The 54,833-nt window shown below is 66.4% G+C and carries 55 protein-coding genes and 1 tRNA gene (1 of these 56 running past the window's edge); 19 read left to right on the forward strand and 37 right to left on the reverse strand.

The window, feature by feature from the left end; translation table 11 throughout:
- The 17 genes from ACODSD_RS04990 to gspG form a co-directional block, all read right to left on the reverse strand.
- The coding region (locus tag ACODSD_RS04990) for a DUF6531 domain-containing protein (RefSeq protein ID WP_488876913.1) at positions 1–859 on the reverse strand (859 nt) is incomplete at its 3' end.
- 388 nt (positions 860–1,247) lie between these two features.
- The gene (locus ACODSD_RS04995) at positions 1,248–2,735 is read right to left on the reverse strand and encodes a lytic polysaccharide monooxygenase (RefSeq protein WP_488876914.1); all 1,488 of its coding nucleotides are present in this window, start codon (positions 2,733–2,735) and stop codon (positions 1,248–1,250) included.
- 263 nt (positions 2,736–2,998) lie between these two features.
- Complete coding sequence (locus tag ACODSD_RS05000; protein WP_488876915.1) at positions 2,999–4,462, reverse strand: lytic polysaccharide monooxygenase; 1,464 nt, start codon at positions 4,460–4,462, stop codon at positions 2,999–3,001.
- A gap of 137 nt (positions 4,463–4,599) precedes the next feature.
- The gene (locus tag ACODSD_RS05005) at positions 4,600–6,864 is read right to left on the reverse strand and encodes a sensor histidine kinase (protein WP_227107115.1); all 2,265 of its coding nucleotides are present in this window, start codon (positions 6,862–6,864) and stop codon (positions 4,600–4,602) included.
- A gap of 177 nt (positions 6,865–7,041) precedes the next feature.
- Positions 7,042–7,731, reverse strand: a complete 690-nt coding sequence (locus ACODSD_RS05010; protein ID WP_199225803.1) for a response regulator transcription factor — start codon at positions 7,729–7,731, stop codon at positions 7,042–7,044.
- Positions 7,732–7,972: 241 nt separating this feature from the next.
- Entirely contained in the window at positions 7,973–8,431 is a 459-nt protein-coding gene (locus ACODSD_RS05015) for a type II secretion system protein (protein ID WP_488876916.1), read from the reverse strand.
- A complete protein-coding gene (locus ACODSD_RS05020; RefSeq protein ID WP_107798286.1) occupies positions 8,418–8,804 on the reverse strand; it encodes a type II secretion system protein in 387 nt (128 codons plus the stop codon). The genes ACODSD_RS05015 and ACODSD_RS05020 overlap by 14 nt, the downstream gene beginning before the upstream one ends.
- Complete coding sequence (locus tag ACODSD_RS05025) at positions 8,779–9,255, reverse strand: type II secretion system protein (protein WP_107798285.1); 477 nt, start codon at positions 9,253–9,255, stop codon at positions 8,779–8,781. Before ACODSD_RS05025 ends, ACODSD_RS05020 begins: the two co-directional genes overlap by 26 nt.
- A gap of 7 nt (positions 9,256–9,262) precedes the next feature.
- Positions 9,263–11,101 carry a secretin N-terminal domain-containing protein gene (locus tag ACODSD_RS05030; protein ID WP_488876917.1) on the reverse strand — a complete coding sequence of 613 codons (1,839 nt, stop codon included), beginning with the start codon at positions 11,099–11,101 and terminating at the stop codon, positions 9,263–9,265.
- 49 nt (positions 11,102–11,150) lie between these two features.
- On the reverse strand, positions 11,151–11,594 hold the full coding sequence (locus ACODSD_RS05035; protein WP_488876918.1) for a hypothetical protein: 444 nt from the start codon (positions 11,592–11,594) through the stop codon (positions 11,151–11,153).
- Entirely contained in the window at positions 11,591–12,181 is a 591-nt protein-coding gene (locus ACODSD_RS05040; RefSeq protein ID WP_488876919.1) for a GspMb/PilO family protein, read from the reverse strand. The genes ACODSD_RS05035 and ACODSD_RS05040 overlap by 4 nt, the downstream gene beginning before the upstream one ends.
- Positions 12,178–12,711, reverse strand: a complete 534-nt coding sequence (locus ACODSD_RS05045; protein WP_488876920.1) for a hypothetical protein — start codon at positions 12,709–12,711, stop codon at positions 12,178–12,180. The genes ACODSD_RS05040 and ACODSD_RS05045 overlap by 4 nt, the downstream gene beginning before the upstream one ends.
- Positions 12,699–13,418: a hypothetical protein gene (locus ACODSD_RS05050; RefSeq protein WP_486636595.1), complete on the reverse strand. Its 720-nt coding sequence runs from the start codon at positions 13,416–13,418 to the stop codon at positions 12,699–12,701. The genes ACODSD_RS05045 and ACODSD_RS05050 overlap by 13 nt, the downstream gene beginning before the upstream one ends.
- A gap of 7 nt (positions 13,419–13,425) precedes the next feature.
- The gene (locus ACODSD_RS05055) at positions 13,426–15,006 is read right to left on the reverse strand and encodes a GspE/PulE family protein (RefSeq protein WP_253313863.1); all 1,581 of its coding nucleotides are present in this window, start codon (positions 15,004–15,006) and stop codon (positions 13,426–13,428) included.
- A 9-nt stretch (positions 15,007–15,015) separates the two neighbouring features.
- Positions 15,016–16,197, reverse strand: a complete 1,182-nt coding sequence (locus ACODSD_RS05060) for a type II secretion system F family protein (protein ID WP_107798279.1) — start codon at positions 16,195–16,197, stop codon at positions 15,016–15,018.
- 1 nt (position 16,198) lies between these two features.
- Complete coding sequence (locus tag ACODSD_RS05065) at positions 16,199–16,666, reverse strand: transglycosylase SLT domain-containing protein (RefSeq protein WP_107798278.1); 468 nt, start codon at positions 16,664–16,666, stop codon at positions 16,199–16,201.
- Positions 16,656–17,084 carry a type II secretion system major pseudopilin GspG gene (gspG, locus tag ACODSD_RS05070; protein WP_107798277.1) on the reverse strand — a complete coding sequence of 143 codons (429 nt, stop codon included), beginning with the start codon at positions 17,082–17,084 and terminating at the stop codon, positions 16,656–16,658. Before gspG ends, ACODSD_RS05065 begins: the two co-directional genes overlap by 11 nt.
- 337 nt (positions 17,085–17,421) lie before the next feature.
- Between gspG and ACODSD_RS05075 the strand changes: the two genes are divergently transcribed.
- The 3 genes from ACODSD_RS05075 to ACODSD_RS05085 all read left to right on the forward strand — a co-directional run bounded on the left by ACODSD_RS05075 (position 17,422) and on the right by ACODSD_RS05085 (position 19,238).
- The gene (locus ACODSD_RS05075; RefSeq protein WP_488876921.1) at positions 17,422–18,084 is read left to right on the forward strand and encodes a cytochrome b; all 663 of its coding nucleotides are present in this window, start codon (positions 17,422–17,424) and stop codon (positions 18,082–18,084) included.
- 99 nt (positions 18,085–18,183) lie between these two features.
- On the forward strand, positions 18,184–18,696 hold the full coding sequence (gene sodC / locus ACODSD_RS05080; protein ID WP_107798275.1) for a superoxide dismutase family protein: 513 nt from the start codon (positions 18,184–18,186) through the stop codon (positions 18,694–18,696).
- An 89-nt stretch (positions 18,697–18,785) separates the two neighbouring features.
- Positions 18,786–19,238 carry a DUF4442 domain-containing protein gene (locus tag ACODSD_RS05085; RefSeq protein WP_107798274.1) on the forward strand — a complete coding sequence of 151 codons (453 nt, stop codon included), beginning with the start codon at positions 18,786–18,788 and terminating at the stop codon, positions 19,236–19,238.
- Between the two features lie 11 nt (positions 19,239–19,249).
- On the opposite strand, the gene ACODSD_RS05090 is transcribed toward ACODSD_RS05085, so the two are convergent.
- The 4 genes from ACODSD_RS05090 to ACODSD_RS05105 form a co-directional block, all read right to left on the reverse strand.
- Complete coding sequence (locus ACODSD_RS05090) at positions 19,250–19,678, reverse strand: hypothetical protein (RefSeq protein WP_253313859.1); 429 nt, start codon at positions 19,676–19,678, stop codon at positions 19,250–19,252.
- Positions 19,675–20,613, reverse strand: coding sequence for a Nudix family hydrolase (locus tag ACODSD_RS05095; protein ID WP_488876922.1), 939 nt, complete (start codon positions 20,611–20,613; stop codon positions 19,675–19,677). Before ACODSD_RS05095 ends, ACODSD_RS05090 begins: the two co-directional genes overlap by 4 nt.
- Before the next feature lie 125 nt (positions 20,614–20,738).
- On the reverse strand, positions 20,739–20,942 hold the full coding sequence (locus ACODSD_RS05100; protein WP_107798271.1) for a hypothetical protein: 204 nt from the start codon (positions 20,940–20,942) through the stop codon (positions 20,739–20,741).
- Between the two features lie 259 nt (positions 20,943–21,201).
- Entirely contained in the window at positions 21,202–21,408 is a 207-nt protein-coding gene (locus ACODSD_RS05105) for a hypothetical protein (RefSeq protein WP_488876923.1), read from the reverse strand.
- A gap of 352 nt (positions 21,409–21,760) precedes the next feature.
- Between ACODSD_RS05105 and ACODSD_RS05110 the strand changes: the two genes are divergently transcribed.
- Positions 21,761–23,470 carry a potassium/proton antiporter gene (locus ACODSD_RS05110; RefSeq protein ID WP_107798270.1) on the forward strand — a complete coding sequence of 570 codons (1,710 nt, stop codon included), beginning with the start codon at positions 21,761–21,763 and terminating at the stop codon, positions 23,468–23,470.
- Here the strand turns inward: ACODSD_RS05110 and ACODSD_RS05115 are convergent.
- A complete protein-coding gene (locus tag ACODSD_RS05115) occupies positions 23,462–24,334 on the reverse strand; it encodes an ATP-binding protein (RefSeq protein WP_107798269.1) in 873 nt (290 codons plus the stop codon). The two genes, ACODSD_RS05110 and ACODSD_RS05115, sit on opposite strands and share 9 nt — an antisense overlap.
- 84 nt (positions 24,335–24,418) lie before the next feature.
- Positions 24,419–25,354: a cysteine synthase A gene (cysK, locus tag ACODSD_RS05120; RefSeq protein WP_107798268.1), complete on the reverse strand. Its 936-nt coding sequence runs from the start codon at positions 25,352–25,354 to the stop codon at positions 24,419–24,421.
- Between the two features lie 194 nt (positions 25,355–25,548).
- Between cysK and ACODSD_RS05125 the strand changes: the two genes are divergently transcribed.
- Positions 25,549–26,424, forward strand: coding sequence for an ion transporter (locus ACODSD_RS05125; protein WP_107798267.1), 876 nt, complete (start codon positions 25,549–25,551; stop codon positions 26,422–26,424).
- Here ACODSD_RS05125 and ACODSD_RS05130 read toward each other — a convergent pair.
- The 4 genes from ACODSD_RS05130 to ACODSD_RS05145 all read right to left on the reverse strand — a co-directional run bounded on the left by ACODSD_RS05130 (position 26,417) and on the right by ACODSD_RS05145 (position 30,099).
- The gene (locus ACODSD_RS05130) at positions 26,417–26,941 is read right to left on the reverse strand and encodes an O-acetyl-ADP-ribose deacetylase (RefSeq protein WP_235084236.1); all 525 of its coding nucleotides are present in this window, start codon (positions 26,939–26,941) and stop codon (positions 26,417–26,419) included. The genes ACODSD_RS05125 and ACODSD_RS05130 overlap by 8 nt on opposite strands.
- 92 nt (positions 26,942–27,033) lie before the next feature.
- A complete protein-coding gene (bcaP, locus tag ACODSD_RS05135) occupies positions 27,034–28,431 on the reverse strand; it encodes a branched-chain amino acid transporter BcaP (protein ID WP_048408754.1) in 1,398 nt (465 codons plus the stop codon).
- A gap of 311 nt (positions 28,432–28,742) precedes the next feature.
- Positions 28,743–29,204 (reverse strand): DUF4136 domain-containing protein, encoded by a 462-nt coding sequence (locus ACODSD_RS05140; RefSeq protein WP_146176568.1) that lies wholly within the window; start codon positions 29,202–29,204, stop codon positions 28,743–28,745.
- Between the two features lie 4 nt (positions 29,205–29,208).
- Positions 29,209–30,099: a LysR family transcriptional regulator gene (locus tag ACODSD_RS05145; protein WP_488876924.1), complete on the reverse strand. Its 891-nt coding sequence runs from the start codon at positions 30,097–30,099 to the stop codon at positions 29,209–29,211.
- Positions 30,100–30,284: 185 nt separating this feature from the next.
- Here ACODSD_RS05145 and aceB point away from each other — a divergent pair, with 185 nt between their 5' ends.
- The 4 genes from aceB to ACODSD_RS05165 all read left to right on the forward strand — a co-directional run bounded on the left by aceB (position 30,285) and on the right by ACODSD_RS05165 (position 34,771).
- Positions 30,285–31,880 (forward strand): malate synthase A, encoded by a 1,596-nt coding sequence (aceB, locus tag ACODSD_RS05150; RefSeq protein ID WP_227107080.1) that lies wholly within the window; start codon positions 30,285–30,287, stop codon positions 31,878–31,880.
- Positions 31,881–32,115: 235 nt separating this feature from the next.
- Entirely contained in the window at positions 32,116–33,309 is a 1,194-nt protein-coding gene (locus ACODSD_RS05155; protein WP_488876925.1) for a GGDEF domain-containing protein, read from the forward strand.
- Positions 33,310–33,372: 63 nt separating this feature from the next.
- Positions 33,373–34,062 carry an SIMPL domain-containing protein gene (locus tag ACODSD_RS05160; protein WP_107798261.1) on the forward strand — a complete coding sequence of 230 codons (690 nt, stop codon included), beginning with the start codon at positions 33,373–33,375 and terminating at the stop codon, positions 34,060–34,062.
- A gap of 97 nt (positions 34,063–34,159) precedes the next feature.
- The gene (locus ACODSD_RS05165; protein WP_227107076.1) at positions 34,160–34,771 is read left to right on the forward strand and encodes a glutathione S-transferase; all 612 of its coding nucleotides are present in this window, start codon (positions 34,160–34,162) and stop codon (positions 34,769–34,771) included.
- A gap of 82 nt (positions 34,772–34,853) precedes the next feature.
- On the opposite strand, the gene ACODSD_RS05170 is transcribed toward ACODSD_RS05165, so the two are convergent.
- From ACODSD_RS05170 to treR, 7 genes are all read right to left on the reverse strand, one after another.
- Positions 34,854–35,189 carry a YnfA family protein gene (locus ACODSD_RS05170; RefSeq protein ID WP_166450669.1) on the reverse strand — a complete coding sequence of 112 codons (336 nt, stop codon included), beginning with the start codon at positions 35,187–35,189 and terminating at the stop codon, positions 34,854–34,856.
- A 22-nt stretch (positions 35,190–35,211) separates the two neighbouring features.
- Positions 35,212–35,898, reverse strand: coding sequence for a DUF1345 domain-containing protein (locus ACODSD_RS05175; RefSeq protein ID WP_227107074.1), 687 nt, complete (start codon positions 35,896–35,898; stop codon positions 35,212–35,214).
- A gap of 73 nt (positions 35,899–35,971) precedes the next feature.
- The gene (locus ACODSD_RS05180; protein WP_107798260.1) at positions 35,972–36,763 is read right to left on the reverse strand and encodes an arylamine N-acetyltransferase family protein; all 792 of its coding nucleotides are present in this window, start codon (positions 36,761–36,763) and stop codon (positions 35,972–35,974) included.
- A 122-nt stretch (positions 36,764–36,885) separates the two neighbouring features.
- Positions 36,886–38,106 (reverse strand): maltoporin, encoded by a 1,221-nt coding sequence (locus ACODSD_RS05185; protein ID WP_253313854.1) that lies wholly within the window; start codon positions 38,104–38,106, stop codon positions 36,886–36,888.
- 96 nt (positions 38,107–38,202) lie between these two features.
- Positions 38,203–39,855, reverse strand: a complete 1,653-nt coding sequence (gene treC / locus ACODSD_RS05190; protein WP_107798258.1) for an alpha,alpha-phosphotrehalase — start codon at positions 39,853–39,855, stop codon at positions 38,203–38,205.
- A 16-nt stretch (positions 39,856–39,871) separates the two neighbouring features.
- A complete protein-coding gene (treP, locus tag ACODSD_RS05195; protein WP_107798257.1) occupies positions 39,872–41,302 on the reverse strand; it encodes a PTS system trehalose-specific EIIBC component in 1,431 nt (476 codons plus the stop codon).
- Positions 41,303–41,535: 233 nt separating this feature from the next.
- Positions 41,536–42,243 (reverse strand): trehalose operon repressor, encoded by a 708-nt coding sequence (gene treR, locus ACODSD_RS05200; protein ID WP_199225800.1) that lies wholly within the window; start codon positions 42,241–42,243, stop codon positions 41,536–41,538.
- 190 nt (positions 42,244–42,433) lie between these two features.
- On the opposite strand from treR, the gene ACODSD_RS05205 reads away from it, so the two are divergent.
- Complete coding sequence (locus ACODSD_RS05205; RefSeq protein ID WP_488876926.1) at positions 42,434–42,910, forward strand: nuclear transport factor 2 family protein; 477 nt, start codon at positions 42,434–42,436, stop codon at positions 42,908–42,910.
- A gap of 164 nt (positions 42,911–43,074) precedes the next feature.
- On the opposite strand, the gene ACODSD_RS05210 is transcribed toward ACODSD_RS05205, so the two are convergent.
- Together ACODSD_RS05210 and ACODSD_RS05215 are read right to left on the reverse strand one after the other, a co-directional pair.
- The gene (locus tag ACODSD_RS05210; RefSeq protein WP_488876927.1) at positions 43,075–43,767 is read right to left on the reverse strand and encodes a M24 family metallopeptidase; all 693 of its coding nucleotides are present in this window, start codon (positions 43,765–43,767) and stop codon (positions 43,075–43,077) included.
- Between the two features lie 37 nt (positions 43,768–43,804).
- A complete protein-coding gene (locus ACODSD_RS05215; RefSeq protein ID WP_488876928.1) occupies positions 43,805–44,869 on the reverse strand; it encodes an FAD-binding oxidoreductase in 1,065 nt (354 codons plus the stop codon).
- Between the two features lie 123 nt (positions 44,870–44,992).
- Between ACODSD_RS05215 and pdxR the strand changes: the two genes are divergently transcribed.
- From pdxR to ACODSD_RS05235, 4 genes are all read left to right on the forward strand, one after another.
- The gene (gene pdxR, locus ACODSD_RS05220) at positions 44,993–46,441 is read left to right on the forward strand and encodes a MocR-like pyridoxine biosynthesis transcription factor PdxR (protein ID WP_253313850.1); all 1,449 of its coding nucleotides are present in this window, start codon (positions 44,993–44,995) and stop codon (positions 46,439–46,441) included.
- Positions 46,442–46,485: 44 nt separating this feature from the next.
- Positions 46,486–46,965, forward strand: coding sequence for an SRPBCC family protein (locus ACODSD_RS05225; protein WP_227107062.1), 480 nt, complete (start codon positions 46,486–46,488; stop codon positions 46,963–46,965).
- 120 nt (positions 46,966–47,085) lie between these two features.
- Positions 47,086–47,159 (forward strand) — tRNA-Gly (locus tag ACODSD_RS05230).
- Between the two features lie 63 nt (positions 47,160–47,222).
- The gene (locus tag ACODSD_RS05235; protein WP_107798250.1) at positions 47,223–49,373 is read left to right on the forward strand and encodes an AsmA family protein; all 2,151 of its coding nucleotides are present in this window, start codon (positions 47,223–47,225) and stop codon (positions 49,371–49,373) included.
- Between the two features lie 78 nt (positions 49,374–49,451).
- On the opposite strand, the gene ACODSD_RS05240 is transcribed toward ACODSD_RS05235, so the two are convergent.
- Positions 49,452–51,425: a monovalent cation:proton antiporter family protein gene (locus ACODSD_RS05240; protein WP_107798249.1), complete on the reverse strand. Its 1,974-nt coding sequence runs from the start codon at positions 51,423–51,425 to the stop codon at positions 49,452–49,454.
- A gap of 119 nt (positions 51,426–51,544) precedes the next feature.
- Between ACODSD_RS05240 and ACODSD_RS05245 the strand changes: the two genes are divergently transcribed.
- The 5 genes in view from ACODSD_RS05245 to lptB are tightly spaced (at most 25 nt apart) and all read left to right on the forward strand, a layout consistent with a single transcriptional unit that may run on beyond the window.
- Positions 51,545–52,525: a KpsF/GutQ family sugar-phosphate isomerase gene (locus ACODSD_RS05245; protein WP_227107058.1), complete on the forward strand. Its 981-nt coding sequence runs from the start codon at positions 51,545–51,547 to the stop codon at positions 52,523–52,525.
- A 25-nt stretch (positions 52,526–52,550) separates the two neighbouring features.
- Positions 52,551–53,075 (forward strand): KdsC family phosphatase, encoded by a 525-nt coding sequence (locus ACODSD_RS05250; protein WP_107798247.1) that lies wholly within the window; start codon positions 52,551–52,553, stop codon positions 53,073–53,075.
- The gene (gene lptC, locus ACODSD_RS05255) at positions 53,072–53,641 is read left to right on the forward strand and encodes an LPS export ABC transporter periplasmic protein LptC (RefSeq protein ID WP_107798246.1); all 570 of its coding nucleotides are present in this window, start codon (positions 53,072–53,074) and stop codon (positions 53,639–53,641) included. Before ACODSD_RS05250 ends, lptC begins: the two co-directional genes overlap by 4 nt.
- A complete protein-coding gene (lptA, locus tag ACODSD_RS05260) occupies positions 53,631–54,185 on the forward strand; it encodes a lipopolysaccharide transport periplasmic protein LptA (RefSeq protein ID WP_107798245.1) in 555 nt (184 codons plus the stop codon). Before lptC ends, lptA begins: the two co-directional genes overlap by 11 nt.
- Positions 54,182–54,833: the 5' portion of an LPS export ABC transporter ATP-binding protein gene (gene lptB / locus ACODSD_RS05265; protein ID WP_227107056.1), read on the forward strand. The gene runs 77 nt beyond the window's last position; the window shows 652 of its 729 coding nt (coding positions 1–652); it begins with the start codon at positions 54,182–54,184; the stop codon falls past the right edge of the window. Before lptA ends, lptB begins: the two co-directional genes overlap by 4 nt.

The following is a 54,833-nucleotide window of genomic DNA, read 5'->3' on the forward strand; positions in this document are numbered from 1 at the left end:
CGCCATCTACCTGCGCATAAGCGAAGTCCAGCCGGCTGCCGTCGCTCTGCTGCAGACTGGCCAACCGCTGGCTGGCGCCGTCGTACACATAGCGGGTGGTGTAGACCTGGCCGTCGGCGACGCTGTTGTCGTCGGGGCTGAGGTCGGTGGTGACGCTGCTCAGCCGGTTCTGCTCGTCGTAGCCGTAGCGGGTGCGGGTCAGGGTCTTGTTCTGCTCGCCGTCACGGTACACGCTGCGCAGCTGGCTCAGATGGCCCTGGGCGTCGTAGTCGATGAACAGCGTCTCGCCGTCGGCGCTGCGCAGGCTGACGATGCGACCAGCGCCGTCATAGCCCAGCGCGACGGTCTGGCCGTCGCGGCTTTGCACTTGCTGCAGCCGGCCGGCGCCGTCGTAGCGCTCCTGGCTCTGGCTGTCACCGTCGGTCCAGATCCAGGCCTGGCCGTCCCAGCGCACGGTGTCTTCGGCCCCGGCGCCGCCTTGCGCCAGGTAGAGGCCGCGCGCCGCGTCGTAGCGGTACAGGGTGTCGCTGCCGTCCTCGGCCTGACGGCGCAGTTGCGAGCCGGCGCTGCCCGGGGCGCCGCTGAAGTCGAACAGCTGGCGGCTGTAGCCCAGGCGCCAGTTACCGGCGTCGCCGCCCTGCCCCTGGCTGTTGTAGGTGCGGACCAGCTGGATCGGCAGTCCGTTGCCGGCGAGGAATTCGTCGCGGCGCTGCAACACCAGGTTGCCGTTGCCGGCGTTGACGTAGACCCGTTCGCCGCCGCGGCCGAAGGCGGCCTCGCCCAACTGACCCTGCCCGCCCAAGGCCGCCAACGAACTGTTCTGCAAACCCAAACCCACGCCCGACACCACTGCAACCATTATGCGACCTCTCGAAAATCAGATTATTCGAGAAGTCTTATCTGGGAAATGGATGAAAAGTTTAGGATGAAATGCAAAAAACTCATGCCAAGACGGCGGTAAAATTCACACTTTCCGTAACTGACTGGGGCAACTCTCTGTCCGCCATAGCCGCAGCCCGCCGCCAATAGTCATGCGGCGGTCTCCAAGCGCCTTGCGGCGCCATACCCAAGCTGCGCATGACCGACGACAATTTGCTCACGCCACAGACTAAGGTGCTTGATGTAGCGCTTGGCCGAACGCCCGCCTTGCTCAATGAACAGTTAAAAAAAGCCCCTTGCTCCAAGAGGCAAGGGGCTGTCATTTCCAGCCGACGGCGGGCGGCCGCCGGCCGGATCAGACGCTTAGTTTAAAGCGGCGCCCACAGCGCGGGCTGCGAAGCCGGCGTCCAGCCTGCGCCTTCCCAAGCGGTATGCGGCTGCAAGCAGCGGTATTGCTTGTCTTCGAAGACGACGACCTGGCCGGCCTTGTAGCTTGCGCCTTCTTTCCAGGCGTCGCCCTCCACCGGCGGCGTGGTGCCGCTGTCGTCGGCCTTGACCGTCAGCGCATGCATCGCGGTTTTCTCGCCCTTGCTGTTGCTGACCTTGACCTTGAAGCTGTAGGCGGTGTCCTGCTTCAGTTCCGGCGCCTTGAAATTGAGCGCGGCGACGTTGAGCGCCAAGCCGGCGATCTTGGGCGTCACTTCCCACAGGTAGTTCAGATTGGTGCCGGAAGCGGCTGCGGCGGACAAGCTGACGTTGGCGCCGCTGTTGACGCTGGATGGGCCGCTGATGGTGACCTGGCCCGGAGCGATTTCGTCCGTCGGCGGCGGCTTGATTTCGCCCAAGGAGGTTTCGATTTCGAAGTTGTAGGCCTTGTTGAGACCATAGACCGCGTTTTCAGTGGCGCTTTCCAGCGGCTGAACCTGATTGTTCACCAGCTTGCCCACTTTGATGATGCTGGACTCCTGATTGACTTTCTGGGCCAGCGCGTACACCCATTTTTCCGGCTGCTGCTGACCGGCGCCCACGATGATTTCATGGCGCGCGATATCGCTGCCGCGAACGCGATCGAACACGCGCATGGTCACCTTCATGCCTGCGTTCAACACGACATTGCTCTTATTGACTACGCCGCTGTGTTGCCATTGGGTATTGCTCCGCACGATTTCCACGTCGGAGCAGGCATAGAACGCTTCGTTATTGTCGTTCGGGTCGCGCTGCCACACGTTGAACACCACTCGCTTGCCCTCCATCGTAGCCGGAATGGTCACTTGCAGATCCGTGTAAGCCACGGTGTGATTCGCCAGAGAGTCGCCGGGCTTCTTGCTCGGCGCTTTGGAATAACCCGCTTCGCCAATCAGGTCCAAGTCCTCCCAACGCAGGCCGTTGGCGGGGTTGTAGTTGTTATTGCTGATATAGGTCTTGAAATACTTGGTATCGTGCGGCGCGCTCTGAGCATAGCGGAAGGTCACGTTCCCATTAGTATCGGGGGTTAGTATCGTCGCCGTCGGCCAGTGCTGGGCATCGCCGTTGTCCAAAGCCGCCCAGTGAGCATCGACTTTACCACCGGCGCAGAGCCGGCCATCCGCCACCAGATCATGATGTTTGCCATCGGAAGCGGCTTGAGCATTGGCGGTCCAGTCTGAAGCCGCCATAGCCGCAGGCCCACAATTCTTGAATTTAGGATTGCTCCAGGCATCGCCTTGAAGTTGGCAAGCCACTTCGCGGCTTACCGGGAAAGACATGGAGCCATGGGCGCTGGCGGTGGACGGGACAACGGCCATCAGGGAGGCGGCGATCTGGCTCAGGGCCAACACGGGCAGGACGAGCTTGCCGGCGGTGCGAGGTGCGGTCATGTTCTAAAACCTTGATCTTAAGGGTTGGGTTGCCGCCCTCCCTGACCGCCGTCGGCCGAGGAAGGGCTTGCCCGCATTGTTCCAAACCCTTGCCCGCCGCCCAATCATTCTCAATAAAAGCTAAAGTTCAGCGATTTTTAATCAATATCGGCCATCAAACAGCAAAAGCCCGGCAGGCTTACGCCTGCCGGGCAGACCCCGAAACCGGGTCTTAAACCTGCGTCCAGCTGGGACTCAGCCTGAAACGCGCGGCCATCCGGACATTACTTATCCTTGCACTGGCCATGCATGTCGGTCGAGCTTACCGGACGCCATACACCCCACTGGCCGCCCGTGCCCGGCTTTTCGCCTCGGGTCCACCATCCGTTCATCCATTCCTCGCCCTGATATGTCACTTTGGCGCAAGGCTGGGCATAGGTCTTGGCCGCGTCCCAGGTACCGGCTACCGGCGGCTTGCCGCCTTCATCCTTGGCCTTGACCTCCAGCTTGTGCTCGGCGTTCTTGCTGCCCAGCGCATTGCTGACTTTGACCTTGAAGCTATAGGCGGTGTCCTGCTTAGGCTCCGGCGCCTTGAAATTGAGGGTGGCGGCGTCCAGCGTCAGGCCGGCGATGCTGGGCGACACCGTCCACCGGTATTTCAGATTGGTGCCGGCGGCGGCTTGGGCCGACAGGCTGACCATATCGCCGCTGTTGACGCTGCTCTGACCCTTGACGGTGACCTTGCCCGGCGCGATCTCGTCCACCGGCGGCTTGCCGCCCTCATCCGATTGTTCCAAGGCAAAGCTGTATTCCTTGCCCAGGCCGAACACGGTGTTGGCGGTGGCGTGCTTGACCGGCACCACTTGGCCGTTTTGCAATTGGCCCACCTTGACCACGCTGGATTTGGCGTTGACCGCGGTGGCCAGCGCATAGGTCCAGTCTTTGGCCGCGGTTTGACCGGCGGCGATCTTGATCGAATGCTTTTCAAGGTCCCCGCCGCGCAGCTTGTCGAAAACGCGCAGGGTGATGGTGGAGTCGGGCTTGGCCTCGAACGGGCTGGAGACCAAGGCGCCCAGCGGTTTGAAGTCCGCGCTGTTGGCCACGATGTTCACGTCCGAGCAGCTGTAGAAGGCTTCGGCGCTGTCGCTGCGCTGCCATACGTTGTAGATCACGCGCTTGCCCTGCATGCCGGCCGGGATCTTGACGTCCAGCTTGGTCTTGGCGCTGGGCGCCACCGCGCCGGAATCGCCGATCAATTGCAGATCGTCCCACTGCAGCGGACGCTTGAAGTCGTAGGAGTCCTTGCTGATATAGGATTTGAAATAGGCGGTCTGGTGCTGGGCGGACTGATGATAAGTCATCGTGTATTTGCCGTCCGGTCCCGGCTGTATGCTGGTGGCCGGCCAATCGACGCCAGCGTCCAGGCCGCTGAATCTTGCGTTGCCGCCGGCGCACAGCTTGCCATTGGGCACCACTTGCTGGTGATTACCGCCGGCGCCGCCTTGCAGCACGCTGCTCCAGTCGTACATCGCCTGTGCGCCGCCGCTTTGCTTGACGGCCTGGCAACCCGGCGTTCCCGGATTTTCCGGATTGTCCGCGGTGCGGCAGTAGTAGATGCGGCTGATCGGCTCTTCCATCGTGCCGTGGGCGGAGGCGGCGGCCGGAGCCAGCAGCATCAGGGAAGCGGCGATCTGGCTCAGCGCCAGAGCAGGCAGGGCGAACGTGCCTGCGGAGCGGGGTGCGGTCATTGTTGAAACCTTAATTTAAGGGATTGGGTGACAGCCCTCTCCAACCGCCATCGGCTGGGAAGGGCTTGCCCGCATTGTTCCAAACCCTGGTGCGGCCCCCAATCAATCTCAACAGAAGCTCAAGCCGGCGGCCGCGCCTAGCGCTCTCCTCCCTCGCTCTCCACCCACGGCGCCAGCAGCAGAAATTCGCTGCCCAGCCGGCTTCTGGATTTGACCTCGACACGGCCGCCGTGGGCCTGCATCACGGCCTTGACGAAGGGCAGGCCCAGGCCGGCGCCGTCGCGGCGGCCTTCATCCACCTGATAGAACGGCTCGAATAGCCGCGGCAAGGCGTGTTCCGGAATGCCTATGCCCTGGTCCACCACGCTGATGCCGGCCATGTCCCCCCAGCGCGCCAGCCGCAGCACGATGTGGCTGCCGGCCGGCGAGTACTTGACGGCGTTGTCCAGCACATTGACCACGGCGCGCAGCAGCATGTCGTAATGGCCGCGCACCCACAGCGCTTCCATCGCCTCCGGGCCGTGCAGCACGATGCGCTTTTGGCGGGCGCCGGCCTCGATCTGGTCCATCGCGTCTTCGGCCAGATCGGTCAAGGCCACCGGCAGAAAGCCGGCCGGGTCCAGTTGCTCGGCGCGGGAGAGGCGCATGAAGTCCTGCGCCACGCGCAGGCTGTAGTTCACTTGCCGGCGCAGATCGTTGAAGAATTGGTCCTGCCGCGGCCCGGTCTCGCCGCCGCGCTGTTCTATCATCGCCAGCATGGTGGTCAGCGGATTGCGCAGATCGTGCGCCATCTGCCGCAGCACGCGCCGGTCGCCGGACACGCTGGCCTTGACGCTTTGCAGGTCGACCAGGCTGATCAGACTGCTGGACAGGCCGTCGCACAGTTCCGGACAGGGCGTGACCAGCAACATGTGTTCGCCCTGGCTGCTGCGCACTTCCTCCACGCCGATGTTGCCGCTGTGAAGCGCTTTTTCTCGCGCCCGCCCGGCCAGGCCCAGCACCCAGGCTTCGGCCTCCTCCGGCGCGCCTTGCTCGCACAGCAGCTTGCGCGCCGCCTGGTTGCTGAGGATGATTTTGCCGCCCTGCTCGAAGAAGATCGGATAGGGCAGCATATTGAGCACGCTGACGTAGGAGTTTTGCCAGGCGCGCATCTGCCGCATCAGCCGTTCGATTTCGTCGGCACCGGACTCGGGCTCCTGGCCGCGCAGCGGCAGATCCATGCCGGCTTCGCGCAGGCTCTGCCGCATCGCCTCCATTTCCTGCCGCAGCAGGAGATGAGTCTTGGTCTGCCAGCGCCAGGCGCAGCCGGCGTAGATCAGCAAGCCGCCTGTCAGCGGCGAGCTGACCGGAATCCAGATCTGGGTTTGCAACAGCAAGAGGGTGGATGTCAGCCAGCAGCCGCCCAGCCACAGCCAGGCGCGGCCGTGCATGCGCGCCGGCGGCGCCAGCAGGCAGACCAGCAGCAGGCCGAACATGAGGCCGAAGTTGACCAGCAGCTTGTACGGGGCGGCCAGCAGGGTGACCGGCCCGTGGTTCATCAGGGTCTGGGTTTGCAAGGCCAGGATCTGGCTGCGGGTATGGCCTTCGCGGTCCAGCGGGTAACGGTTGGAGCGCAGGCCCTTGAACGGGTCCAGCGCCAGATGGCCGACAAAGACGATCTTGTTGTGAAACGCCTGCCGCGGCACCGCGCCGGTCAGCACGTCCAGCATCGAATACTGCTGGATGCGGTGGTGGGCCGGCAACACCAGCAGCCAGCCGTCGGCTTGCGGCGCGCAACGCCGCCAGAACGCGGTCAGACAGCGGGTGTTTTCCCGCGGCGGCAGTTCATAACCGGCGACGCGGATGGCTTCCATCACCATATGCGGCGCCAGCTTCCGGCCATGCTGCTTGTAGGGGACGATGCCGGTGACCACGCTGCGGTCCCCTATCAAGAGGTCGCGGTGCCCCAGCCCGGCCGCGGCGGCGTAAACGGCGGAGGGCTCGGGACCGTCCCGCCCCGGCGCGGCGGGGGCGTCGGGCGGCAAGGCCAGCACCACGCGGCCGTGGCGCCGGATGGCGTTCGCCAGCATGCCTTCGTCCCGGCGCGACAGCAGGTTCATGTTCAGCGCCACGCTGTCGGCCTGCTCCAGTCTTTGCAGCAGCACGGCGTAGAGCACGTTGCCGTTGACTTCCTCATGGCCCAGCGCCTGCACCGTGGCCTGGTCGACATTGACGAGCACGACATCGTGTTCGTCGTCTTCGGTTTGCAAGGCGGAGAGCAGTTCGAAGTACAGCCGGTCCAGCGAGTGAAACAAGGCGTCCTGGTTGGGGATGGCGAACACCACCAGCAGCAAGACGAAGGCGATCAGAAAGCGCGCGTCGTGCCGGTGTCCGCGCCGGAACGCTTGGCAAAGCCATTTCATAAGACGGCCCAAGCGCGAAAAAAGGACGCGGCCGGCCAAGCCGGCGCCTCATTCAAGGAGCAGCTCAAGGCGAGACCGGCCGAAGCCCTTGGGCGCGCATGCGGGAAATGCGGGCACGGGAGACGGCCGTCGGCGCGCAATGCCAGAGTCAACGCGCAGCGGGTTGCAAGCGGGTCCTCAGACCCGCTCCAGCCGGTAACCGTAGTTGTACACGGTGGAGATCACCATGCCGTTGCGCGGCCGCAAGCCCAGCGCCGAGCGCAGATTGCTGACATAGGTGGCCAGGCTGGCGTCGTATTTGCGGTCCGCCTGGCCCCAGATGCGCTGGCTGAGAAAGTCCTTGGTCAGGATGCGGCCCAGGTTGCGGAACAGCAGCGTGGCCAACGCGAATTCCCGCGCCGGCAGCGTGGCGGCCTTGCCGCCGGGCAAGCTGACGCTGCGCGCTTCCGGGTGGAAGGTGTAGCCGCCGGCCTCGAACGAGGCCTCCGGATTGCCCAGCCGCTGTTGCTTGCGAAACTGGGCGTTCAGCCGCGCCAGCAGCTCGCGCTCGCGGATCGGTTTTTGCAGATAGTCGTCGGCGCCGTGCTCCAGCGCCAATACGATGTCTTCTTCGTCGTCGCGCTGGGTCACCATCAGGATGGGCAGCGCCGGCGGCAGCTTGGCGCGCGCCCATTTGAGCACCTCGACGCCGTTTCGGCCCGGCACCTCCCAATCCAGCAGCATCGCGTCGCAGCGCTGCTGTCGGAATTGGGCGACGAACTGGTCGCCGTCGGCACAGGCGACGGCTTGATGGCCATATTGTTCCAGCAGCTTGACCACGCTGGCGGTTTGGAGCGGACAGTCTTCTAAAATAGCAACAATCATCATATGCGTTTCGGTTGAAAGCGACGGACTCGCGGCGGGAGCGGAAGCGGCGCGGCTGCGGGCGCAAAAGCGTTGGAAAGCCGCTGTCATCGGTCGCCAAAGAGGGTGATTCTTACGGAAGCATGGTCCGGGAATCTATAGGAGTACTCCTAACTTTCTCAATAATTCCTAAATTAATCCGGATGCATTGAGCCGAAACAAAACACAAATCATGCCTTTAGAATAAATCCGCCCGCCGCCGGCCTCACGGCGCGGCCGGCGCCAGGAACACCCATTGCCGATAGCTGCTCTTGTCTGCGAAATCGCCCAGCTCCGCGGCGAAGCCCCGCTGCTTCAAGGGCCGGCCTTCCGCCAGGCTGTGCACGCCGACGATGCCGCCGTCCGCGCCCTTGATCAGCCCCCATTCCGGCTTGCCCGTAAGCGGATCGGCGTAGAGGCGGCGCAGGTGGCGGCGGGTGAAGGGCACGCGTTCGTCCTTGAGCAGGGCGTCCAGCGTTTTGGGATAGGCCGGCGCGGGGCCGGAACGATGGTAGGAGGCGATGGCGCGCTGCAATTGCAGGCCGATGTGCAGCAGCTCTTCTTCCTTGTCGCCTTGTTGTTGCCGGCTCCAGGCGCCGGCCGCCGCGCCCAGGGCCGCGCTCATGGCCAGCACCAGCGTCAGCGCCCCCAGATAGGCCAGCCCGCGCTGCTTACCAGCTGCCATAGCGGCTGCCGTCCAGGCCGGTTCCCGGCGCGCCGCTGGCCACGTCGCCGACGCCGCCCTCCTCCGCCGGTTTGGCTTGCCAGCCGTCGCGCCGGCCGGCGATGGGATCGAGCGGCAGTTCGCGCAGATAGCGGCCGGCCACCAGTTCTTGCAAGGCGGCCGGATTGGCGCCGTGGTCGGCGCGGTAGTCGTCTATCGCCTGACGCAGCGCGGCCAGATTGTGGCGCAGCACGGTTTCGCGGGCGCGGTCCTGCTGCTTGAAGTAGTTGGGGCCGATCAGGGCCATCAGCGCGCCGATGATGCTCATCACCACCAGCAGCTCGATCAGGGTGAAGCCGCGCGCCGCTTCACCATTGTTGGTAGGGTATGCCATTGATGCCCTTTCTGAGGCTCTTGGAACGGATGTCGTATACGTCGCCGCCGGAGGCGAAGGCTTCCGCCGAGCTGTCGTAGCCGCGCGTGTCCCAGCTCGCCGCCGGGTCCGCGCCGTCGCAGCTTTCGCACATCGGATCCGCCGGCAGACGGCGCAGAAAATAGAGCTTGCCGCCGGCGGCGTCGCTCTTGTCCGGCACGCCGTCCACCAGGCTGGCGAGGCTGGGCGGATAGCCGCTCCGATCCGGAGAAGCGTCTATCTTCTTGTCCGTCACCGCCTGCCGGTAGGCGTCGATGGCCGTGCGGATCTGGCGCAGGCTGTGGCGCAGCTCGGCCTCCTGGGCCCGCCGTCTGGCCAGTTCGCTCAGCGGCAGGCTGGCGCTCAGCAACAGCGCCAACAGGGTGAGCGCGGCCAGCGTCTCGATCAGGGTGAAACCGGTTTGACGCGGCATAAGCACCTCAGGGCGCGGCCAGCGGGCTGTCCAGCGCCGGCGCGGAAGCGTCCCGCGCGGGCGCGGCGGCGGGCGGCTGCGCCTCGGTCCGCAGCGGTTCCACGCTCAGCCGGCTTTCGGTGCCGGAATGGAAATAGCTGTTGGAGGCGGCCGGCAGGTCCAGCGCCCGTTCTATGCGCGGGGTCAGCAGCAGGATCAGCTCGGTGTTTTCGACGCCGCGCTTCTGGCTGCCGAACAGGCCGCCCAGCCAGCTCAGGGTGCTGAGACCGGGCAGGCCGCTGCTGCTGCGGTCGTGCTGCTGTTTGACCAGGCCGGCCAGCACCTGGGTTTCGCCGTCGCGCGCGGTCATCACGGTTTCGGCGTTGCGGGTGCTCATCGGGTAGACGGTGCCGCCGCCGGCGGTCTTGACTTCGCTCTTGAGGTTGCTGACTTCCATATTGACCTTGACGCTGACCTCGTTGCTGAGGCTGATCCGCGGCTCCACTTGCAGGATCAGGCCGACGTCCTGGTAGTTGACCGATTCCGTCACCACGCCGTTGGCGTTGGTGGTGGTGACCACCGGCACTTTCTCGCCTATCTTGATGCTGGCCTTTTCCATATTGCGCACGCGGATCTTGGGGTTGGCCAGCACCTTGGTCTTGCCCTGTCTTTGCAGCAGTTTGATCGCCGCGCCCAGATCGCCGCCGTTGCTGCCGCCGACGCCGATGCCGTCGCGGTTCAGGCCCAGCAGATCGCCCACCGTCACCCTGTCCGAGCCCTCTTTCGGCAGCACCGAAAACCGCAGTTCCGCCGGATAGTCGACGCCGACGTCGAGCACGTCGTTGGTGTTCACTTCCAGCACTTGCACGTCCATGGTGACTTCGGACTGGGCGATGTCCAGGCTGGCCACCAGCCGCTCTATCACCGCCATCACTTCCGGCGTGTCGCGCACGATCACCGCATTGGTGCGCTCGTCCAGATGCACGTTCTTGGGCGAGCTGATCTGGCGCAGCGCGGCCAGTACCTGGCTGGCGTTGGCCTGGCTCAGGTAGAAGGCGCGGGTCATGAGCTCCCGATATTCCTTGGCTTTTTCCGAGCGCGCCGGATAAATCAGCATGCTGTGCCGGCTGAGCACTTTTTTCTCCAGCTGATGGGTGCGCAGCAGCAGATTGATGGCGTCTTCCGCCGTGGTCCGGCTGGCGACGATGCTGGCCGGGGCGGCGACGGGCACTTCCGGATCGAACACGAAATCGATGCCGGCCAATTGCGAGATGGCGTCGAAGATGCTGGAAATCGGCTGAACCTTGAAGTTCAGCGTCACCGGCTGGCGCAACGCCTCGGCCAGGCTGGGACGCGCGTCGCGGCGGGCGGCCTCCCGGCTTTGCAGCTCGTCGCGCAAGGCTTGCGCCTGCCGGTAACCGGGCTGCTCCTGCAGAATGCGGCCCAGCCGCTCCAAAGCCTCTTGCGGGCGCTGCGCGCCGATCTCGGCGGCGGCGTCCAGCTCCAGTTTCAGCCGCAGCCGGCGCTCCAGCTGCCGTTTCAGCTGCTGGGCGCGCATATGTTCCGGCGCCAGCGCCAGCAGCCGGCTCACCTCCGCCAGCGCGGCCGCGTCGTCGCCGGCGTCCATCTTGGTCTTGGCCGCCCGCAAGGCCTCCTCCGCCAGCGCCGCGCTCTTGGCCACGACGTTTTTGCGGCGTTCCACATCGTCGGGCTTCTGCCGCAAGGCGGTTTCGGCCGCGCGCAATTGTTCTTCCGCGCCGGGCTGATCGGCCGGGCCGAAGATTTTCTTGACCGGTCCGGGCAGCGCGCATCCGCCCAGGGTCAAACCGAGGGCGAGGGCCAGCAGTGTGGGTTTGCAATATTTCATGATGCCTAATGCCTGGTGAAAACGGCGTCGTCGCGGTGGCGGCGACGCCTCAGTGAGCCAATGGAGTCAGCGGGATCGAGTGCTCCCGCCCTTCGGCGTCCAGCAGCAGCGCGCGCTCCGCCTCCAGGGCCTTGAACGTGTATTGCTCCGTCAGCCGGGCGCCCGGCTGCAGCGCATTGGGCGTCTTGCAGCCGACGCAGAGCAGGTAGCTGCGCGCCCGGCCTTCCAGCACCACCACGCGCTGGCCGTCCTGCCGCCATTCGCCCACGGCGCTGAACGGCGGCGGCGCGGCCTCCAGCGGCGGCGGCGGCAAGGGCACCGCCAAGACCGGAGCGGCGTCCGCCGCCGGGACGACGGGCTTGGCCTCTTCGCGCAGCGACGCCCAGCTTTGGACCGGAAACAGGTCGACGCCGTCGGCCCGCGGCTCTTGCGCCTGGGCCAAGGCCGCCCAGGCCAGCGCGAGGCCGCTCAGCCAATGGGCCCGCCGCCTCATTGTCCGGCTCCCAGCAGGCTGAAGCGCATGCGCATGCTCAAGGTCGCGGTATCGGTTCGCGCCCGGTCCAGCGTCAGCGCCTCCAAGCGCAACAGCGGCTGCGCCGTCAGTGCGCCCAGCGCCGCCGTCAGTTCCGGATAACGCCCGCTGGCGCTCAGCTCCACCGAGACGCGGCGCAGCGCGCCGCCGGCTTCCGCCTCTTCGCGATAACTGGCCTCATGCACGCTCAGGCCGGACTGGCGCAGCTGCTCCAGCAAGGCCAGCTTGCGCGGGGCCAGCGCCAGCCGCAGCTGGGCCTGCCATTGCCGCTCGCGCCCCGCCGTCGCCGGCAAGGCGGGCGTCGGCACGCTCAATTGCAGGCGGCGCTGTTGCAGATCCGCCTGCCGCGTCTCTTGCTCCAGCGCGCCGAAGACCAACAGCAGACAGCAGGCCGCCAGCGACAGCCGGCCGCCGCGCCCCAGCCGGCAGGCCAGCGTCTGCCGATGCCAGCGCAGCCGGGCCCGCCAATGACTTCCGCCGCCGGCCGGCCGGCCGCCGCGTTTAAAGGCCGCCAGCCGGCGGCCGGCGTCTCGCATCCAGGCCCTCATCGCTCAGCCACCTGCACCGTGGCCAGCACCGCCTGATTGGGATCGCCGGGCTTAAGCCCGTGCCGCAGCAGCCGCGCCCGACCATGGCCGGACGGCTGGTTCAGCCTCTCGACGAAATGGAACACTTCCCGCACGTCCGCCGCGCTCAGTTCCAGCCGGGCCTGCTTGCCCGCGCCCTCAAGATGCAGGGACAAGATGCCCAGCCGCGGCGACCAGGCTTGTTCTATCGCCCGCAGCAGCGCCGGGCGCAGCCGGGTTTGATCGTCGCCCTGGACCAGCAGCAACGCCTGGGCCTTGCGCGCCTCCGGCGAGGCGGCCTGGGCGCGGCGCTGTTCGCGCTCGCGCAGAAACCGCTGTTGCTCCTGCCGCCGCTCCCAGGCCGCGGTGTCCTCCGCCAACCGTTCCAACTCCCACTGCCGCCAGCCCAGCGCCGCCAGCAGCATCAACAAAAGCATGGCGGCGACGCCGGCCAGCGGCGCGCTCGCCTCGGGGCGGCTGAAGTCCAGACCGCGGGCGTTCAGGCGGCGCATGGCTGGCTCGCAAGCAGGGGATGGGCAAAGCCCAGCCAACGCGCCCGCGCCGCCGGCGGCTGTGCCGGGTCATGGGTCGCGCACCAATCGTAGTCGCCGCCGGGCTCGCGGCCGCACAGCGCCTCCGCCGCCGCCACGCCCTCGGCCGCGCTCTGTCCCGGCGCCAGCGCCAGGGTGATCAGATCCTCCCAGCCGCGCTCGCCGCGCCACAGGCAGGTGACGGCCCCGGCCTCCGCCAACACCAGCGCGTCCGACGCCAACGCGCGCGGATGGGCTTGCAGGCAGGACGACAACAGATCGCGGCAGCCGGCCAAGCGCCAGCCGGCCGCCCGCGCCGCCGCGCTCAAATCGGCCAGCAGCGGGGCCTGGGCGGCGAAAGCCAGCCGCGCCGCGCCGTAAGCCGCCGGCGCCAGGCGGATGTCCAGTTCGCCCGCGACGCCGCGCTCGCGCAGCAGACCCCGCGCATAGGCGCGCCACTGGGCGCGCTGCCCGGACAAGCCGTCTTGCCACGGCAAGAGCTGGCTGTGCGCCCACGGATAGCCCAAGAGCAGCCGCACGCGGTTGCGCCAGGCCGGACGCCGGCGCGCGGCCCCGCCCAGCAGCATGGCCAGCGCCTCCGCCGGTTTGCCGTGATGGCGGCAACGCCGCGGCTGGGCCGGGGCGCCGGCCGGCGGCAGCAAGGTCGCCAGTTCGGCGTCGATCAACACGGTTCTGTCATTCCATGGCCACGGCACGGCTGACCTCCTGATAGGTGGTGAGTCCGCGCGCCACCGCCTCGAGGGCGGCGTCGCGCAGCGATTGATAATCGGCGCATTGCGCCAGCGCCTGCTGGCGCTTCTGCGGCGAGCGCTCCAGCAACGCCTCCTTGAGCCGGCTGTCCAGGCGCAGCACTTCCGCCAGCGCGATGCGGCCGTGGAAGCCGCCGCCGCGGCAGTGCTCGCAACCGGCGCCGGCGCAGGCGACGCACAGCCGGCGCACCAGGCGCTGCGACACCACGCCGTTGAGCGCTTCCAGGAAAGTGGCCGCTTCCACGCCCATGTAGAGAAAGCGGTCTATCACGCTGAAGGCGTCGTTGGCGTGCACCGAGGACAGCACGCGGTGGCCGGTCAGCGCGGACTGCACCGCGATGGCCGCGGTTTCGGCGTCGCGGATCTCGCCCACCAGAATGGTGTCCGGATCGTGGCGCAGGATGGAGCGCAGGCCGCGGGCGAAGGTCAGGCCCTTTTTCTCGTTGACCGGGATTTGCAGAATGCCGGCCATCTCGTACTCCACCGGGTCTTCGATGGTGATGATCTTTTCCTCGCCGGTATTGATCTCCGCCAGCGCGCCGTACAAGGTGGTGGATTTGCCGCTGCCGGTGGGTCCGGTGATCAGGGTCAGGCCGTAGGGCAGTTGCGCCAACGCGCGCACGCGGCGCGCGGTTTCGCCGTGAAAGCCCAGGCTGTCCAGGTTCAGGCTGTCGCCGCGCTGGGATTTGTCCAGCAGGCGCAGCACCGCGTTTTCGCCGTGGGCGCCCGGCATGATGGACACGCGGAAGTCCACTTCGCGGCCTTGCAGCGCCACCTTGAAGCGGCCGTCCTGCGGCACGCGCTTTTCCGCGATGTCCAAGCTGGACAGCACTTTCAGCCGCGACATGGTCTGGCTGGCCGCCAACTGCCCCGGCACCTTGCGTATGGCCTGCATCACGCCGTCAATGCGGTAGCGTATCTGCAGCCCGTCGTCGCGGGACTCCAGGTGGATGTCGCTGGCGCGGCTTTGCAGCGCGTCGTACAAGGTCATGTTGACCAGGCGGATCACCGGGCTTTCGTCCTTGGCCAGGCTGGTCAGCGAGATAGACTCCACCGCCTTGGCCAGGCTGTCCTCGGCCAGGTCCACCGCCGCGCCGTCCATCACCCGCTCGCGGGCCTCGGCCTGTTTCAGCCAGGCGTCGGCCACGCCGGGCAGGCTGAGGGCGAAGCGCTGGCCGCGGCCCAGCAGCCGGTTTTGCAGGCCGAGACGCGCGTCCAGCCGCAGCGGTTCGGCCAGCAGCAGGTACAATTCGCCCCGCCACTCCAGCGGCGCCGCCCGGCAGGACAGCGCTTCCGGCAGCGGCAGCAGATCGAAGCGCGCCGCCGCCTCCCCCACCTGGGCCTCGCTCAGCGCGGCCAGGCCCAGCAGCCGCGCCGCCTGCGGCAGGCTGGCCGGCTCGCGCTCCAGCTGCCGGTTCAGCAGCTCGGCCATCGGCAGGTCTTCCTCTCCGCTCTCGCGCCGCCATTGCCAGCCGGCCGTCGTCGTCGGGTCCATCAATGCTCGCATCACGTCTCCTCAGCCCATGCCGCCGGCCAGTTCGAATATCGGCATATACAGCAGGGCGACGATCAGGCCGACCAGGCCGCCCACCGCCAACATCAGAATCGGCTCGAACACTTTGCTGAACACCTCGATCGCCTGATCCAGCGCGCCGTCGTGGAACTGGGCGATGCGCTCGCACATGCCGCCCAGATCGCCGCTTTGTTCGCCGACGCGCAATAAGCGCTCCGCCACCGCCGTGGTCAGTTGGTGGCGCGCCAGGGTGTCCGCCACCGGCCGGCCGGCGCGCAACTCCTCCAGCGCGCGCGCCAAGCGCTGCGCGTAGGCGTCCGGCAACAGCCCCGCGGACAAGTCGAAGGCCTGCAAGGCCGGCGTGCCGCCGGCGATCAATAAGCCGGCGGTGCGGTAAAAGCGCGCCAGCACGAACAGGCGCGCGACATCCCGCAGCCGGGGCAGCGTCCACAACAAGCTCAGCAGCGCGCGCTGGGTTCGCCGGGCGCGCAGCAGCAGGCACAGCGCCGTCAGGCCGACGGCCAGGCCCGCGCCCAGCAAGCCGCCGTGAGCCTGGACCAGGCGCGCCCACCACAGCATGGCGGCGGCGCTGGCCGGCAGTTCGCGCAGCGATTCGAACACCACGGCGAAACGGGGAATCACGAAGAACAGCATGAACAGCAGAATGCCGAAGCCGACGGAGAGCACCAGCGCCGGATAAACCAGGGCGCCGGTCACCCGCTTGCGGATGGCGACGATGCGCAGCTCGTAATACTGATAGCGCTTGAGCGCCGCCGGCAGCTGGCCGCTGCCTTCGGACGCGGCCACGGTGGCCGCCAGCAAGGCCGGGAAGGCTTCCGGCTGGGCCTCCATCGCGCGCGACAGCGGCTGGCCCTGGTACAGCGCTTGCAATAGCCGGTCCAGCACGCCCTGCAAGGCCTTATCGCCGCCGCCGGCCTTGTCGCGCAGCGCTTCCAGCGCCTCGATCAGCGCCAGGCCGGCCTCCAGCAGCGCCGACAGCTCCTGCAGCAGCAAGCCCAGCGCCGCGCCCTTGAGCGCGCCCTCCGCGCCGGCCTCGCGCCTCGCCTCCAGCACCAGGCCGTCGTCCGCGCCCAGCTGGGCCCGCGCGGCGGCCTCGTTGTCCGCCCGCACCAGGCGCGTCCTCACCTCGCCCTGAGCCAGGACGCTGATCCGGTAGGCCGCCATCTCAGCCCCTCGCCTCGCGCTCGGCGCGCAATTGCAGATACTGCCGCCACACCTTGTCCACATAGCGCTTGCGCGCGCCTTCGCGCGTCGCCGCGCCGCCGGCGTTGTAAGCGCCCACCGCGCGCCAGGTGTAGCCGTAGCGCGCGATGAAGTCCGCCAGGATGGACGCGCCCACCTGTATGCTCAGACAGGGCTCGTCCAGCAGGCGCTGACGCGTGATGCCGCGCTTGGCCAGCCCCGGCAGATGAAGGCTGTTGATCTGCATCAGGCCGATGTCGTGGCTGCCGTCCTTGTTGTAGTTGACGGCGCGCGGATTCAGCGCCGATTCCACCTTGGCGATGGAATACAGCAGCAGCGGATCCACCCGGTGGCGCGCGCCGGCCTCGCGCCAGCAATTGGCCGCCGCCTGCGCGCCGTCGGCCAGCGCGGCGCAGGCGGCCAGCAGCGGCAGCAGTCCCTTACAGCGCATGGACCAGTTCACCGTCGCCTCCCGCCCGCCCGGCCTCGCCCAGGGATACGATCTCAGCCTCGCTCTCGCCGCCGGGCACCCGCCATTGATACGGCCGGCCCCAGGCGTCCATCGGCACATCCTTGGCCAGATAGGGCCCATGCCAGCCGGCCACGCCCGGCGGCGCCTTCAGCAGCGCGCCCAGCCCCTGTTCCGCGCTGGGATAGCCGCCGACGTCCAGCCGGTATTGCGCCAAGGCGTCGCCCAGAGTTTTCATTTGCGCCTGGGTGGCCTTGACCTTGGCCTTGTCCACCTGGGAAAACAGCTTGGGCCCGACATAACCGGCCAAGAGGGCGATGATCAGCAGCACCACCAGCAATTCCAGCAGCGTGAAGCCGCCTTGTCCGGCGGAGCGCCGTCTAGCGTTCATCGTCGTCATAAGATTCGCTTGTCCAAAAAACCGCGCCGCAAGAGCGTGCGCTGGAAGATATAAGCGGCGTCCGCGCCGGACCCCGGCAGGGACGGCGACGGTTCCGCCCCTTGCCAGCGCATGCTCACACGGGGCTTTCGCCGTTCTCAATATTTCTGAAAGGAATCTAAAACGGCCGCGGCGGGGCCCGACGGCCGGCGCCGGGAAGGGCGTCCGGCGGCGCGGACGGGCGGCTTGAGAATGGTTTCAGAATCATGGCGCCGTCGCCGGCGGCGGCGCTTGAATAGCGTTTTTAATCGAACGCGCCGCGGGCATCCGTCCCAGCGGCCGCGCCTTGGAGAAACGCATGCCCTCTTCCGCCCCGGCCGCCAACCATGGCTATCCGCGTCTGCAAATCCTGTTTCACTGGCTGAGCGTGCTCTTGATGGCCGCCCTGGCGCTGGCCGGCGGCTTGCGTCACCTGCTGGCCGGCCACGCCGTCGCCGACATGCGCAGCGTGATGATCGTGCATATAGGCTGCGGCATGGCCCTGCTGTTCCTGACCCTGCTGCGCGCCGCCACGCGGCTGGCCGGTCCGGCGCTGCCGCCGCTGGCCGGCAGCAGCCGCGCGCAGCGCGTCTGCGCCCATGCCGCCCATCTGGCCATCTACGGCCTCATTCTGGCGTCCTGCCTGCTGGGCTGGATCATCGTCAACGCCAAGGGGCTGGCGATCCCGATGCCGCTGCTGGGCTTCGACTTCCCGCGCCTGGTCGCGGCCGACCCGGCCCTGGTCGCCGCGACGGTGGGCCTGCACGAATGGCTGGGCTGGATCTTCTACGGTCTGCTCGCCGTCCACATCGCCGCCGCCGTCTGGCACCATGTCGCGCTGAAGGACGACACGCTGCGGCGCATGAGCTGGCGGCGGCCGGCGCCGGCGGCGGCTCCTGCCGCGGCCGACTGCCACCGTTGCTCGCCGGACACCCTGGCGCAGAACGAGGAGCTGACGTCCGCGGACCGGCTGGCCTCCTGACACGCGCCCGCCCCACCCGAACAGCCAGGCTCCGGCCTGGAACCGGGATGGCACAATCGAGGTCTTGACTGTTCCCCCGCCTATACGGAGAACCTACCCATGTTACGTCCCCTATCCGCCGTCTTGTGCTGTCTGCCCGCGCTGGCCCTGGCGCAAAGCGTGGAGCTGTCCTTCGTCGACGCCAAGGGCGACGCCGGCCCGGCCGGCAGCGTCCTCATCGAGGACACGCCCTACGGCGCGCTGTTGACGCCCAAGCTTGAAAAACTGCCGCCCGGCGTGCACGGTTTCCACGTCCATGAAAAACCCTCTTGCGCGCCGTCCGTCGGCGCCAACGGCGCGGTCACGCCGGCCGGCGCCGCCGGCGGCCACTGGGACCCGGACAAGACCGGCGCGCACGCCGGCCCTTACGGCCGCGGCCACAAGGGCGATCTGCCGGCGCTGTACGTGGGCGCCGACGGCAAGGCGAGTTATCCGGTGCTGGCGCCGCGGCTGAAAGCGGCGGACTTCTCCGGCCGCGCGCTGATGGTGCACGCCGGCGGCGACAATCACAGCGATCATCCGCAGCCCTTGGGCGGCGGCGGCGCGCGCATGGCCTGCGGCGTGGTCGAATAAACCGTACTCGGCAAGGAAAAACCGGCGCGATTGACAAGGCCGGTTTTTTTATTGACGATGACAGAATTCAAACGACCGTTTCAACCGAGATGAAACCACCCGCCTGGCTGTTCCGATTCCTGCTCAATCTGTGGCCGCCCTTCCTGGGCGCCGGCATCCGCGTCAAACGGCTGGCCGCCGATTTCAGCGATATCGAAGTGCGGCTGAAACTGGGCTTCAGCAACCGCAACTATGTCGGCACCCATTTCGGCGGCAGCCTGTACGCGATGACCGATCCCTTCTTCATGCTGATGCTGATGCACCAACTGGGGCGGGACTACTATGTGTGGGACAAGAGCGGCAGCATCGACTACGTCAAGCCGGGCCGCGGCACGGTGAGCGCGCGCTTCCGGCTGGCGCCGGGCATGCTGGAGGACATCAGGCTGCGCACCGCCTCGGGCGACAAATACCTGCCGCAATTGCAGGTGGACATCGTCGATCAACAGAACGAGCTGGTGGCGAGGGTGTTCAAGACGCTGTACATCAAACGCAAGAAGAAATGAGGCGCCGCGCTTCAGCGCGCGGAAAACGCCAGCAGGTAGCGCTTGCCGTCCAGACTCAGGACGGCCAGCCAGTCGCGGCTGCCGCTGACGCACAGCGGCAGCGTCACCGTCGCCTTCCAGTCCGCGCCGTCGCGCACAAAGGTGTAACGGTTGAAGCCCATGTCCATGTCGGCCATATTGAACTCCACCTGCGGCGCTTCCCGCGCCGCGACGCCCTGCAAGCGGATTTCAAACGGTTTGCCGTGCTGCGGCGGCGAGGCGAAACGCCAGACGCCACCGCCCGGCAGGGCGCAGCTCGCCTGGCCGGCGACGCAGGCCAAGGGCGACGGCTTGACCGCTTGCCGCTCGCTGTACCAGCGGTAAATCAGGCCGAACTTGATACAGGCCAGCAGCAGCAAAACGCCGCCCAGCGCCAGCCATTTACGCTGTTTGGCCGTCATCGCCAAGCCCCCCGCATCAGCGCCACCCCATGCGCGCCGTGGCGGCGGGCGGCCTCCAGATCATCCATGCTCATGCCGCCCAGCGCGTAGACCGGCGTCGGCGCGCCGTCCGCCAGACAAAGCCGGAAACCGTCCCAGCCCAAGGGCGCCGCGCCGGGATGGCTGGCGGTGGCGGCCACATGGCCGAGCAAGGCGTAATCCAGCCCCAGTTCGCCTATCCGCGCCACCTGCGCCGCCTCGTGCGCCGAGGCGCCCACCCAGGCGAACGCCGGGCGCTCCTTCAGCGAGGCCAGCCGCGCCGCATTCAGATGCACGCCGTCCACCGGCCATTCCACCGCCCAGGCCGGATCGGCGTTGACCATCAGCTTGCCGCCGCGCTCATGGACGATGGCCGCCGCCTTGGCGACGAAATCGGCGAGCTCGGCGCGCGCCATCTGCGGCTCGCGCACCTGCACCATGCCCCAGGCCGGCCCCTGCTCTAGCCGACGCAATTGAGCGTCCACGCCGATTTCGTGCGCGCAGGTGATCGCGTAGGCCGCCGGCAATTCCAGCGATTTGAGAATGGGCCCGTTGGCCGGCAACATGGGCTGCACCGTGCAAGCGCCTGGCTCCTGCCAGGCGAAGCTTTGGCCTTCCCGCGGCTGCGGCTCGCCGCGCCAGGACCAGACCCGGAAGAAACGCAGCCGCACCGAGGCGTGCTCATAATGATGGACCTTGCTCAGCCACGGCGTCGCGGCCAGCGTTTCAATGCCCATTTCCTCGTAGAGTTCGCGCGCCAGCGCCTGTTCGCCGCTTTCGCCCGGCTCCACCTTGCCGCCGGGAAACTCCCAGTAACCGGCGTAAGGCTTGCCCTCCGGCCGGCTGCCCAGCATGAAACTGCCATCCGGCCGCATCAGCGCGCCGGCCACTACCTCGATGATCTTGCTGTCGCTCATTGCTTGGTCTTGCCCGGTGAATATCGTTCCGGCTCTCCGCGGCCGGCAGCGCATTCTACCGCAAGCGCCCCCCAGCAATAAGGGCGCCGCGGCGCCCTTATTGACTCAACCAACGGTCTAAGACCTCAACCCGGGCGGCCCGGCTTGGTGCAGCCGGCGTCCTTATAAGGCTGGGAGCTGAACTGCGTCCAGCCCGGACCCAGGGAGAATTGCGAGCAAGCGAGCTTGCCGTCGAGCTTGCTTTGCCACAGATACCAGGGCGCCGGCGCGGCCAGGGTCATCAAGGGGAAGGACAAGGCCGCCAGGGCCAGAATGATTTTGCGAGTCATTGCGCATACCTCAGACAAAGTGAAGGACACCACGGCCAAGATGAAGCGGCCAGGCTGGAAAATGCCATGACAATATACTGCATCATACTGTTGGCATAAAGCGTCTCATGCCACTTTGCCAGGAAGAATGCGCCAAACTCTGCGCGCCTCCCCCTAACTAACACGCAGCAATAAGGGCGCCGCGGCGCCCTCGTCTTCCTACCCGCGTCCGGAATGGCGCGCGCTGCTCTGGGCCGTAGCCGTCGGCAGCAGCCCCCGATCAGCCAGGACGGCCTTGAACGCGGCAACCCGCGTCTTTGTAAGGAATGCTATTGAGCAAAACCCAACCCGGTCCATAGGAGAATTGCGAGCACACCAGATGGCCGTCGGACTTGCTTTCCCATAGGTACCAAGGAGCCATGGAAGCAAAAGCCATCCAGGACACGCTCAGACCCGCCACCAGCAGGGCAATTTTACGGATAGTCATACTCACCTCAATAATTATTTATCATTTAAATACAAACAAAAAATGCATAATTAATATACATTAATTTAAGCATTAAAATAACTGTTTCGTCATATATTTGGCAGTATTAACACCCCAAATAAAATGATCACGCCCCGTTAGAGCGCAAAAATTAACGGATTGCCCGTTTCAAGCACGGCCGATAAGCCTCAAAGTGTTACCATTAGCTCCGTAAACCTGCGAAATATGCACATTTATCCCGATTGTCATTTCGTTGCCGCGTGTAGCGACACTGGGAAGGCCTTTTGCGCTCCGCCGCCGGGCTTGATCGATTTCGTCATGACCTCCCCCATCCCGCCGAAGGAGCTTGCACTTGGACACCTTAAACTCACTCATTCTGGCCGGCTCGCTGGTATTCCTCGCCAGCCTGGTGGTGTCCTCCATCGCCTCCCGCTTCGGCGCGCCGCTGCTGCTGGTCTTCCTTGCGCTGGGCATGCTGGCCGGCGAGGACGGCCCCGGCAAGATCGTGTTCAGCAATTACCAGCTCAGCTATGTGGTCGGCACCATCGCCCTGGTGGTGATCCTGTTCGACGGCGGCCTGCGCACGCGTCAGGACAGCTTCCGCATCAGCCTGAAGCCGGCCGGGGTGCTGGCCACGCTGGGCGTCTTGATCACCACCGGCGTGACCGGCCTGTTCGCCGCCTGGGTGCTGAACCTAAGCTGGCTGGAGGGCTTGCTGATCGGCGCCATCGTCGGCTCCACCGACGCCGCCGCGGTGTTCGCCCTCCTGTCCGGCCGCGGCCTGGAGATCAACCGCCGCGTCGGCAGCGCGCTGGAGATAGAATCCGGCAGCAACGATCCGATGGCGGTGTTCCTGACCTCGGCGCTGATCGGGGTCTTGGGCCAGCAGGGCCAGGACGCCGGCGTCGCCGCCATGCTGTGGCTGTTCGTCAAACAGATGGGCCTGGGCGCCTTGGCCGGCTGGGCCGGCGGCAAGGCCATGGTCTGGCTGTTCCAGCGCCTGGGGCCGCGCGGCGCGATGCTGGCGCTGTTCAGCCTGGGCACCGCCGGCGCGCTGTTCAGCCTGACCACGGCGGCCGGCGGCAGCGGCTTCCTCGCCATCTATCTGGCCGGCATCGTGGTGGGCAACGCCCGGGTGGCGGACCTGCCCAATCTATTGAATATCCACGACGGCTACGCCTGGCTGGCGCAAGTGACCATGTTCCTGGTGCTGGGCCTCTTGGTGACGCCGTCCAATCTGCTGCCGGTGGCACCCTACGCGCTGGCGATCTCCATCGTGCTGATGCTGGTGGCGCGGCCGCTGGCGGTATGGCTGTGCATGCTGCCCTTCCCGGTGCCCAAGGCGGAAAAGCTGTTCATGAGCTGGGTGGGCCTACGCGGCGCGGTGCCGGTGATTCTGGCCATTTTTCCGCTGATGGCGGGGCTGCCCAATAGCCAGCTCTTCTTCAACGTGGCCTTCTTCGTGGTGATGATGTCGCTGCTGTTCCAGGGCTGGACCATCGCGCCGCTGGCTGAAAGGCTGAAGTTGAAACTGCCGGCGCGGCCGGATGTGGAGCACCGGGTGCCGGTGGTCAGCGGCCAGGAAGCCCGCTATGAGGCGGCCTCCTGCCAGGTGCGCGCCGACAGCCCGGCCGAAGGCCAGCTGGCCGGCGAGCTGGCCTTGCCCAGCGGCGTGCGGCTGGCGGCGCTGTACCGCGACGAACAAGCGCTGGAACCGACGGCGAGCCAGACGCTGCGCGCCGGCGACTGGGCCTGCCTGATCGGCCCCGGCCCGGCGCTGGAAACGGCAGGCGAGGCCTTCCACCCGCCCGGCGAAGACCCCTATTACGGCTACTTCACCGTGTCCGGCCTGGCGCGGCTGGCCGATCTGGCCGACAGCTACGGCCTGAATCTGAGCGACCGCGACCGCGCCGACAGCATCGCCGACTACTGCAAGCGCGCTTGCGGCTATCCGCTGGTGGCCGGCGACGTGCTGCGGCTGGACCGGTTGGAGATGGTGATACGCGCGGCCGCCGACGGCCAGGTCAAGAGCGTGGGCCTGCGCTATTTGAAATCACAATAAGGCTTTGCGCTCCTTGGCGCCGCGCCCGGCCCAGTCGCAGGCGAACTGCCAGGCGACGCGGCCGGAGCGGCTGCCGCGCAGATGGCTCCAGTGCAGCGCCGCCTTTTCCGCCTCCGCGTCCAGCTTCAGGCCGAAATGCGCCAGCCACTCCGCCGCCGCCGCCAGATAGGCGTCCTGATCGAAGGGATAGAAGGACAGCCACAGCCCGAAACGGTCGGACAGCGACACCTTTTCCTCTATCGCCTCGCCCGGATGGATTTCGCCGTCCTGCACCCAGCCTTCGCGGTTTTCGCTCATTTTTTCCGGCATCAGATGACGGCGGTTGGACGTCGCGTACACCAGCACATTGTCGACGCGGCGCGCCAGGCCGCCGTCCAGCGCGGTCTTCAGCGCCTTGTAGGCGTCGTCGCCCTGTTCGAAGGACAGATCGTCGCAGAACAGGATGAAACGCTCCTTGCGTCCGGCCACCATCTCGACGATGCGGTTCAGATCGCCCAGCTGCGCCTTGTCCACCTCGATGATGCGCAGGCCCTTGGCGGCGAAGGCCGGCAACAACGCCTTAACCAGCGAGGACTTGCCGGTGCCGCGCGCGCCGGTGAGCAGCACATTGTTGGCCGGCCGCCCCTTGACGAACTGGCGGGTGTTGCGCAGCAATTGCGCGCGCTGAGCGTCGATATGGGTCAGTCGCTCCAGTTCCGGCGCGTGCGGCTCCGCCACCGCCTCCAGCCAGCCGGCCATGCCCTGGCGCTGCCAGCGGAAAGCCAATGCGCTCCAATCCGGCTCCGGCCGCGCCGGCGGCAGCAAGGGCTCCAGGCGCGCCAGCATGGCTTCGGCCCGGGCCAGGAAGGCTTGCAACTGCTCCATGATTTCCCCTCGATGCGAAACGACAAAAACAAACAGCCTGGCAGAAAGCCGCCAGGCTGTCGATATTCGCGGCCGCGGCCGAACTCAGTCCGCCAGATGTTGGAACAAGGGCGTGGACAAATAGCGCTCGCCAAAGGAGGGAATCACCACCACGATCAGCTTGCCGGCGTTTTCCGGACGCTTGGCCAGTTCCAGCGCCGCCCACACCGCCGCGCCGGAAGAGATGCCCACCAGCAGGCCTTCGCGCGCGGCCACCGCGCGCGCGGTCTCCATCGCGTCCTCGTTCTTCACGCGGATGATTTCATCGTAAATGCCGGTGTTGAGGATGGCCGGCACAAAACCGGCTCCGATGCCCTGGATCGGGTGCGGGCCCTTGGCGCCGCCGGACAGCACCGGCGAGGCGTCCGGCTCCACCGCCACGATCTGCACGCCGGGCTTGCGCGCCTTCAGCACTTCGCCCACGCCGGTGATGGTGCCGCCGGTGCCCACGCCGGCGACGAAGATGTCGACCTGGCCGTCGGTGTCGTTCCACACTTCTTCGGCGGTGGTGTTGCGGTGGATGGCCGGATTGGCCGGGTTCTCAAACTGCTGCGGCATGAAATGGCTGTCCGGATTCTGCTCCACCAGCTCGCGCGCCTTGGCGATGGCGCCGCCCATGCCGTCCGGCCCCGGGGTCAGGATCAGCTCGGCGCCGTAGGCGCGCAGCAGCTGGCGGCGTTCGCGGCTCATGGTTTCCGGCATGGTGATCACCAGCTTGTAGCCGCGCGCGGCGCAGACCATGGCCAGGCCAATGCCGGTATTGCCGGAAGTGGGTTCGACGATGGTGGTGTCCGGGCCGATTTTGCCGGCCTGCTCGGCGGCGTCTATCATCGCCACCGCGATGCGGTCCTTAACGCTGTGAGCCGGGTTGAAGAACTCCAGCTTGGCCGCCACGGTGGCGCCGCAGCCGTCGGTCACCCGGTTAAGCCGCACCAACGGGGTGTTGCCGATCAAATCCGTCACTGCATTGGCAATTCGCATCTTTATTCTCCACAGACAGTTTTGAAGAAAACCATATTACCCAGCATCATAAACAAGCCGAGCGACGATCCAAAATATTGTTTGCTTATAATCGACAAACTTGGCAGTCTCAGCCGGCCACGCGCTCTCCGCGGCCCGGCGGCTACACTGAAACCATCGCCCATCACCCGCAGACCAAGGTCCATTCCCCGCCTATGCCCACACAGGAAACCCTGATCCCGCTCACCGGCTGGCGCCGCAAGCTCTACATCATCATTTACGAGGCAGACACCCGGCCCGGCCGCATCTTCGACCTGGCCCTGATCGTCGCCATCCTGCTGTCGGTGCTGACGGTGATTTTGGAGAGCGTGCAAAGCATACAAGCGGCCTGGGGCGTCCAGCTCAAGATTCTAGACTGGTGTTTCACCATTCTGTTCACTATTGAATACGCCTTGCGGCTGATCTGCATCCATAAACCGATGCGCTATGTGAAAAGCTTCTTCGGCGTCATCGATCTGATGGCGGTGCTGCCCATGTATCTGGGTCTGTTCATCCCGGAAAGCCGCTTCCTGGCGGATATCCGCATCCTGCGGCTGCTGCGCATGTTCCGCATCCTCAAGCTGACGCGCTATATCGGCGAGGCCAGCGAACTGAAACGGGCAATGCTGGCCAGCCGCCGCAAGATCACGGTCTTTCTGGTCACCGTGGTCTTGCTGGTGGTGATTCTGGGCACGCTGATGTTCGTGATCGAAGGACCGGAGCATGGCTACACCAGCATCCCGGTCAGCATTTACTGGGCCATCGTCACCCTGACCACGGTGGGCTTCGGCGACATCACGCCCAAGACGCCGCTGGGCCAGGCGCTGGCCAGCGTGGTGATGATCACCGGCTACGGCATCATCGCGGTGCCCACCGGCATCGTCACCGCCGAAATCGCGCGCGGCAGCGGCGCCAAGAGCAAGACCGCGGAGGCGGTGTCCGGCACCCGGCTGTGCCCGCACTGCTTCACCGAGGGCCACGACTGGGACGCGCGCTTCTGCAAGCACTGCGGCGGACAGTTGCCGCGTCCGTCCAAGGGCGAGGTCAGCTAACGCCGGCCAGCAACTGCCGGTAGCGGCCGGCCATCGCGTCGTCGAAGGCCACCAGCAACACCCGCCGCAGGCCATGCGGCTCGCGCGCCAGCCAAGCGCGCACCGTCTCCACCGCGATAACGGCGGCCTGCTGCTGCGGATAGCCGTAGACGCCGCAGCTGATCGCCGGGAAGGCGATGCCGTCCAAACCATGCCGCGCCGCCAGTGCCAGGCTGTTGCGGTAGCAGGCGGCCAGCAGCTCCGCCTCCCCGTGGGCGCCGCCCTGCCACACCGGGCCCACGGTGTGGATCACATGCCGCGCCGGCAGCCGGTAGCCGGCGGTCAGCTTGGCCTCGCCGACGCGGCAGCCGTGCAAGCTCCGGCACTCCGCCAGCAGTTCCGGTCCGGCGGCGCGGTGGATGGCGCCGTCCACGCCGCCGCCGCCCAGCAAGCGGGTGTTGGCGGCGTTGACGATGGCGTCCAGCGCCAGCGTGGTGATGTCGCCCTGCCATGCCGTCAATTCGGTCTTCGCTTCCATTGCATCCCCTCCTCCGTCCAAGCCGCCATTATCCGCCCGCCGGCGCCGGGCGCAAAAAAAGCCGGCTGACGCCGGCTTTTTCCTTTTCCGCCTTAAGCAGGGTTGTTCAACAGCGAATTGCGCCGCGAATAGCCAAAGTACACCACCAGGCCGATCAACAGCCAGGCCATGAAGCACAGCCAGGTCAGCAGCGACAGCTGAGTCATCAGGAAGCCGCAGCACAGGATGGCCAGCGTCGGGATGTAGGGCACGCCCGGGCAGACGAATTTGCGCGGCAGATCGGGCTCGCGCTTGCGCAGCACGATCACCGACAGCGCGATCAGGGTGAAGGCGGCCAAGGTGCCGATGTTCACCAGCTCGGCCAGGGTGTGCAGCGGCACGAAGCCGGCCAGCAAGGCGATGATGGTGCCGATCAGCCAGGTGGCCTTGTACGGGGTGCCGTACTTGGGGTTCACCTCGGAGAAGATCTTGGGCAGCAGGCCATCGCGCGACATCGCGAACAGGATGCGGGTCTGGCCGTAAGTCATTACCAGGATCACCGTCATCATGCCGAGGATGGCGCCCAGATCGACGAAGCCGGCGAACCAGTCCAGCTTGGCCACTTGCAAGGCCAGCGACACCGGGTGGTCGACGCCGGCGAACTGCATATAAGGCACGATGCCGGTCATGATGGCGGCCACCACCACATAGAGCAGCGAACACACGCCCAGCGACCAGATCACCCCGCGCGGGATGTCCTTGGCCGGGTTCTTCACTTCCTCGGCGGCGCAGGTCACCGCGTCGAAGCCGATGAAGCTGAAGAACACGATGGCGGCGCCGTGGAACACGCCGGAGAAGCCGAAGGGCAGCGCCGGCTGCCAGTTCACCGGCTTGACGTGCCACACGCCGATGCCGATGAACAGCAACACCACGCCCACCTTGATCAGCACCACCACATTGTTGACGCGCTTGGATTCCTTGATCCCGAAGGCCAGCAAGGCGGTGATCACCATCGCCACGCAGAAGGCCGGCAGATTGAACAGCGTCTGCTTGCCCGGCAGCGAGCCGGCGGCGGCGGTCAGGTATTCAGGCAGGGTCACGCCGAAGCCGGATAGCAGGCTCTGGAAATAACCGGACCAGCCCACCGACACCGCCGACGAGGCCAGCAGGTATTCCAGCAGCAAATCCCAGCCTATGATCCAGGCGATCATCTCGCCCAGCGTGGCGTAAGCGTAAGTGTAAGTGGAGCCGGAAACCGGCAGCATGGAAGCGAACTCGGCGTAGCACAGCGCGGCGAAGCCGCAGGCGAAGGCGCTGATCACGAAGGAAAGCACCAGTCCGGGGCCGGCCACCGTGGCGCCGGTGCCGGTCAGCACGAAGATGCCGGTGCCGATGATGGCGCCGATGCCGAGCATGGTAAGGTCGAAAGCGGAAAGCTCCTTGCGAAGCCCACGCGAGGTCTGAGCGGTAGCCAGCATTCCCTGGACGCTCTTTTTGCGCATCAAACTCATTTGTTTCACTGTCCCGTAACGGCCGTCCGGTACAACGACAAAGCGCCCGCTGTCCCGGCGGGCGCTTCATACTCGGATAGGGCCTGTATGATCTGTTGTGTCCTCTCCCCGCTGCTCTGTCTGTCGTTGGCTTTAAATAAACGCGATAACAAGGGCTTGCCGTTGTCGAGCGCGGTGCTTAAGCCGCCGATCCACGCAGTTCATGCCGGGGAAGAATGCGATAGTACCGCAGGGCCGGCCGCCGGCAATACGGGAAACCCCATATAGCCCGCGGCCATCAAACCCTGCGTGTCATCATAGCGCAAAACAAATCATGGCAATGGCATTAAATCTATCAATTTGCGCGCGGCGTTCTCCAATTGCTGACGGCCGTTGTCGCCGTCGCCCAATTCCTGCTGCCCCTGCCACAGCACGGCGCCGTCGGCGCTGTTGACCACTTCCAGCGCCAGCGTGCGCACCGTGCGCACCTGATAGTCCGGCGACCAATACATGCCGCCGCCGTAACGCCAATCGCGCCAGCCGCCGGCGTACCAACCGTCCGCCGGCCAATACACCTGGCGCTGCTGGCTTTGCTTGAAACACAGCTTCCATTGCGGACGCGCCTCGTCCACCGCCGCCCCCTTCAAGACCAGCCGATCCAGCAGCCACTCGCGCATGTCCACGCCGGCGCCGGCCGACGGCAGGCAGCTCAGTCCCACCGTGCCCGCGCCGGCCCAGGACGGGCCGGCCGCCAGCAGCGCCAAGAGCGCCGCCATCGCTGTTTTCATCTTCATCGCCTCAATTCCAATAAGCCGCGTCAGCATACACTGACCGCAAATAGTCGACGAAGTGCCGTACCCGCGCCGGCAGCAGGCGGCGCTGCGGCACCACCGCGCACACCGGATAGTCCGGCGCGGAGAATTCATCCAGCACCGTCACCAGCCGGCCGTCGGACAAATCGTCCTTCACCTCCCACAGCGAACGCCAGGCCAGGCCCAGGCCCTGCAAGGCCCAGTCGTGCAGCACCGCGCCGTCGTTGCACTCCAGCCGGCCGCTCACGCGCAGGTTCACCGCCTCGCCGTCGCGGCGGAACGCCCAGCCGCGGCTCTGGCTCTCGCCCAGCGACAGGCAGTTGTGCCCGGCCAGATCCTCCAAACGGCGCGGCAGGCCGTGACGCGCCAGATAGGCCGGCGCCGCCACCACCACGCGGCGGTTTTCCGCCAGCCGGATCGCCACCAGCGAGGAATCGGCCAGGTCGGAGATGCGGATCGCGCAATCGATGCGGTCGCGCTGCAGGTCCACCAGCCGGTCCGACAGATCCAGCGTCACCTTGACGTCCGGATGGCGTAGCTGGAAACCGGCGATGTGCGGCGCCACGTGCTTGCGGCCGAAGCCGGCCGGCGCCGACACCCGCAGATGGCCGCGCGCGCGGCCGCTGCCGGAAGCCACCGCCGCTTCGGCGTCCTCCAGGTCGGCGAGGATGCGCTGACAGTCTTCGAAAAAGGCCGCGCCCTCCTGAGTGAGCGCCAGGCTGCGCGTGCTGCGGGTCAGGAGCTTGACGCCCAGCCTCTCCTCCAGCGCGTCTATGCGCCGGCCGATGATGGCCGGCACCACGCCCTCCTGGCGCGCGGCGGCCGACAAACTGCCCTGCGACACCACGGCGACAAAGGTCTCCAATTGTTTCAACATCCGGGCCGCCCCACGATTAGCTAACAAAAAGTAAAAGATGATATGTCTATATATGCATTTTTTTTTACGCTTTGCCTAGATAGACTAGCCAGGTCCCGTTTCACTGTCCCAGGTCCGGACGCGGGCGCCGCCCGTCCCGGCGCGTCCGCTCGCCGCCCCGTCCAACGATGCAAAGGAGTCCCAGCATGGCAGCCGCGCTTCCCCAGGGGATGGAAATCCTCGCTACGCTCACCCCGGCCTACGCCGACATCCTCAGCCACGACGCGCTGGCCTTCGTCGCCAAGCTGCACCGCCGCTTCGAGCCGCGCCGCCGCGAGCTGATGGCCGCCCGCGCCGCGCGCCAGGCGGAGCTGGACGCCGGCAAGCTGCCGGACTTCCTGCCCGACACCGCCGCCGTCCGCGCCGGCGACTGGAAGATCGCGCCGCTGCCGGACGACTTGCTGGACCGCCGCGTGGAAATCACCGGCCCGGTGGACCGCAAGATGATGATCAACGCGCTCAATTCCGGCGCCAAGAGCTTCATGGCGGACTTCGAGGACTCCAACTGCCCGAGCTGGGATAACCAGATCAACGGCCAGATCAATGTCCGCGACGCCTACCGCAAGACCATTTCCTTCGCCAACCCGGACGGCAAGCAATACCGGCTCAACGCCGACACCGCCACCTTGCTGCTGCGGCCGCGCGGCTGGCATTTGATGGAAAAGCACGTCAAGGTGGACGGCGACATCGTCTCCGGCGCGCTGTTCGACTTCGCCCTGTCCTTCTTCCACAACATCGAATTCTTGCGCGGCTCGGGCAGCGCCACTTATTACTATCTGCCCAAGATGGAAAGCCATCTGGAAGCGCGGCTGTGGAACGAGGTGTTCGTCTTCGCCCAACAGGAGCTGTCCATTCCCCAGGGCACGATCAAGGCCACGGTATTGATCGAAACCATACTCGCCGCCTTCGAAATGGACGAAATCCTGTACGAATTGCGCGAGCACAGCGCCGGCCTCAACGCCGGCCGCTGGGACTACATCTTCAGCTGCATCAAGAAATTCCGCCAGAACCGCGACTTCTGCCTGGCCAACCGCGCCCAGATCACCATGACGGTGCCCTTCATGCGCGCCTACGCGCTGCTGCTGCTGAAAACCTGCCATCGCCGCGCGGCGCCGGCGATAGGCGGCATGGCGGCGCTGATTCCGATCAAGAACGATCCGGAGGCCAATGAGAAGGCGCTGGCCGGCGTCCGGGCGGACAAGGAGCGCGACGCCGCCGACGGCTACGACGGCGGCTGGGTGGCCCACCCCGGCCTGGTGCCCATCGCCGCCGAGGCCTTCGGCAAGGTGCTGGGCGACGCGCCCAACCAGATCGCCAAGCAGCGGCCGGACGTTCAGGTCGGCGCCGCCGACTTGCTCAACTTCCAGCCGGAAGCGCCGATCACCGAAGCCGGGCTGGCGATGAACATCAATGTCGGCATCCAGTACCTGGGCGCCTGGATTTCCGGCAACGGCTGCGTGCCCATCCACAATCTGATGGAAGACGCCGCCACCGCCGAGATCTCCCGCTCTCAGATCTGGCAATGGATGCGCAGCCCCAAGGGCGTGCTGGACGATGGCCGCAAAGTCACCGTCGAGCTGTTCCGCCAGCTGCACGCGGCGGAGACGGCCAAGCTCAAGGCCGAGTACGGCGCGCGCTGGACCCGCCAGTACGACGACGCGGCGGCGATGTTCGATCTGCTGACCACCTCGGACGATTTCGTCGAGTTCCTGACGCTGCCGGGATACGAATACCTGGCCTGACAGGACAAATGAATCCCGGCGGCCTCATTGTCGGGATTTGTCAGCCCGGCTGCGTAGCTTTGCGGATTGAAGAGCATGGACAAGGGCCCTATGATGGGCCGCTTGTCATAATTCACCTTGCAAAGCGCGCCCGCCTCGGAGCCTGCTCAAGCTCTGGCGCCCGCCCGCGACACAGGGCGCCGCGCTCGCCGCGCGAGCTTTCATCGCGCGCAGCGGACTTTGAACAGACTCCTACATGCAAAGCATCCTCGACTTCCAGGCCACCGTGCTCAGCACCACCGGTTACGGCCTGGTGCTGACCGCCGTCATCACGATGTTCTGGCTGCGCAACCGCGACGAGCGGGCCTTTCTGTATTTCTGCGCGGCCGGCGTCTGCGTCAGCCTGGGCGGCGTGTTCAGCCTCTTGCCCATCGGCCTGCCGCCGTGGCCGCAACTGGTGTTCAACAATCTGCTGTGGATGCTGTTCCATCCCGTCGCGCTCTGCGGCATCCGCCATCTGAACGGCAAGCGTCCGCGCGTCTGGCAAAGCCTGCTGCTGACGGCCGCCGGCATGAGCGCCTATATACTGGCCGGCCCGGCCGATATGGGACGCCGCACCGCCGCGGTCTGCCTGGTTTATCTGATCGCCTGGCTGCTGGCCGCGCGCGAGCTGTGGCCCGGACATTCCCGCATCGGCGGCGCCGGCCGCAAGATGGCGCTGACGGTCTGCCTGCTGTACGCCTTGCTGGCGCTGGCGCGCATCGTCCACGCCGGCTGGGCCGGCGAGGTCTACGACGCCGACGCGATGCGCTTCACCATGCTCAGCTCGCTGGGCATGCACTGGCTCAGCTTCAGCTTCATCCTGTGCGCGCTGTACATCTGCTACGAGCGCGCGCTGGAGCGGACCCAGCACCAGGCCAGCCACGACGGCCTGACCAATCTGCTCAACCAGCGCCGCTTCCGCGAACTGGCCGAGGCCGCCTGCCGCCGCGCCTGGCGCGAGCGCAAGCCGCTGGCGCTGCTGCTCTTGGACGTGGACCACTTCAAAAGCATCAACGACCGCTACGGCCACCAGTGCGGCGACCTGGTGCTGCAGCAACTGGCCGCCTGCCTGCGCGCGGAGGCGGGCCCCGACGACATCGTCGGCCGTTACGGCGGCGAGGAGTTCGTGATGCTGCTGCCGCGCACCGGCCTGGAGGACGCGCACGCGGCCGCGCAACGCATCCTGCGCGCGGTGGACGCGCTGCGGCCGCAACCGGCCGCCGCCGCCCCGCCCTTGCGCGTCAGCGTCAGCATCGGGGTAGCCAGCACCAGCCAGCAGCCTTACGACGGCCTCTCCAGCCTGTTCCGCGCCGCGGACGGTCAGCTCTACCGGGCCAAGCGCAACGGCCGCAACCGGATAGAACTGGCCGAAGGGCAGTATGCCGTCGGAAACTTTTCTCGGGCATGATGGGCCTACACACTGCAAATCGGACTTTTCCGATCAAGACAACAATGTCATGGGAATCGACACATGAACAAACCAACTCTCTTGCTTGCCAGCCTCGGAACCCTGTTCGCCGTCAGCGCCGCCCCGGCGCTGGCCGAAAGCACCCAGCTCAATCTGTCCGCCAGCGCGCAGCGCGAAGTGGCCAACGACCAGATCAGCGCCACCTTCTACCAGCAAATGAGCAACGCCCAGCCGGCGGTGCTGGCCGATAGGCTTAACAAGGCCGCCGCCCAGGGCATTGCGCTGGGCCGCAACTACTCCAAGGTGCAGCTGTCCAGCGGCGGCTACAACACCTGGCCCAATTACGACAAAAACGGCAAGATTCAGGGCTGGCAAGGCCGGGTGGAAATCCAGCTGAAGAGCCGCGACTTCACCCAGGCCGCCGAACTGATGGCCAAACTGCAACAGAACCTGTTGCTGCAAGGGCTGCAATTCAGCGTGTCCGACCAGGCGCGCAAGGAAGCCGAGCAGAGCATGCTGCCGGAGGCCATCGCCAATCTGGAAGCCCAGGCCAAGATCGCCGCCAAGGCGATTGGCAAAAACGTCAGCAATATCAAGGAACTGGACATAGGCAGCCAGTCGCCCATCTTCCGCCCGCCGATGATGATGAAGGCCGCCGGCATGGCCGCCAACGCGGAAGTGGCCCAACCGGACCTACAGCCAGGACAATCGCAACTGCAACTGCAAGTCAGCGGCAAGGTGGAGTTGAAGTAAGCCTTCCAGCCGCCACGGCATTGCGCTAAAGTAGTCGCTCGCCAGGCCTCGCGTCCGGCGAGCACTTCGCCAGCCATCATCCAGAACGACCCGAAACATGAAACTGATCGCCTCGTTGACCAGCCCCTACGCCCGCAAGGTGCGCATCGTGCTGGCCGAAAAGAAAATAGACTGCCCGCTGGAGGAGGACGTGCCGTGGAACGCGGATACCCGCGTCGGCGACTACAATCCTCTGGGCAAGGTGCCGGTTCTGGAACTGGATGACGGCTCGACGCTGTACGACTCGCGCGTCATCGCCGAGTATCTGGACAATATCTCCCCGGTGTCGCGCATCCTGCCGCAGGAAAACCGCCTGCTGATCGCCACCCGCCGCTGGGAAGCGCTGGCCGACGGCATCGTCGACGCCGCGGTGGCCATCGTGCTGGAAAAACGGCGCCCGGACGACAAGCAGATGCCGGAAGTGATCGCGCGCCAACGCGGCAAGATAGACCGCGGCCTGGCCGCGCTCGCCGCCGATCTGGCCGACCGCCAATGGTGCAACGGCGTGGGCTACAGCCTGGCCGACATCGCCGTCGGCGCCTGCCTGGGCTATCTGGATTTCCGCTTCCCGGAAATAGACTGGCGCGACAGCCATCCCAATCTGGCCAGCCTGCTGGAGCGGCTGATGACGCGGCCGTCCTTCGCCGACACCCTGCCGCCGGCCGCCTGAGCCGCGCCGCCGTCACAAAAAACCGGGCCCAAGCCCGGTTTTTTCATGTCGTCTCGCCGCGCGGCGGATAGACAATCCGTTCTCAGACCGGCCGCGGCGCCAGCATGATGATGGCCATCCCGCACAAGGCCACCGCCGCGCCGGCCATGTCCCAAACACTGGGCCGCACGCCGTCCACCAGCCACAGCCACAACAGCGCCACCGCCACGTAGACGCCGCCGTAGGCGGCATAGACCCGGCCCGCCGCCGCCGGATGCAGGCTGAGCAACCAGACGAAGAGCGTCAAGGCCAGCGCCGCCGGCAGCAACAGCCACCACGGCCCCTCCTTGCGCAGCCACAGCCAGGGCAAGTAACAGCCGACGATTTCCGCCACCGCGGTCAGGCCGAACAAGAGCAATAATTTCAAAGCATTCAACATGGGGTCTCGCTGCGCGCCGGCATCAGATCAGGCCGGCGGCGATATTGATCATCAAGGCCAACACCGTGGCGTTGAAAAAGAAGGACAGCACGCAATGCAGCGTGCCCACCTTGCGCATGGCGCTGGTGGTGTAGCTGACGTCGGCCGTCTGTCCGGACGTGCCTATGATGCAGGCGAAATAGAGGAAGTCGCCGTAATCCGGCTCCTCTTTGCCGGGAAACTCCAGGCCCGGCGCCAGGCCGCGCGCGTGGGCGGCGTAGTAGGCCCGCGCGTAATGCAGCGCGAACATCACGTGAATGAAGGCCCAGGAGGAAAAAATGGTCAGGATGGCCAGCGCGACGTGGACGGCGCGCGGCCAGCCGTGCAGGTCCTTGACCGCCGCCAGCTCCAGCACGATGGCGGCCAGGCTGGCCAGCGCCGCCAAAACGGCCAGCGTCATCACCAGCGTCTGCCCCTCGTCCTCCAGCCTGGCCCAATGGCGGATGTGCTGACGGCCCTCGCTGAACATCATCCAGGCCACCAGCGCCAGATAGAGCGCGGCGCCGGCGTTCCAGCCGACGATGTAGCGGGTGATCTCCCGCATCGGCAACAGCCAGGGCAGCGCCAGCACGGTCAGCAGGCCGACGGCGGCGGCGATCACCAGCCGCGGACGGGCCAGCAGCATGCGCGCCGGCGCGAACCGGCGGACGGAGCGAAACAGGGCGGACATGGCGGCGAAACTCCCGGCAATGGATCAGGGCCTCAGTGTACCTGTCCCGGCGCGGGCGGCAAGCCCTCGCCGCTCAGCCCGGCGACGCGCTAAAGCGCCGGGTGAACAGCCGGCGGAAGGTCTCGAACTCACCCGGCGCCAGCGTCAGCCGGCATTGCCTGCCGTTGCGGGTCTCGGTCAGCGCGTCCTCGGTCAGCACCCGGCTGCCTTCGGCGGTCAGCAGGGCCATCAGCCGGCTCTTGTTAAACGGCGAGCGCGGATCCTCGGCGATACGGCGCTGGATCTCGCTCAGCGCGCCGCAATCGGCGATCTCGTCGTCCAGATCGAAACCGTAGGCGATGCGCCAGCTCTCGCCCTCCCCCGGCGGCCGCCGCTCCAGTTGCGCGAAGCCGGCGCCGGCCGGCCAAGCCACCCGGTAGTCGCCGTTGGCGGAGCGCGCCACTTCGCCGCACAGCGGCACCATGCGCAGCGGCTGCTTGAGGCCGTAGCCGCAATCCAGCAGATAGCCCTGGCCTTGATGCCACAGCAGAATGGCGACATGGGTGCCGCCCAGCGGCAACCAGTCCTGGCTGTCTTCATCGAAGATCGTCGCGCGGATCAGGCTGGCTTCCAGGCCGTTGCGGCGCAGGAAGAGATAAAGCAAGGGATTGAGTTCGTAACACAGGCCGCCTTCGTCGCGCAGCGCGATTTTTTCCAGCAGGCTGTGCTCGCTGATGGGCTCGGGCCCGCCCTGGAACAGGCTCAGGTTTTCAAACGGCAGGCTCAAGGCCGTCTCGCGCAACAAGGCGTCGATGTCCTCGAAAGCCAGCGGCCGCTGCGCGTCCCAGCCGACGCGGGCCCGAAAAAGAGCGTTGATGTCCGGCATAGTCCCTCCCGTCTAGCGTCAGACAGGCAATCTAACAGCCGCCGGACGGGATCGACAGATCAATTATCCGGGCGAGACGTTCAAAAAATTTGATGGTCCGCCCCCTTGCGCTCAAACGCCGCTCACCACCAATGCTCCAGCTGCACCCCGAAGGTGGAGCCGCTGAGCGCGTTGCCGAAGGCGCCGCCTTCGGCCAGCGTCGAGCCGGGCGCGGCCGCCTGCTGGGCGGCGCGGTTCCAGCGCGCGTAGGTGTAGAAGAAGCGCAGTTCCGGCCGGCTCCAGAACGCCTTGTCCAGCGCCAGCGTCGGCGCGATGGTGAACTTGCTCAGGGTGCGGACCTGTCCGTCGGCGGCCTTGACCCGGTCGAAACCCAGCTCGGCCGCCAGCTTGAAGCGCTCGCCGAAGGCGTAGACCGGCCGCGCGCCGGCCGACCACCAGGTCTGCCCGCCGTCCGGCCGCGCGTCGCGCTGCCAGGCCAGCATCAGCTGGCCGCCGAACTCGCGCGTGGCCTGCCAGTCCAGCGCCTCCACCAGGCGGCTGCGGCGCGCGCCGCTGTCGCTGACGAGGCTGCCGGTGCCGCCCAGGCCGGTGCCCGGTCCCACCCCGTATTGCAGCGAGAACAGATTGCGGCCGCCCAACACGCCTTTTTGCTCGTGCAGCGCGCTGAGCGACCAGCCGCTGTTCGCGCCCGCCACCTGGCCGGCGCGCTGGATGTAGCTGAGGCCCAGGCTCAGCTCGCCGCCGGGATTGACGGCGATGCCGCCCAATTGCAGATCGTGCTTATTGGCCTGATCCGCCTGCCACCAATTGTCGTTGCGCGAGAAGGCGTAGCTGAGCTTGAGCTCCCGGCCCAGCTTGAAATCCTCCAGGCCGAAGCCGGTGCCGCTGGGGTTCCAGAAATAAAAGTCGGCGATATGCACGTCGTGACGCTTGTAGTAGCGCCGGCCGGCCCACAGCGTGGCGCCGTTCAGCTGCGGGATGTCGCTCCATTTGGCGTAGGCCTGCGGTAGCCGGACATTGCCGTTGTCGCCCTGGAAAGTCAGCGAATGGCCGTTGCGGTTGTACAAGCTGGCCATGCCCACCACGCTGAGCTTGCTGCCGTTGTCGGCCTGGAACAGCTGCTGGCCCAGTTCCAGTTCGGCGTACTGCTCGCATTCGTTGCCGAGCCGGTACTTGGTTTCGGCGCCGGCCAGCTGGAAGCAGCTCTGTTTGCCGCCGCCGTCCGATCCGCCGGCGCCCAGGCGGGCGTAGCCGTGAAAGTCCAGCGCCTGGGCGGCGGCGGGCAGCAACAAGGGGGCGGACAAGGCCAGCAAGGCCAGGCCGCGGGGTGCGAATTGAGTCATTGTTCTCTCCATTTCCCTTAGTTTTGGGCACAGCGCGGCCTGCCGGCCGGGAATGCCGGCAGCTCGCAGAGGATTCACTCCTCGAAAATCTGAGGCTCAGTTCAGAACGGCGCGGTACATCAACGATTCGTAAGGCCGCAGCCGCGCCCGGGCGGGATGCGCCGCCGCGTCGGCGTAATTGGCGCACAGCAGCTGCCAGGCGTGATCCGGGCCCAGGTAGTCGGCCGGCGGCGAGTAGTCGCGCTCCTCGGCGCTGAAATTGCTGATCACCAGCAGCTTCTCGCGCGCTCCGGTCCGCGCGTAGACCCATAGCGCCGTATCGTCCGGCGTCAGGCAGCGGTAATCGCCGTCGCTGAAGATCGGGTACTGCTTGCGCAGCGCGATCAAACGCCGGTAATGCTGCAACACCGAGTCCGGATCGCGGCGCGCGGCGGCGACGTTCACCGTCTCCGCGTCCGGCGCCAGCCCTATCCACGGCTCGCGCCGCGAGAAGCCGGCGAAGCGGCCGTCGTCCCATTGCATAGGCGTGCGCGAGTTGTCGCGCGACTTCTGCCGGATCGCCGCCATCGCCTCTTCCCGCCCCAGGCCGTCGGCCAGCAGCTGGCGATAGGCGTTGCGGGTTTCCACGTCGCGGTAGTCGTCGATATCGGCGAAGCCGGGGTTGGCCATGCCGATTTCCTCGCCCTGGTAGATGTAGGGCGTGCCTTGCAGGCCGTGCAGCGTGGTCGCCAGCATCTTGGCGGACTCCAGCCGGTAGCGGCCGGCGTCGCCGAAGCGCGACACCACTCGCGGCTGATCGTGGTTGCACCAGAACAGCGCGTTCCAGCCGCCGCCCTCATGCATGCCGCGCTGCCAATCAGACAGGATGCGTTTGAGCGCGATGAAATCGAAGGGCGCCGCGCGCCATTTCTCGCCGTCCGGGTAATCCACTTTCAAATGGTGGAAGTTGAAGGTCATCGACAACTCGCGCCGCTCGGGATGCGAATAGGCGACGCAGTGCTCCAGCGAGGTGGACGACATCTCCCCCACCGTCATCAGATCGCGGCCGGCGAACACCTCGCGGTGCATCTGCTGCAGGTATTCGTGCACCCGCGGGCCGTCGGTGTAGAAATGGCGGCCGTCGCTGTCGTCCTCGGAAAAGGCCGGGTCCTTGGAAATCAGATTGATCACGTCCAGCCGGAAACCGGACACGCCCTTGTCCGCCCAGAAGTTCATCATGTCGAACACCGCGCGCCGCACCGCCGGGTTGTCCCAGTTCAGATCCGCCTGGGTCTTGTCGAACAGGTGCAGATAATACTGGCCGCTGGCCTCGTCCCACTCCCAGGCCGACCCGCCGAACTTGGAGCGCCAGTTATTGGGCCGGTCGCGCCAGATGTAGAAATCCCGATAGGGATTGTCCCGGCCCTGCAAGGCCTGACGGAACCACGGATGCTCGGTGGAAGTGTGGTTGACCACGATGTCCAGCATCACCCCGATGCCGCGCAGCCGCGCCTCGGCCAGCAGCAGTTCGAAATCGGCCATGCTGCCGTAGGCCGGGTCTATGGCGTAGTAATCGCTGACGTCGTAGCCGTTGTCGCGCTGCGGCGAACGATAAAATGGCGTCAGCCAGAGATAATCCACCCCCAGCCAGGCCAGGTAGTCCAGCTTGTCCGCCACCCCCAGCAGATCGCCGGTGGCCGTGCCGTGGTGGCTGTAAAAGCTCTTGGGGTAAATCTGGTACACCACCGCGGATTTCAAATTCTTGTTCATCGGAACGGCTTTCGTATCAGGACTGCGGCAACTGACGGCGCGCCAATACCCAGGTCAGCGCGAACGGCGTCACCAGGGCCACCACCATGCCCACCAGGAACATCGGAATCTGCTGCGGAATGATGGAGATGAAGGCCGGCAGGCCGCCGACGCCTATCGCCGAAGCGCGCACATGGCTGAGGGTGATGGTGGCCGCCGCCAGCGCGGAACCGGCCAGCGCCGCGTAGAACGGCAGCTTGTAGCGCAGGTTGACGCCGAACATCGCCGGCTCGGTGATGCCGAAGAAGGCGGAAATCGCCGAGGTGGACGCCATGCTCCTCTCATTGCTGGCGCGCGCCAGCCAGAACATCGCCAGCGCGGCGCTGCCCTGGGCGATATTGGACAAGGCGATCATCGGCCAGATGAAGGTGCCGCCCTGGTTGGCGATCAGCTGCAGATCCACCGCGATGAACATATGGTGCATGCCGGTCAACACCAGCGGCGCGTACAAGGCGCCGAACAGCATCGCGCCCAGCACGGGCGCCAGGTTGAACACATAGACCAGCGCGTCGGTGATGGCGATGCCCAGGTGGCGCGCCACCGGGCCGATCACCGCCAGCGCCAGCACCCCGCTGACCACGATGGTGACGATGGGCACCACCAGCAGCTGGACGGAATTGGGCACCCGCGGCCGCAGCCACAGCTCCACCCTGCACATCACCCAGGTGGCGGCCAGGATGGGCAGGATCTGGCCCTGGTAGCCCACTTTCTCGATGCGGAACCAGCCCAGCACGTCGAAATACGGCAGCGCCGCGCCGTCCAGGCCGGCGGCGGCCTTGCCGTAGTTCCAGGCGTTGAGCAGGTCCGGATGCACCAGCAGCAGGCCCAGCACGATGCCCAGCACCTCGCTGCCGCCAAAACGCTTGGCCGCCGACCAGCCCACCAGCGCCGGCAGGAAGACGAAGGAGGTGTTGGCCATCATATTGATCAGCCCCCACACCCCGTCCAGGCCCGGATAGGCGTCCAGCAGGCTCTTGCCGTCGATGAACATGCCCTTGGCGCCCAGCAGATTGTTCAAGCCCATCAGCAGGCCGGCCACGATGATGGCGGGCAGGATGGGCATGAACACGTCGGAGAACACCTTGACCAGCTGTTGCAAGCGGCCCTGCTTCTGATCGCCGCTGGCCTTGACCTCGGCCACGGTGGCGCGCTGCAGCGCCGCCAGTTCGATCAAGGGCTGGTAGACCCGGTCCACGTCGCCGGAGCCGATCACGATCTGAAACACGCCGCCGTGACTGAACTGACCCTTGATCAGGTCCACCTGGCGCAAGGCCTCCTGGTCCACCCGGCTTTCGTCCTTCAAGGACAGGCGCAGCCGGGTAATGCAGTGCGCGGCCTGCTGGAGGTTGTCGCGGCCGCCCACCGCTTCGAGTATCCGCGCGGCTATCTTCTGGTAATCGTGGCTCATCTGAGGGTCCCTGTATCTCTCGGCCGACGGTCTGCGCCGTCTAGCCCGTTATCAAACCTGGCGGCGATATTGGCAAGCGCCGCCGATGCTGATGGCACGCTAACTGGTACAGACGAGTTGTGTCAACACTCGTATAGACGAGTTTGCGCAAAATCAAACGCCCCCGTGCGTGAACGCAACAGGCGCGACGGATCGCTTCAGATCAAGGAATGACGGCGCGCGCCGCCGCGCCGCTATTTGCGGCGGGCGACGTCGGAGAAGAAGAATTTGTCCAGCCGGTGGCGGGACTCGGTGTATTCGAACTGACGGCCGTCGTAGAGATGAGTGTGGTTCTTGACCACGATCACGTGGTCCATGCCGTTCAGATCCAGATAGCGGCGATCGTCGTCGCCGCAGGCCTGCGCCTCTATCACCCGGCGCGCGTAACTGATGTTCAGGCCCAGCCGCTGTTCGATGAATTCGTAGATGGAGCCGGCGGCGGCCTCCCGGTCCAGGCCCGGTACCAGGCTGGCCACGAAGTAATTGATGTCCAGGATCACGTTTTCATTATCGATATTGCGCACCCGCTTGATCTTGAGCAGCGGGGTTTTCTCGCGCACGTCCAGCAGGCGCGCCAATTGCGCGTCCGCCGGCACCGTCTCCATCTCCGCCACCCGGGAGCTGACGCGGCGGCCCAGGTGCTGATGCGCCTCCTTGAAGCTGACGATGCCGCTGAGCTGGAACTCGATATTGCCGGAGCGCAGCACGAACACGCCCTTGCCGTGAATCTTCTGCACATAGCCGCGCTCCTGCAACATGTCCACCGCCTTGCGCACGGTGCCGCGGCTGGCCTCGTAGCCCTGCATCAGCTCGGTTTCGGAAGGAATGCGGTCGCCTTGCTGGTAACGCTGGTTGTCGATGTCGGCGACGATGTCGGAAAAGATTTGGCTGTATTTGTTCACGGCGTGGATTCGGCAAGATCTGGCGGAGCGCCCCAGTCCGGCAGTCTGCCTCAAGCGCGGGCGGCGCGCCAGTCCGCGCCGGACGCGTTCTTCCGCTCCGCGCAACACTGCATTGTCCGCCGCGGATATTCCGCCGGCCGCCGGCCCGGCGCACACTGGGCGCCTTCCCTCACCAGACAGGAACGTCGTCATGCACGCACCAGAACTCCGCCCGCCGCTGCCGCCCTTCGATCGCGACAGCGCCATCCTCAAGGTCCGCCTGGCCGAAGACGGCTGGAACAGCCGCAATCCGGAACGCGTGGCCCAGGCCTATACCGAAGACAGCCAGTGGCGCAACCGCGCCGAACTCCCGCGCGGCCGCGCGCAGATCATCGACTTCCTCGCCGGCAAATGGCGGCGCGAACACGAGTACCGGCTGATCAAGGAACTATGGGCCCACGACGGCGAGCGCATCGCGGTGCGCTTCGCCTACGAATGGCGGGACGAGGCCGGCCAGTGGTTCCGTTCCTACGGCAACGAAAACTGGGAGTTCGCCGCCGACGGCCTGATGCAGCGCCGCTACGCCTGCATCAACGATCTAGCCATCCGCGAGGACGAGCGCCTGTTCCACTGGCCGCTGGGGCGCAGGCCGGACGATCATCCCGGCCTGAGCGAACTGGGCTTGTAAGAACCTATTCAAAGCCTGCTGCGCTTCAGGCCGCCTTGCACGGCGAGTACAAGCTCAAAATGCTCATGTACCACGAGTACATTCCGCTTTTTCGCTCGTTTTCGCCTTGTCTCGCTCTCGCTCGCGAGACTTTGAACAGGCTCTAAGCCAGACCTAGGCGGCCCTCACTCCGCGAAGCAGGCATCCTCCAGCAACATGTCTTCGAAGAAGGCGCCGAAGGGCCGGGACGGATGGCGGATGTGGATCTCCAACACCCACAGCATGCGCGCCGGCGTGAAGTCCACCTCCGCCAGCGGCCCCTCGTGGATGGCCGCGTGCGGGAAGTCCGCCAGCCGGTGGCCGGACAGATCCAGGTTCAAGACCCAGCCGCGGCCGGCGGCGCAGTCCTCGGCGAAGCGGTACAGCTCACGCCCGCTACAGCCCTCGCTCGCCCATTTGCGCCTCACCTCGTGGAAGATGGCGCGGGCGTCGGCGGCGCAGCGCGCCATCTCGGGATCGGCGCCGGTGACGAAGCTGTCGCCGCCGTCGCCCTCCCACTGTTTCCACACCGGGCCGATGTCGATGAAGAAAATATCGTCCTCGCCCAGACGCACGCCGGGATCGGAGGCCGCGCCGAAAGTCTTCAGCGTGTTGCGGCCAAAGCGCACGTAGACGTCGTGCCAGCCGCGCAGCATGCCGCGCTCGGCCAGGATGTCCTTGGCCTGTTCCACCGCGTCCTCCTCCAGCATGCCCGGCCGCATCGCCGCGGCGATCAGGGCGATCGCCTGCCGGGTTTTGTCCCGCACCGCCATCAATTGCTGCGGATCGAAGGCCGGGCCCACGCCCTCCAGCGCCGATTGTTCAATGCTTGCTTCCATTTCATGCTCCTGTGCTTGAGTGCGGGCAGGCGGTCGCCTACCCGGGTATGGCTATCTGTAAACCGTGCAAGCTTGGCTGCAGGGCGATCTGGCAGGCCAGCCGGCAGCGGCCCCCGTCCGCCTCCGACAGCTCCAGCGCCGCCAGCAGCCGACGCTCCGCGCGCTCCATCGCCGGCAAACGCGGCAGCCAGTCCGGCTCGACGCGCACCAGGCAAGTGCCGCAGGCGGCCTGCCCGCCGCAGACGCCGCGCATCAGGCCGGCGGCGGCCAGCGCCTGCATCAGGCTGCCGGCGGCGGGCGCTTCCAGCCGCCGCTCCCCGCCGTCCGCGGCGCGAACGCTCACCGCCATGACGGCCGCGCTCGGCGCGGCCGACGCCGCCGGCTGGAAGGCGTCGGCCAGGAAACGCTCTTCCGGCAAGCCGCGCTGCCGCGTCAGCAATCGGCGCGCCGCGTCCACCATCGCCGGCGCGCCGCAGGCGTAGACCTCCGCGGTGCGCAAACAGGGAAAATCCTCGGCCGCCGCCTGCTGGACGAAACCGCGCCGGCCGTCCCAGCCCGGATCGGGCTCGGACAGCACCGGCTCGAAGCGGAATCCCGGCCGCTCGCGCTCCCAGGCTCGCAGCTCCTCGAGCAAATACAGGTCGTCCGCGTTGCGGCCGCCCCAGTACAAGGTCACCGGCCGCCGCCCGGCCGCGCCCAGGCCCTGCTGCAGCATCGCCCGCAGCGGCGCGATCCCGGTGCCGGTGGCCAGCATCACGGCCTGATCGACGCCGGAGTCCTCCCGCCACACGCAATCGCCGTAGGGCCCTTGCAGCCAAAGCGCGTCGCCCGGCCGCGCCTGCCGGCGCAGCCATTCCGAAAACGCCCCGCCCGGCAGCAGCCGCACGTGCAACTCCACGCCGCCGTCGGCGCGCGGCGGCGCCGCCATCGAGTAACTGCGCGTCAGCCCGCCCGGAGCCGTCACCGCAACGAATTGCCCGCTGCGGAAAAACAGCGGCGCCGCGTCGGCGCACTCCAGCCGCAGCCCGCAGACCTCGCGCCCCAGTCGCTCTATCGCCGCCAGCCGGTAGCGGCCTGCGCCGCTGTCTGCCTCTTGTGTCATTTGCCGCTCCTTGAATGTCCATCTCGATCACTTTAAGCCGTCTCTGGACCAGCAAAAACATCCAGTTTTGATAAGATTGATGGTCCAGAAACGGGAACGAGAACCAGGAAAGGAGTCCGCGGCATGCTGCGAAAATGGGATTTGCAACTGAGCCTGGATAGAGACGGCGGGCTGCCGGTGCATCTGCAAATCGCCCAGCAGATCAGCGCCGACATCCAACGCGGCCGGCTGCGGCCGGGCGCGCCGCTGCCGGGCAGCCGCGAACTGGCGGCGCAGCTGGGCATCAACCGCAAGACCGCGGTGCTGGCCTACGAGGAACTGGCGGCGCAAGGCTGGCTGCTGACGCAGGGCCGGCGCGGCACCTTCGTCGCGCCCAGCCTGCCGCTGCTGTCGCCGCGGTCCGCGCCGGCCGCCGCGCGGACGCCCGCAAGCGTCCCCGCGCACGACGACATCGACTTTGGCGACGGCGTGCCGGATTCGCGGCTGATTCCCTTCGACGTGCTGGGCCGCGCCTACCGCCGCGCGCTGATCGCCGCGGCCCGCGCCGGGCGTCTGGCCTACGGCGACCCGCGCGGCGAACTGCCCTTGCGCCAGGCCTTGGCGGAAATGCTGGACATGGAGCGCGGGCTCAACGCCGACGCCGAACGCATCTGCCTGGTGCGCGGCAGCCAGATGGGCATCTATCTGGCCGGCCGGGCGCTGCTGCGGCCCGGCGACGCGGTGGCGCTGGACGCGCTCAGCTATCCGCCGGCGCGCGAAGCCTTTCGCTCTCTGGGCGCGCGGCCGTTGGACGTGGAACAGGACGCCGCCGGCATGCGTGCGGACGCGCTGGAGCGGCTGTGCCGGAGCCAGCCGGTCAAGGCCGTCTACCTGACCCCTCACCACCAGTATCCGACCACGCGGATGATGCCGGCCGAACGCCGGCTGCAATTGCTGGCCCTGTCGCGACGCTACGGCTTCGCCATCATCGAGGACGACTACGACCACGAATTCCACTACAGCCGCAGCCCGGTGCTGCCCATGGCCAGCCTGGACGCCGCCGAGCGCATCGTTTACGTCGGCTCCCTGTCCAAAGTGCTGGCGCCGGGGCTGCGCGTCGGCTACCTGGTGGCCGAGCCCGCCCTCATCCAGCGCTGCGCCGCCGACATCATGCTGATAGACCGCCAAGGCAACGCCGTCACCGAACTGGCGGTGGCCGAACTGATGCACAGCGGCGAACTGAAACGCCATCTCCGCCGCGCGCTGCGCATCTACCGCGCGCGCCGCCAGGCGCTGGCCGACGCGATAGACCGCCATCTGGCCGGCCTGGCCGAATACGAGCTGCCGGAAGGCGGGCTGGCGCTTTGGCTGCGGCTGCCGTCCTGGGTGGACATGCCGCGGCTGGGCGCGGACGCGCGCAGCGCGGGCGTACGCTTCCTGCCCGGCGGCGCCTTCGCCGACGACGGCCGCGACATCCCGGCGCTGCGCCTGGGCTTCGGCGCGCTGGAAGCGGAGCAACTGGAGCAAGGCGTCGCCCGCCTGGCGCAGGCGCTGCGCCGGCAAATTCCGGCGACGGGATTGCGGAGCTCATGACAAAGAACTAATCTGAGCCGACACCCTCACCCTAAAGGCCGCGCATGAGCCAAGCCCACGCCCCCTACCGGCTAACGCTGGAACGCCTGATCGACGCTCCGCCGGAACAGGTTTACCGCGCCTGGACCGACCCCGAACTGCTATGCCAATGGTTCACCCCGCGGCCGTGGACGGTGGCCTCGGCCGAACTAGACGTCCGGCCCGGCGGCTCCAGCCTGGTGGTGATGCGCAGTCCGGAAGGACAGGACTTCCCCAATCGCGGCGTCTATCTGGAAGTGCGGCCCGGGCGCCGTCTGGTGTTCACCGACGCTTACACCGAAGCCTGGCTGCCTTCGGCCAAGCCCTTCATGACCGTGACGCTGGAATTCCAGCCCCGCGACGGCAAGACGCATTACCGCGCGGACGTCTTGCACTGGACCGAGGCCGACCTGCGCGAACACGAGGCGATGGGCTTCGCCAGCGGCTGGGGCCAGGCCACCGATCAACTGGAAGACCTGCTGGCCGGGCTGGGCGGAGGCGCTTGAGCGTGTGCTTTTTTATCAATCGCTTAGCGCCCGCGCCGTCGCCGGAACCGCCCACAGCGGCGGCGCGCCTTGCCAAAACAGGCAAAAAACGCTACATTCGGGCGCTCTAGCCGAAAACGCGCGGGTGTAGCTCAATGGTAGAGCAGAAGCTTCCCAAGCTTACGACGAGGGTTCGATTCCCTTCACCCGCTCCAGTCCGATTTCCCAACCCGTAACCTAGATCAAACCGCTGGCATGGCCCATCCGAGCATCCACCCATGAAATTGAACTCCGGCCGGCTGTGGCTTCGCATCGCTGTTTACAGCCTCACCGCGCTAGTGGCGGTCGTCGTGCTGGTGCAATCGCTGATCTACTGGCAATTTAATGAAGCTCAGGTGCGCGGCACCCTGTCGCACGCCTTGCAGGACACCGGCCGCGTCATCAGCATCGAAGGCCGCGTCACCCCGATATTGTTCCCCTCTCCCGGCATCCAGATCGAAAAGCTCTCCGTCTCCGAACCGGGCCAGCAAACGCCGTTTGCCCGCGTGGAGGAATTGCGCGTCGGCCTGGCCTGGTGGCCGCTGCTGTTCGGCAACCGCGAAGTGAGCTCGGTGGCGCTGTACGGCCCCAGCGCCAACATCAGCCGCGGCGAAGACGGCCGCCTGTCCATCGCCGATCTGTTTCAGCGCCATAGCCAGAGCAGCTTCTCCATCAAGCTGGACACGCTGAAGATACGCGAGGGCACCCTGGTGCTGTCCGACCAGATGACCCATACCGACAGCCGCGTCGCCAGCATCAGCCTGGACGCGGACGATCTGCGCGGCGGCGCCAGCCTCAGCGCCGGCGCCATCCTGGAACAGGGCTCGCGCCCGGTGCGCCTGGCGGTCAACACGCCGCTGTCCATCCAGGACGACCAGGTCAGCCTGGAAGCGCTGGACGCGGTGGCGATGACCCAGGTTCCCGGCCTGGGCGAAAGCAAACTCACCGTCAGCGGCCAGTACAAACTCAATTTCGCCACCTTGCAGGCCACCGGCAGCAATGTGGCGCTCGCCTTCAGCAGCGAGCGGCCCAGCAGCGAAGTCCACCTGGCGCTGCCGCAGATCAACGCCAGCTTCGACGAGCTGACCATGCCTTCCGGCCAGCTGAGCGCCAAGCTCAGCTACGCGCGCAGCCAGTACCAGCTGGAAGCCGCGCTGGAAAACCTCAAGCTCAACGAAGCCGGCCTGTACGCCGACAAGCTGCACGGCGACTTCAACTGGCTGGCCGGCTCCACCAAGGTCAACGTCAAGCTCAACGCGCCGCTGTCCCTGGCCGGCATGAATCAATTGCGGATGCAGCCCTTGGCGCTGACCTCCACCATCACCACCCCGCTGCTGCCGCGCGGCAAGCTGGTGTCCACCATGGACGGCGCGCTGGACGGCGATCTGGACGAGCCGCGCTTCAATCTGCGCGTCGCCGGCAAGATGGACGGCTCCGACCTCGCCGTCACCGTCAGCCAGTACGGCCTGATCAAGCCGCGCCACGAAGCCACGGTGTCGGTGGGCCGTCTGGACCTGAACCGCTACCTGCCGGAAAGCAAGGGCGATCCGGTGGCCATCTTCCAGAACACCGGCGACATCCCGCTGGACTGGCTGGACCTGTTCGACCTCACCGGCAAGGTGGCGGTGGGCGAGCTGGCGGTGGGCCGCTTCCGCATCAAGCAGATCAGCAGCAATGTGCGCATCAACCCGCGCGAGCTGGAGCTGGACCAGATGTCGGCCGACATCTACGAAGGCAGGCTGCAAGGCGACGCCAGCCTCAGCCGCCGCGACGTGCCGCAGCTGAAAGTGAACCAGACGCTGCAGGGCATGAAGATCCGCCCGCTGCTGGTGGACCTGTTCAACTTCAGCCGCCTGGACGGCAAGGGCAACGGCAAGATAGACATCAACGCCGACGGCAAATCCTTCGCCCAGCTGCGCGACACCCTGAGCGGCAATGTGCAGATGAGCTTGAACAACGGCGCGCTGACCGGCATCGACCTGGTGGCGGCGCTGAAGAACCTGCCGGCCGAGCTGAAGGAATGGAACAGCGCCGCGCAGAACGACCAGAAAACCACCTTCGCCACGCTGTCCAGCAGCTTCCGCCTGGACAAGGGCGTGGCGCGCAGCCAGGACCTGAAGCTGGCCTCTCAGCTGATGAATGTCGGCGGCGGCGGCAAGATAGACCTGAAGCAAAGCATCGTCGACTACACCATGGACGTGCAGGCCAACCCGCTGGCCTTCGCCCGCCTCAAGGGCGTCAACGTGCCGCTGAAGATCACCGGCCCGCTGAACGCGCCGGTCTACGCGCTGGACTTCAACGCCATGGTCAAGGGCAAGAAGACCGAGGTGGAAAAGCAGCAGGCGCTGAAGCAGCAGTTGCAAAAGCAGATCACCACCATCCTGCCTTAACGCCCGACAAACAGCATCAAGACGAACGGCCCCCGCGGCTCACGCCGCGAGGGCCGTTCGACGTCCTCCCGCCGGTCCTTACTCCCCCTGCAGAATCCGGTACTCGGCCAGCGCCAGCTGCTCCGGCGTGCCCAGCAACACCAGCGCGTCGCCCTGCTCCACCTCGAAACTGTCGTCGAAATCGGTGCGCCGCACCCGCTGACGGCGGATCGCCTTCAATTCCACGCCCAAATCCCTCAGATGCAGATTGGCCAACGGCTGGCCCACCGCCGCCGCTCCGGTGCAGACCTGAATGCTCTGCAGCCGCGGCACCAAGGCCTCGTCCATGCCCTCGCCCTCGTCGCTGACGCCGCGGAAGAAGCCGCGGAACAGGCCGTAGCGCTCCTCGCGCACCGCGCGGATGCGGCGCACCACCCGGCTCGGCGGCACGCCGACCACCAGCAGCGCCTGCGAGGCCAACATCAAGCTGCCCTCCATCACCTCGGCCACCACCTCGTCGGCGCCGGCATGGCGCAGCTGATCCATATCGCTGTCGTCCACCGTGCGCACGATCACCGGCAGCCCCGGCCGCGCATGCTCCACCGAACTCAAAATGCGCAGGGCCGCGTGGGTGTCGGCGAAGGTCACCACCACCGCCTTGGCGCGCATCAGCCCGGCCGCCACCAGCACCTCGTGCTTGCCGGCGTCGCCGAACACCACCGGATCGCCGGCCTCGCCGGCCTCGCGCACCCGCTCCGGGTCCATGTCCAGCGCGAAGAACGGGATCTCCTCCGCCTCCAGCAAGCGCGCCAGCGCCTGACCGCTGCGGCCGTAGCCGCAGATCACCACATGGTCACTCTTGGACATGCTCTCCACCAGCATATGGTGCAGGTCCAGCGCCTGGAACATCCAATCCTGCTTGATCAGGCGGCGGGTGATCTTGTCCCCGTACAGGATCAGGAAGGGCGCGATCAGCATCGAGATCAGAATCGCGGCGATCGCCGCCTGAGCGGTGCCGGCCGGCACCAGATGCAGGTTCAAGGCCAGCGCCAGCAGCACAAAGCCGAATTCGCCGCCCTGGGCCAGGGCCAGCGCGGCGCGCATGGATTCATTGGACTTGTGGCGGAAGCCGCGCGCCACCCCGAACACCACCGCCACCTTGATCGGCAGCAACAGGGCCAGCATCAGCAGCACTTCGCCGAAACGCTCGAACAACACCGTCAGTTCCAGCTTCATGCCCACGGTGACAAAGAAGAAGCCCAGCAGGATGTCGCGGAACGGCCGGATGTCCTCCTCCACCTGATAGCGGTATTCGGTTTCCGAAATCAACATGCCGGCGACGAAGGCGCCCAAGGCCAGCGACAGGCCGGACAGCTCGGTCAGCCAGGCCACGCCCAGCGTCACCAGCAGCACATTGATCATGAACAGCTCGCCCGAGCGCTGGCGCGCCACCAGATGGAACCACGGCCGCAGCAGGCGCTGGCCGAAGAACAGCAGCAAGGCCAGCACCACCACCACCTTCAGCGCCGCCAGGCCCAGGTCCATCCACAAGGTGTCGCTGCCGCCGGCGAAGGCCGGGAACAGAATCAGCAAGGGCACCACCGCGATGTCCTGGAACAACAGCACGCCAATGGCCAGCTGGCCATGGGCCTGGTTCAGCTCCAGACGCTCGTTCAGCAATTTGCTGACGATGGCGGTGGACGACATCGCCAGCGCGCCGCCGACGGCGAAACCGGTCAGCGGACTGCCGCTGAGCCAGCCCACCGCCAGGCCCACCAGCAACATGGTGGCCGCCACCTGACCGAAGCCGACGCCGAACACCAGCTGCCGCATCGCGCGCAGCTTGGGCAGGGAAAACTCCAGGCCGATGGAGAACATCATGAAGACAATGCCGATCTCGCCGAGAAAGGCGGTTTCCTCGCCTTGCGGAATCAGATTCATCACGCCGGGGCCGGCCAGAAAGCCCACCACCAGATAACCGAGCATGGCCGGCACTTTCAGGCTGCGGCACAAGGTCACCGACAACACCGCGGCCAGCAGAACCAAGACGATAGGGGCTAGTGACGAATGCATCGCGCGGCGGGGCTCCTGAAGCGAGAGAAAGGAAAAAGACTGCAATTTTTAACACATGCCAAGCAAAAGATGCACCAGCCTGCGTTCAGCGATTATAACCTTTGATATACTTTCGAATTATGGAAAAAGTACAAGCTCCGTCCCGGCTCCAATTGGCCCGGGAAGTCCTGCAGATAGAGTCCGAAGCCCTCACCGCGCTGTCGCGCAGCCTGAACGGCGACTTTCTCGCCGCCGTGGACCTGATCCTGGCCAGCGCCGGCCGTCTGGTAATCACCGGCATGGGCAAGTCCGGCCACGTGGCGCGCAAGATCGCCGCCACGCTGGCCAGCACCGGCACGCCGGCCTTCTTCGTTCACCCGGGCGAGGCCGCCCACGGCGATCTGGGCATGATCACCGCCCAGGACATCGTGCTGGCGCTGTCCAACTCCGGCGAAAGCGACGAAATCATCGCCCTGCTGCCGGCCTTGAAGCGCAAGGGCGTGCGCTTGATCTGCATGACCGGACGCGAAAGCTCCACCATGGCGCAGGAGGCCGACATCCACCTGGACGCCCGCGTGGAGAAGGAAGCCTGCCCGCTGGGCCTGGCCCCCACCACCAGCACCACGGTGCAGATGGCGCTGGGCGACGCGCTGGCGGTCACGCTGATGGACGCGCGCGGCTTCGGCCAGGGCGATTTCGCGCTGTCGCATCCGGGCGGCAGCCTGGGGCGCAAGCTGCTGGTCCACGTTTCCGACATCATGCACAGCGGCGAGGAATTGCCGCGGGTGGCGCCGGGCACGCCGCTGAAGGACGCCTTGCTGGAACTGTCCCGCAAGCGCCTGGGCATGCTGGCCGTCTGCGCCGCCGACGACGCCCTGCTGGGCGTCTACACCGACGGCGACCTGCGCCGCACGCTGGAACGTTCCGCCAACCTTTACGATCTGACCATCGATCAGGTGATGAGCCGCTCGCCGCGCACCATCAGCCCCAAAAAGCTGGCCACCGAGGCGGTGTTCCTGATGGAACAGAACAAGATCACCAGCCTGCTGGTCGTAGATGAAAGCAACAAATTGATAGGCGCGCTGCATCTGCACGATCTATTCAAGGCCGGCGTGATCTGAGTCGCCGGCATTAGCAAGGACAAGCATGCAAAGCATTTTTGAGCAGGCCCGCAAGGTCAAGCTGCTGATCATGGACGTGGACGGCGTGATGACCGACGGCCGCATCTACTACAACGCCCACGGCGAAGAAAGCAAATCCTTCAATGTGCAGGACGGCCTGGGCCTGCGCCTGCTGCAATCCACCGGGGTCCAGCTGGCCATCATCTCCGGCCGCGCCGACCGCTGCGTCGAGCATCGCGCCCAGGCGCTGCACATCGACCACTACTACGGCGGCGTGCACGACAAGAAACTGGCCTTGGGCGAACTGCTGGAACTCACCGGCCTGACGGCCGAGGAATGCGCCTTCATCGGCGACGATCTGATCGACCTGCCCATCATCACCCGCGTCGGCCTGGCCGTCGCGGTGCCGGAAGCGCCGGCCCTGGTGCGCCAGCGCGCCCACTACGTGACCGGCTGCTCCGGCGGCAAGGGCGCGGTGCGCGAGCTGGCCGAGCTGATCATGCAGGCCCAGGGCTCCTTCGACGCCATCCTGGCCAGGTATCTGGCATGATCCGCCTGCTGCGCTCCCACCGCCTGTTCCCGCTGCTGCTGGTGGGCCTGACCGGCCTGTTGACCGTGTGGCTGGACCAGGTCTCGCGCTGGGACAGCAACCGCCGCGAACTGGACCCGGACAAGCCCGAGTACGTGGCCGAACACCTGATCGCCACCCGCTTCGACCCGCAAGGCAAGCTCTACGAGCGGCTGATCGCCTCGCGCATGTGGCAATACCCGGGCAAGGACGACGCCTTCTTCGAAAATCCCGAGCTCTACCAGTACCAGCAAGGCGCGCTGCAATACCAGTTGATCGGCGACGTCGGCCGTTACAACAACAAAACCCAGCAAGCCTATTTCGACAAGAAGGCGACCATGATCCAGCCCGCCGCCGCGGACAAGCCGGAGACCAAGGTCGTCACCAGCGCCATGCATGTCGACACCGGCAAGAAAATCGCCCGCTCCGCCGCGCCCACCGTATTCTTCCAGGGCAAATCGCACGGCAACTCCGTGGGCTTCGTCTACCAGCAACAGACAGGTTTGTTGAACCTGCTGTCTCACACCAAGATCATTTATGAAAAATAAGCTCCGTCTCCTGCTGGCCGGCCTGGCACTGGCCGCCGCCTCCGTCGCCCACGCCGAACAAGCCGACCGCACCAAGCCGATGGAAATCACCAGCGACAACGGCTGCACCATGGACCAGATCAAGGGCGTCTCCACTTGCGAAGGCAATGTGGTGATCATCCAGGGCACCTTGCGGCTCAACGCCGACAAAGTCGTCGCCACCCAGGACAAGCAGGGCAACCAGACCCTGGTGGCCACCGGCCGCATCGTCACCTTCCGCCAGAAAATGGACGGCAAGAACGAATGGGTGGAAGGCCAGTCCAGCCGCCTCGACTACAGCAGCGCGGCCAACCTCGCGGTGCTGACCGGCAACGCCCGGGTCAAGCGCGAAGGCGACCTGGTGGTGGGCAATGTGATCACCTACAACACCCAGAACGAAACCTACCAAGTCACGGGCGGCACCGCCACCGGCCCCAACAAGGGCCGCGTCACCGTGATCCTGCAGCCCAAGAACACCGCCTCCCAGCCGGCGACGGCCAAACCCGCCAGCGGAGCCGCCAAATGACGCAAAGCGTGCTCAAGGTGGAGCGCCTGCGCAAGCGCTTCAAGAAACGCACCGTGGTCAAGGACGTGGCGCTGGAAATCGCCAGCGGCGAAGTGGTGGGCCTGCTCGGCCCCAACGGCGCCGGCAAGACCACCAGCTTCTACATGATCGTCGGCCTGATCGGCGCCGACGACGGCGAGATTCGCCTGGACGATCAGGTGATCACCCACTACCCCATCCACCAGCGCGCGCGCCTGGGCCTCGGCTATCTGCCGCAGGAAGCCTCCATCTTCCGCCGCATGACGGTGGAGGAGAACATCGCCGCCATCCTGGAAGTGTCCGGCCTCAAAGGCAAGGAACTGGACAAGGAACTGGACCTGCTGCTGGACGACCTCAATATCGGCCACCTGCGCGACAGCAGCGCGCTGTCGCTGTCCGGCGGCGAACGCCGCCGCGTGGAGATCGCCCGCGTGCTGGCCACCCGGCCGCGCTTCATCCTGCTGGACGAACCCTTCGCCGGCGTCGATCCGATCGCGGTGATCGACATCCAGAAAATCATCTCCTTCCTGAAGGAACGCGGCATCGGCGTGCTGATCACCGACCACAATGTGCGTGAAACCCTGCGCATCTGCGACCGCGCCTACATCATCAGCGAAGGCTCGGTGCTCG

It is taken from the genome of Chromobacterium sp. FG22 (assembly GCF_057809415.1).

What these genes read in the sequence shown, in the direction of transcription:
- lptA (WP_107798245.1), top strand. Translation starts at nt 53,631, where the DNA reads ATGAAAAATAAGCTCCGTCTCCTGCTGGCCGGCCTGGCACTGGCCGCC.
- ACODSD_RS05095 (WP_488876922.1), bottom strand. Translation starts at nt 20,613, where the DNA reads ATGAGCGACAGCAAGATCATCGAGGTAGTGGCCGGCGCGCTGATGCGG.
- ACODSD_RS05105 (WP_488876923.1), bottom strand. Translation starts at nt 21,408, where the DNA reads ATGACTATCCGTAAAATTGCCCTGCTGGTGGCGGGTCTGAGCGTGTCC.
- ACODSD_RS05185 (WP_253313854.1), bottom strand. Translation starts at nt 38,106, where the DNA reads ATGACTCAATTCGCACCCCGCGGCCTGGCCTTGCTGGCCTTGTCCGCC.
- ACODSD_RS05085 (WP_107798274.1), top strand. Translation starts at nt 18,786, where the DNA reads ATGAAACCACCCGCCTGGCTGTTCCGATTCCTGCTCAATCTGTGGCCG.
- ACODSD_RS05225 (WP_227107062.1), top strand. Translation starts at nt 46,486, where the DNA reads ATGAGCCAAGCCCACGCCCCCTACCGGCTAACGCTGGAACGCCTGATC.
- ACODSD_RS05180 (WP_107798260.1), bottom strand. Translation starts at nt 36,763, where the DNA reads ATGCCGGACATCAACGCTCTTTTTCGGGCCCGCGTCGGCTGGGACGCG.
- ACODSD_RS05015 (WP_488876916.1), bottom strand. Translation starts at nt 8,431, where the DNA reads ATGGCAGCTGGTAAGCAGCGCGGGCTGGCCTATCTGGGGGCGCTGACG.
- ACODSD_RS05165 (WP_227107076.1), top strand. Translation starts at nt 34,160, where the DNA reads ATGAAACTGATCGCCTCGTTGACCAGCCCCTACGCCCGCAAGGTGCGC.
- ACODSD_RS05100 (WP_107798271.1), bottom strand. Translation starts at nt 20,942, where the DNA reads ATGACTCGCAAAATCATTCTGGCCCTGGCGGCCTTGTCCTTCCCCTTG.
- ACODSD_RS05245 (WP_227107058.1), top strand. Translation starts at nt 51,545, where the DNA reads ATGGAAAAAGTACAAGCTCCGTCCCGGCTCCAATTGGCCCGGGAAGTC.
- ACODSD_RS05175 (WP_227107074.1), bottom strand. Translation starts at nt 35,898, where the DNA reads ATGTCCGCCCTGTTTCGCTCCGTCCGCCGGTTCGCGCCGGCGCGCATG.
- cysK (WP_107798268.1), bottom strand. Translation starts at nt 25,354, where the DNA reads ATGCGAATTGCCAATGCAGTGACGGATTTGATCGGCAACACCCCGTTG.
- ACODSD_RS05160 (WP_107798261.1), top strand. Translation starts at nt 33,373, where the DNA reads ATGAACAAACCAACTCTCTTGCTTGCCAGCCTCGGAACCCTGTTCGCC.
- bcaP (WP_048408754.1), bottom strand. Translation starts at nt 28,431, where the DNA reads ATGAGTTTGATGCGCAAAAAGAGCGTCCAGGGAATGCTGGCTACCGCT.
- ACODSD_RS05010 (WP_199225803.1), bottom strand. Translation starts at nt 7,731, where the DNA reads ATGATGATTGTTGCTATTTTAGAAGACTGTCCGCTCCAAACCGCCAGC.
- ACODSD_RS05235 (WP_107798250.1), top strand. Translation starts at nt 47,223, where the DNA reads ATGAAATTGAACTCCGGCCGGCTGTGGCTTCGCATCGCTGTTTACAGC.
- ACODSD_RS05215 (WP_488876928.1), bottom strand. Translation starts at nt 44,869, where the DNA reads ATGACACAAGAGGCAGACAGCGGCGCAGGCCGCTACCGGCTGGCGGCG.
- ACODSD_RS05060 (WP_107798279.1), bottom strand. Translation starts at nt 16,197, where the DNA reads ATGGCGGCCTACCGGATCAGCGTCCTGGCTCAGGGCGAGGTGAGGACG.
- ACODSD_RS05040 (WP_488876919.1), bottom strand. Translation starts at nt 12,181, where the DNA reads ATGAGGGCCTGGATGCGAGACGCCGGCCGCCGGCTGGCGGCCTTTAAA.
- ACODSD_RS05205 (WP_488876926.1), top strand. Translation starts at nt 42,434, where the DNA reads ATGCACGCACCAGAACTCCGCCCGCCGCTGCCGCCCTTCGATCGCGAC.
- ACODSD_RS05025 (WP_107798285.1), bottom strand. Translation starts at nt 9,255, where the DNA reads ATGCCGCGTCAAACCGGTTTCACCCTGATCGAGACGCTGGCCGCGCTC.
- ACODSD_RS04995 (WP_488876914.1), bottom strand. Translation starts at nt 2,735, where the DNA reads ATGACCGCACCTCGCACCGCCGGCAAGCTCGTCCTGCCCGTGTTGGCC.
- ACODSD_RS05130 (WP_235084236.1), bottom strand. Translation starts at nt 26,941, where the DNA reads ATGGAAGCGAAGACCGAATTGACGGCATGGCAGGGCGACATCACCACG.
- ACODSD_RS05145 (WP_488876924.1), bottom strand. Translation starts at nt 30,099, where the DNA reads ATGTTGAAACAATTGGAGACCTTTGTCGCCGTGGTGTCGCAGGGCAGT.
- aceB (WP_227107080.1), top strand. Translation starts at nt 30,285, where the DNA reads ATGGCAGCCGCGCTTCCCCAGGGGATGGAAATCCTCGCTACGCTCACC.
- ACODSD_RS05155 (WP_488876925.1), top strand. Translation starts at nt 32,116, where the DNA reads ATGCAAAGCATCCTCGACTTCCAGGCCACCGTGCTCAGCACCACCGGT.
- ACODSD_RS05045 (WP_488876920.1), bottom strand. Translation starts at nt 12,711, where the DNA reads ATGCGCCGCCTGAACGCCCGCGGTCTGGACTTCAGCCGCCCCGAGGCG.
- ACODSD_RS05030 (WP_488876917.1), bottom strand. Translation starts at nt 11,101, where the DNA reads ATGAAATATTGCAAACCCACACTGCTGGCCCTCGCCCTCGGTTTGACC.
- treC (WP_107798258.1), bottom strand. Translation starts at nt 39,855, where the DNA reads ATGAACAAGAATTTGAAATCCGCGGTGGTGTACCAGATTTACCCCAAG.
- ACODSD_RS05115 (WP_107798269.1), bottom strand. Translation starts at nt 24,334, where the DNA reads ATGGAGCAGTTGCAAGCCTTCCTGGCCCGGGCCGAAGCCATGCTGGCG.
- ACODSD_RS05035 (WP_488876918.1), bottom strand. Translation starts at nt 11,594, where the DNA reads ATGAGGCGGCGGGCCCATTGGCTGAGCGGCCTCGCGCTGGCCTGGGCG.
- ACODSD_RS05090 (WP_253313859.1), bottom strand. Translation starts at nt 19,678, where the DNA reads ATGACGGCCAAACAGCGTAAATGGCTGGCGCTGGGCGGCGTTTTGCTG.
- ACODSD_RS05005 (WP_227107115.1), bottom strand. Translation starts at nt 6,864, where the DNA reads ATGAAATGGCTTTGCCAAGCGTTCCGGCGCGGACACCGGCACGACGCG.
- ACODSD_RS05140 (WP_146176568.1), bottom strand. Translation starts at nt 29,204, where the DNA reads ATGAAGATGAAAACAGCGATGGCGGCGCTCTTGGCGCTGCTGGCGGCC.
- ACODSD_RS05170 (WP_166450669.1), bottom strand. Translation starts at nt 35,189, where the DNA reads ATGTTGAATGCTTTGAAATTATTGCTCTTGTTCGGCCTGACCGCGGTG.
- gspG (WP_107798277.1), bottom strand. Translation starts at nt 17,084, where the DNA reads ATGACGACGATGAACGCTAGACGGCGCTCCGCCGGACAAGGCGGCTTC.
- ACODSD_RS05240 (WP_107798249.1), bottom strand. Translation starts at nt 51,425, where the DNA reads ATGCATTCGTCACTAGCCCCTATCGTCTTGGTTCTGCTGGCCGCGGTG.
- ACODSD_RS05250 (WP_107798247.1), top strand. Translation starts at nt 52,551, where the DNA reads ATGCAAAGCATTTTTGAGCAGGCCCGCAAGGTCAAGCTGCTGATCATG.
- ACODSD_RS05065 (WP_107798278.1), bottom strand. Translation starts at nt 16,666, where the DNA reads ATGCGCTGTAAGGGACTGCTGCCGCTGCTGGCCGCCTGCGCCGCGCTG.
- ACODSD_RS05210 (WP_488876927.1), bottom strand. Translation starts at nt 43,767, where the DNA reads ATGGAAGCAAGCATTGAACAATCGGCGCTGGAGGGCGTGGGCCCGGCC.
- ACODSD_RS05075 (WP_488876921.1), top strand. Translation starts at nt 17,422, where the DNA reads ATGCCCTCTTCCGCCCCGGCCGCCAACCATGGCTATCCGCGTCTGCAA.
- ACODSD_RS05125 (WP_107798267.1), top strand. Translation starts at nt 25,549, where the DNA reads ATGCCCACACAGGAAACCCTGATCCCGCTCACCGGCTGGCGCCGCAAG.
- pdxR (WP_253313850.1), top strand. Translation starts at nt 44,993, where the DNA reads ATGCTGCGAAAATGGGATTTGCAACTGAGCCTGGATAGAGACGGCGGG.
- sodC (WP_107798275.1), top strand. Translation starts at nt 18,184, where the DNA reads ATGTTACGTCCCCTATCCGCCGTCTTGTGCTGTCTGCCCGCGCTGGCC.
- ACODSD_RS05055 (WP_253313863.1), bottom strand. Translation starts at nt 15,006, where the DNA reads ATGCGAGCATTGATGGACCCGACGACGACGGCCGGCTGGCAATGGCGG.
- ACODSD_RS05000 (WP_488876915.1), bottom strand. Translation starts at nt 4,462, where the DNA reads ATGACCGCACCCCGCTCCGCAGGCACGTTCGCCCTGCCTGCTCTGGCG.
- treP (WP_107798257.1), bottom strand. Translation starts at nt 41,302, where the DNA reads ATGAGCCACGATTACCAGAAGATAGCCGCGCGGATACTCGAAGCGGTG.
- ACODSD_RS05020 (WP_107798286.1), bottom strand. Translation starts at nt 8,804, where the DNA reads ATGGCATACCCTACCAACAATGGTGAAGCGGCGCGCGGCTTCACCCTG.
- lptC (WP_107798246.1), top strand. Translation starts at nt 53,072, where the DNA reads ATGATCCGCCTGCTGCGCTCCCACCGCCTGTTCCCGCTGCTGCTGGTG.